The 57,671-nt window shown below is 36.9% G+C and carries 56 protein-coding genes and 2 tRNA genes (2 of these 58 cut by a window edge); 23 read left to right on the top strand and 35 right to left on the bottom strand.

Annotated features, from left to right (window positions below; all coding sequences use genetic code 11):
- Positions 1–494, bottom strand: partial view of a MotA/TolQ/ExbB proton channel family protein gene (locus ACR1PO_RS09525; protein ID WP_374463194.1) — the 5' portion only. It extends 211 nt beyond the left edge of the window; only the first 494 of its 705 coding nucleotides appear in the window; its start codon is at positions 492–494; its stop codon lies off the left edge, out of view.
- A 174-nt stretch (positions 495–668) separates the two neighbouring features.
- Entirely contained in the window at positions 669–1,130 is a 462-nt protein-coding gene (locus tag ACR1PO_RS09520; RefSeq protein WP_002982135.1) for a hypothetical protein, read from the bottom strand.
- 169 nt (positions 1,131–1,299) lie between these two features.
- Here ACR1PO_RS09520 and ACR1PO_RS09515 point away from each other — a divergent pair, with 169 nt between their 5' ends.
- From ACR1PO_RS09515 to ACR1PO_RS09505, 3 genes are read left to right on the top strand one after another with little or no spacing between them, the layout of a single operon-like run.
- Positions 1,300–3,096: a DUF885 domain-containing protein gene (locus ACR1PO_RS09515; RefSeq protein ID WP_332388727.1), complete on the top strand. Its 1,797-nt coding sequence runs from the start codon at positions 1,300–1,302 to the stop codon at positions 3,094–3,096.
- A 5-nt stretch (positions 3,097–3,101) separates the two neighbouring features.
- Positions 3,102–3,659: a hypothetical protein gene (locus tag ACR1PO_RS09510; RefSeq protein ID WP_433986612.1), complete on the top strand. Its 558-nt coding sequence runs from the start codon at positions 3,102–3,104 to the stop codon at positions 3,657–3,659.
- Positions 3,660–3,664: 5 nt separating this feature from the next.
- Positions 3,665–4,111, top strand: a complete 447-nt coding sequence (locus ACR1PO_RS09505; protein ID WP_433986611.1) for a DinB family protein — start codon at positions 3,665–3,667, stop codon at positions 4,109–4,111.
- 176 nt (positions 4,112–4,287) lie between these two features.
- On the opposite strand, the gene ACR1PO_RS09500 is transcribed toward ACR1PO_RS09505, so the two are convergent.
- Positions 4,288–4,908 carry an endonuclease III domain-containing protein gene (locus tag ACR1PO_RS09500; protein WP_332388729.1) on the bottom strand — a complete coding sequence of 207 codons (621 nt, stop codon included), beginning with the start codon at positions 4,906–4,908 and terminating at the stop codon, positions 4,288–4,290.
- Positions 4,909–4,941: 33 nt separating this feature from the next.
- On the opposite strand from ACR1PO_RS09500, the gene bcp reads away from it, so the two are divergent.
- Positions 4,942–5,391, top strand: coding sequence for a thioredoxin-dependent thiol peroxidase (bcp, locus tag ACR1PO_RS09495; protein WP_433986610.1), 450 nt, complete (start codon positions 4,942–4,944; stop codon positions 5,389–5,391).
- Positions 5,392–5,475: 84 nt separating this feature from the next.
- Here the strand turns inward: bcp and ACR1PO_RS09490 are convergent, their stop codons facing one another.
- The 5 genes from ACR1PO_RS09490 to ACR1PO_RS09470 are packed head-to-tail and all read right to left on the bottom strand — an operon-like array spanning position 5,476 to position 9,672.
- Positions 5,476–6,009, bottom strand: coding sequence for a GNAT family N-acetyltransferase (locus tag ACR1PO_RS09490; protein WP_433986609.1), 534 nt, complete (start codon positions 6,007–6,009; stop codon positions 5,476–5,478).
- Positions 5,978–6,640: a hypothetical protein gene (locus ACR1PO_RS09485; protein WP_433986608.1), complete on the bottom strand. Its 663-nt coding sequence runs from the start codon at positions 6,638–6,640 to the stop codon at positions 5,978–5,980. The genes ACR1PO_RS09490 and ACR1PO_RS09485 overlap by 32 nt, the downstream gene beginning before the upstream one ends.
- A gap of 32 nt (positions 6,641–6,672) precedes the next feature.
- The gene (locus ACR1PO_RS09480; protein ID WP_228445882.1) at positions 6,673–7,755 is read right to left on the bottom strand and encodes a mannose-1-phosphate guanylyltransferase; all 1,083 of its coding nucleotides are present in this window, start codon (positions 7,753–7,755) and stop codon (positions 6,673–6,675) included.
- A gap of 2 nt (positions 7,756–7,757) precedes the next feature.
- Positions 7,758–8,348: a SprT-like domain-containing protein gene (locus tag ACR1PO_RS09475; RefSeq protein ID WP_433986607.1), complete on the bottom strand. Its 591-nt coding sequence runs from the start codon at positions 8,346–8,348 to the stop codon at positions 7,758–7,760.
- Position 8,349: 1 nt separating this feature from the next.
- Positions 8,350–9,672 carry a TolC family protein gene (locus tag ACR1PO_RS09470; RefSeq protein ID WP_433986606.1) on the bottom strand — a complete coding sequence of 441 codons (1,323 nt, stop codon included), beginning with the start codon at positions 9,670–9,672 and terminating at the stop codon, positions 8,350–8,352.
- 183 nt (positions 9,673–9,855) lie between these two features.
- On the opposite strand from ACR1PO_RS09470, the gene ACR1PO_RS09465 reads away from it, so the two are divergent.
- From ACR1PO_RS09465 to ACR1PO_RS09450, 4 genes are all read left to right on the top strand, one after another.
- The gene (locus ACR1PO_RS09465; RefSeq protein ID WP_433986605.1) at positions 9,856–11,100 is read left to right on the top strand and encodes a bifunctional folylpolyglutamate synthase/dihydrofolate synthase; all 1,245 of its coding nucleotides are present in this window, start codon (positions 9,856–9,858) and stop codon (positions 11,098–11,100) included.
- Between the two features lie 42 nt (positions 11,101–11,142).
- A tRNA-Val gene (locus tag ACR1PO_RS09460) sits at positions 11,143–11,217 on the top strand.
- A gap of 33 nt (positions 11,218–11,250) precedes the next feature.
- Positions 11,251–11,325, top strand: a tRNA-Val gene (locus ACR1PO_RS09455).
- A 108-nt stretch (positions 11,326–11,433) separates the two neighbouring features.
- Positions 11,434–12,555, top strand: a complete 1,122-nt coding sequence (locus tag ACR1PO_RS09450) for a hypothetical protein (RefSeq protein ID WP_433986604.1) — start codon at positions 11,434–11,436, stop codon at positions 12,553–12,555.
- Here ACR1PO_RS09450 and ACR1PO_RS09445 read toward each other — a convergent pair.
- Genes ACR1PO_RS09445 through ACR1PO_RS09430 form a run of 4 tightly spaced genes read right to left on the bottom strand, consistent with a single transcriptional unit; the run spans position 12,545 to position 15,303 of the window.
- The gene (locus ACR1PO_RS09445) at positions 12,545–13,468 is read right to left on the bottom strand and encodes a glycosyltransferase family 9 protein (protein WP_433986895.1); all 924 of its coding nucleotides are present in this window, start codon (positions 13,466–13,468) and stop codon (positions 12,545–12,547) included. The two genes, ACR1PO_RS09450 and ACR1PO_RS09445, sit on opposite strands and share 11 nt — an antisense overlap.
- A 50-nt stretch (positions 13,469–13,518) precedes the next feature.
- Positions 13,519–13,938, bottom strand: coding sequence for a SufE family protein (locus tag ACR1PO_RS09440; RefSeq protein ID WP_002982105.1), 420 nt, complete (start codon positions 13,936–13,938; stop codon positions 13,519–13,521).
- 43 nt (positions 13,939–13,981) lie between these two features.
- Positions 13,982–15,079 (bottom strand): glycosyltransferase, encoded by a 1,098-nt coding sequence (locus tag ACR1PO_RS09435; RefSeq protein ID WP_433986603.1) that lies wholly within the window; start codon positions 15,077–15,079, stop codon positions 13,982–13,984.
- A complete protein-coding gene (locus ACR1PO_RS09430) occupies positions 15,076–15,303 on the bottom strand; it encodes a hypothetical protein (RefSeq protein WP_002982102.1) in 228 nt (75 codons plus the stop codon). The genes ACR1PO_RS09435 and ACR1PO_RS09430 overlap by 4 nt, the downstream gene beginning before the upstream one ends.
- 151 nt (positions 15,304–15,454) lie before the next feature.
- On the opposite strand from ACR1PO_RS09430, the gene ACR1PO_RS09425 reads away from it, so the two are divergent.
- Positions 15,455–17,992, top strand: coding sequence for an ATP-dependent Clp protease ATP-binding subunit (locus ACR1PO_RS09425; RefSeq protein WP_433986602.1), 2,538 nt, complete (start codon positions 15,455–15,457; stop codon positions 17,990–17,992).
- Between the two features lie 142 nt (positions 17,993–18,134).
- Here ACR1PO_RS09425 and ACR1PO_RS09420 read toward each other — a convergent pair whose 3' ends face one another.
- Positions 18,135–18,662: a hypothetical protein gene (locus ACR1PO_RS09420; RefSeq protein ID WP_332388737.1), complete on the bottom strand. Its 528-nt coding sequence runs from the start codon at positions 18,660–18,662 to the stop codon at positions 18,135–18,137.
- Positions 18,663–18,852: 190 nt separating this feature from the next.
- On the opposite strand from ACR1PO_RS09420, the gene mnmA reads away from it, so the two are divergent.
- Both mnmA and ACR1PO_RS09410 read left to right on the top strand, forming a co-directional pair.
- Positions 18,853–20,040, top strand: coding sequence for a tRNA 2-thiouridine(34) synthase MnmA (gene mnmA / locus ACR1PO_RS09415; RefSeq protein ID WP_332388738.1), 1,188 nt, complete (start codon positions 18,853–18,855; stop codon positions 20,038–20,040).
- A gap of 158 nt (positions 20,041–20,198) precedes the next feature.
- The gene (locus tag ACR1PO_RS09410; protein WP_332388739.1) at positions 20,199–20,405 is read left to right on the top strand and encodes a hypothetical protein; all 207 of its coding nucleotides are present in this window, start codon (positions 20,199–20,201) and stop codon (positions 20,403–20,405) included.
- A 62-nt stretch (positions 20,406–20,467) separates the two neighbouring features.
- Here ACR1PO_RS09410 and ACR1PO_RS09405 read toward each other — a convergent pair whose 3' ends face one another.
- Together ACR1PO_RS09405 and ACR1PO_RS09400 are read right to left on the bottom strand one after the other, a co-directional pair.
- A complete protein-coding gene (locus ACR1PO_RS09405) occupies positions 20,468–20,818 on the bottom strand; it encodes a hypothetical protein (RefSeq protein ID WP_433986601.1) in 351 nt (116 codons plus the stop codon).
- Positions 20,819–20,830: 12 nt separating this feature from the next.
- Entirely contained in the window at positions 20,831–21,553 is a 723-nt protein-coding gene (locus ACR1PO_RS09400; RefSeq protein WP_433986600.1) for a glycine-rich domain-containing protein, read from the bottom strand.
- Positions 21,554–21,666: 113 nt separating this feature from the next.
- Here ACR1PO_RS09400 and ACR1PO_RS09395 point away from each other — a divergent pair, with 113 nt between their 5' ends.
- A complete protein-coding gene (locus ACR1PO_RS09395) occupies positions 21,667–22,563 on the top strand; it encodes a hypothetical protein (RefSeq protein ID WP_433986599.1) in 897 nt (298 codons plus the stop codon).
- Positions 22,564–22,728: 165 nt separating this feature from the next.
- Positions 22,729–23,955: a DUF6051 family protein gene (locus ACR1PO_RS09390; protein ID WP_433986598.1), complete on the top strand. Its 1,227-nt coding sequence runs from the start codon at positions 22,729–22,731 to the stop codon at positions 23,953–23,955.
- A gap of 93 nt (positions 23,956–24,048) precedes the next feature.
- Here the strand turns inward: ACR1PO_RS09390 and ACR1PO_RS09385 are convergent, their stop codons facing one another.
- From ACR1PO_RS09385 to ACR1PO_RS09340, 10 genes are all read right to left on the bottom strand, one after another.
- Positions 24,049–24,792: a LytR/AlgR family response regulator transcription factor gene (locus tag ACR1PO_RS09385; RefSeq protein ID WP_433986597.1), complete on the bottom strand. Its 744-nt coding sequence runs from the start codon at positions 24,790–24,792 to the stop codon at positions 24,049–24,051.
- A 60-nt stretch (positions 24,793–24,852) separates the two neighbouring features.
- Positions 24,853–25,128, bottom strand: coding sequence for a 2TM domain-containing protein (locus ACR1PO_RS09380; protein ID WP_332388743.1), 276 nt, complete (start codon positions 25,126–25,128; stop codon positions 24,853–24,855).
- A gap of 28 nt (positions 25,129–25,156) precedes the next feature.
- Complete coding sequence (locus tag ACR1PO_RS09375) at positions 25,157–25,453, bottom strand: 2TM domain-containing protein (RefSeq protein ID WP_002982083.1); 297 nt, start codon at positions 25,451–25,453, stop codon at positions 25,157–25,159.
- 123 nt (positions 25,454–25,576) lie between these two features.
- Positions 25,577–26,146, bottom strand: a complete 570-nt coding sequence (locus tag ACR1PO_RS09370) for a methyltransferase family protein (protein ID WP_433986596.1) — start codon at positions 26,144–26,146, stop codon at positions 25,577–25,579.
- 76 nt (positions 26,147–26,222) lie between these two features.
- The gene (locus ACR1PO_RS09365; protein WP_332388746.1) at positions 26,223–26,528 is read right to left on the bottom strand and encodes a 2TM domain-containing protein; all 306 of its coding nucleotides are present in this window, start codon (positions 26,526–26,528) and stop codon (positions 26,223–26,225) included.
- A complete protein-coding gene (locus tag ACR1PO_RS09360) occupies positions 26,515–27,846 on the bottom strand; it encodes a histidine kinase (protein WP_332388748.1) in 1,332 nt (443 codons plus the stop codon). The genes ACR1PO_RS09365 and ACR1PO_RS09360 overlap by 14 nt, the downstream gene beginning before the upstream one ends.
- Before the next feature lie 139 nt (positions 27,847–27,985).
- Positions 27,986–28,645 carry a hypothetical protein gene (locus ACR1PO_RS09355; RefSeq protein WP_433986595.1) on the bottom strand — a complete coding sequence of 220 codons (660 nt, stop codon included), beginning with the start codon at positions 28,643–28,645 and terminating at the stop codon, positions 27,986–27,988.
- A gap of 50 nt (positions 28,646–28,695) precedes the next feature.
- Entirely contained in the window at positions 28,696–30,942 is a 2,247-nt protein-coding gene (locus tag ACR1PO_RS09350; RefSeq protein WP_433986594.1) for a TonB-dependent receptor, read from the bottom strand.
- A gap of 92 nt (positions 30,943–31,034) precedes the next feature.
- Positions 31,035–31,958 (bottom strand): AraC family transcriptional regulator, encoded by a 924-nt coding sequence (locus ACR1PO_RS09345; RefSeq protein WP_433986593.1) that lies wholly within the window; start codon positions 31,956–31,958, stop codon positions 31,035–31,037.
- Positions 31,959–32,026: 68 nt separating this feature from the next.
- The gene (locus tag ACR1PO_RS09340) at positions 32,027–32,674 is read right to left on the bottom strand and encodes a 4'-phosphopantetheinyl transferase family protein (protein ID WP_433986592.1); all 648 of its coding nucleotides are present in this window, start codon (positions 32,672–32,674) and stop codon (positions 32,027–32,029) included.
- 213 nt (positions 32,675–32,887) lie between these two features.
- On the opposite strand from ACR1PO_RS09340, the gene ACR1PO_RS09335 reads away from it, so the two are divergent.
- A complete protein-coding gene (locus tag ACR1PO_RS09335; protein WP_433986591.1) occupies positions 32,888–33,391 on the top strand; it encodes a superoxide dismutase family protein in 504 nt (167 codons plus the stop codon).
- A gap of 56 nt (positions 33,392–33,447) precedes the next feature.
- On the opposite strand, the gene ACR1PO_RS09330 is transcribed toward ACR1PO_RS09335, so the two are convergent.
- A complete protein-coding gene (locus ACR1PO_RS09330) occupies positions 33,448–35,577 on the bottom strand; it encodes a carboxy terminal-processing peptidase (protein ID WP_002982067.1) in 2,130 nt (709 codons plus the stop codon).
- A 342-nt stretch (positions 35,578–35,919) separates the two neighbouring features.
- On the opposite strand from ACR1PO_RS09330, the gene ACR1PO_RS09325 reads away from it, so the two are divergent.
- Together ACR1PO_RS09325 and surE are read left to right on the top strand one after the other, a co-directional pair.
- Positions 35,920–36,090 (top strand): lmo0937 family membrane protein, encoded by a 171-nt coding sequence (locus ACR1PO_RS09325; RefSeq protein ID WP_041461998.1) that lies wholly within the window; start codon positions 35,920–35,922, stop codon positions 36,088–36,090.
- Positions 36,091–36,476: 386 nt separating this feature from the next.
- On the top strand, positions 36,477–37,265 hold the full coding sequence (surE, locus tag ACR1PO_RS09320) for a 5'/3'-nucleotidase SurE (protein ID WP_332388755.1): 789 nt from the start codon (positions 36,477–36,479) through the stop codon (positions 37,263–37,265).
- Positions 37,266–37,319: 54 nt separating this feature from the next.
- Here surE and ACR1PO_RS09315 read toward each other — a convergent pair whose 3' ends face one another.
- Genes ACR1PO_RS09315 through ACR1PO_RS09305 form a run of 3 tightly spaced genes read right to left on the bottom strand, consistent with a single transcriptional unit; the run spans position 37,320 to position 39,722 of the window.
- Positions 37,320–38,723 carry a radical SAM protein gene (locus ACR1PO_RS09315; protein WP_433986590.1) on the bottom strand — a complete coding sequence of 468 codons (1,404 nt, stop codon included), beginning with the start codon at positions 38,721–38,723 and terminating at the stop codon, positions 37,320–37,322.
- Positions 38,724–38,733: 10 nt separating this feature from the next.
- Complete coding sequence (locus ACR1PO_RS09310) at positions 38,734–38,970, bottom strand: hypothetical protein (protein WP_332388757.1); 237 nt, start codon at positions 38,968–38,970, stop codon at positions 38,734–38,736.
- Positions 38,967–39,722 carry a prolipoprotein diacylglyceryl transferase gene (locus ACR1PO_RS09305; protein WP_332388758.1) on the bottom strand — a complete coding sequence of 252 codons (756 nt, stop codon included), beginning with the start codon at positions 39,720–39,722 and terminating at the stop codon, positions 38,967–38,969. The genes ACR1PO_RS09310 and ACR1PO_RS09305 overlap by 4 nt, the downstream gene beginning before the upstream one ends.
- 61 nt (positions 39,723–39,783) lie before the next feature.
- Between ACR1PO_RS09305 and ACR1PO_RS09300 the strand changes: the two genes are divergently transcribed.
- Positions 39,784–40,824, top strand: coding sequence for a GMP reductase (locus ACR1PO_RS09300; protein ID WP_433986589.1), 1,041 nt, complete (start codon positions 39,784–39,786; stop codon positions 40,822–40,824).
- 34 nt (positions 40,825–40,858) lie between these two features.
- On the opposite strand, the gene ACR1PO_RS09295 is transcribed toward ACR1PO_RS09300, so the two are convergent.
- From ACR1PO_RS09295 to ACR1PO_RS09275, 5 genes are all read right to left on the bottom strand, one after another.
- Complete coding sequence (locus ACR1PO_RS09295) at positions 40,859–42,178, bottom strand: DUF6056 family protein (RefSeq protein ID WP_433986588.1); 1,320 nt, start codon at positions 42,176–42,178, stop codon at positions 40,859–40,861.
- A gap of 3 nt (positions 42,179–42,181) precedes the next feature.
- A complete protein-coding gene (gene fabG, locus ACR1PO_RS09290; protein ID WP_374465033.1) occupies positions 42,182–42,925 on the bottom strand; it encodes a 3-oxoacyl-[acyl-carrier-protein] reductase in 744 nt (247 codons plus the stop codon).
- Between the two features lie 171 nt (positions 42,926–43,096).
- Entirely contained in the window at positions 43,097–44,605 is a 1,509-nt protein-coding gene (locus tag ACR1PO_RS09285) for a WG repeat-containing protein (protein ID WP_433986587.1), read from the bottom strand.
- 6 nt (positions 44,606–44,611) lie between these two features.
- Positions 44,612–45,286: a 16S rRNA (cytidine(1402)-2'-O)-methyltransferase gene (rsmI, locus tag ACR1PO_RS09280; RefSeq protein WP_002982053.1), complete on the bottom strand. Its 675-nt coding sequence runs from the start codon at positions 45,284–45,286 to the stop codon at positions 44,612–44,614.
- A 2-nt stretch (positions 45,287–45,288) separates the two neighbouring features.
- Positions 45,289–46,758 (bottom strand): DUF8457 domain-containing protein, encoded by a 1,470-nt coding sequence (locus ACR1PO_RS09275; RefSeq protein WP_433986586.1) that lies wholly within the window; start codon positions 46,756–46,758, stop codon positions 45,289–45,291.
- A 61-nt stretch (positions 46,759–46,819) separates the two neighbouring features.
- On the opposite strand from ACR1PO_RS09275, the gene ACR1PO_RS09270 reads away from it, so the two are divergent.
- From ACR1PO_RS09270 to ACR1PO_RS09245, 6 genes are all read left to right on the top strand, one after another.
- Positions 46,820–47,407, top strand: coding sequence for a thymidine kinase (locus ACR1PO_RS09270; RefSeq protein WP_002982051.1), 588 nt, complete (start codon positions 46,820–46,822; stop codon positions 47,405–47,407).
- Positions 47,408–47,607: 200 nt separating this feature from the next.
- Entirely contained in the window at positions 47,608–50,055 is a 2,448-nt protein-coding gene (locus tag ACR1PO_RS09265) for a bifunctional UDP-N-acetylmuramoyl-tripeptide:D-alanyl-D-alanine ligase/alanine racemase (protein WP_433986585.1), read from the top strand.
- 3 nt (positions 50,056–50,058) lie between these two features.
- Entirely contained in the window at positions 50,059–52,218 is a 2,160-nt protein-coding gene (locus ACR1PO_RS09260) for a patatin-like phospholipase family protein (protein ID WP_433986584.1), read from the top strand.
- Between the two features lie 4 nt (positions 52,219–52,222).
- The gene (gene ybeY, locus ACR1PO_RS09255) at positions 52,223–52,642 is read left to right on the top strand and encodes an rRNA maturation RNase YbeY (protein ID WP_433986583.1); all 420 of its coding nucleotides are present in this window, start codon (positions 52,223–52,225) and stop codon (positions 52,640–52,642) included.
- A gap of 147 nt (positions 52,643–52,789) precedes the next feature.
- Positions 52,790–54,652 carry a tRNA uridine-5-carboxymethylaminomethyl(34) synthesis enzyme MnmG gene (gene mnmG, locus ACR1PO_RS09250; protein ID WP_433986582.1) on the top strand — a complete coding sequence of 621 codons (1,863 nt, stop codon included), beginning with the start codon at positions 52,790–52,792 and terminating at the stop codon, positions 54,650–54,652.
- A 112-nt stretch (positions 54,653–54,764) separates the two neighbouring features.
- Positions 54,765–55,586, top strand: a complete 822-nt coding sequence (locus ACR1PO_RS09245) for a class I SAM-dependent methyltransferase (protein ID WP_433986581.1) — start codon at positions 54,765–54,767, stop codon at positions 55,584–55,586.
- A 1,336-nt stretch (positions 55,587–56,922) separates the two neighbouring features.
- Here the strand turns inward: ACR1PO_RS09245 and ACR1PO_RS09240 are convergent.
- Positions 56,923–57,671: the 3' portion of a phosphoglycerate kinase gene (locus tag ACR1PO_RS09240; RefSeq protein ID WP_433986580.1), read on the bottom strand. 442 nt of this gene lie beyond the right edge of the window; the window shows 749 of its 1,191 coding nt (coding positions 443–1,191); the start codon falls outside the window, past its right edge; its stop codon occupies positions 56,923–56,925.

Genomic DNA, 57,671 nt, shown 5'->3' with positions numbered 1-57,671 from the left:
AAAGCAATAATCATCCCTATTACTGTACCTAAAAGCCCCAGCATTGGTGCAATACTTGGTACTACAGCCAACAGGTTCAGGTTTTTTTCCATATTGGCAACTTCTACCTGCGCCTGTGCTTCCATGGCACTTACAATATCTGAAACAGGACGCCCCAATCTTGAAATTCCTTTTTCTAAAATTCTTCCTTCCGGAGAATTCTGGGTTTTGCAGTAATCTGCTGCTGCCTCTATTTTTCCAGCCTTGATGAAGTCTTCAATATTGTTCATGAAGTTGGAATCTGTTTTTGAAGTCAGTCTTTTGATAAAGAAAAATCTTTCAAAAAACAGATACAGAGAAAACACTCCCAAAAGTAATACAGTGACCATCACTATTTTAGCGAAAGCCCCTCCATGGAACATGATCTTCCAGAATGAGAACTCTAAATTGTCTGTAGCAACAGCGGGTGTAGCGATTTGTGCAAATAAAATCTGAGAAAGTTCCGTTAACAGCATTAAATGTGAATTTATTAAAGTTTCAACGACAAATGTAGTAGAATATTATGAATTGAACTCTTAAAAATTGCTTAAAAACAACTTAAAATTTGTTACAGTTCTACAAACAGCAAATTTCTTTCCAAAAAATAATTCTGAAAAGAAATTCGGTATTAAAAAGGATAGAGTTTCGGGTTAGTCCTCGTCTACCTCAATATCATCCTGCTTGAATTCGCATTTTAATCTAAAAGGAATCGGGGTATCAGATCCGGTATAGAAATCATCAATGGTTCCTTTCCAGATAACCTGAAGCTCCCCTTCTTCATTTTTTTCAAAAAGAAGCTCATTGTCATAGATATAGGCATCTTCGTCATCGAAAAGGTCTACTTCAGTATAGGTCTCTTCATCAGAGTCATTGATGGTAATGGTTTTTCCTTCTATTTCCGCAGAGTCGATAGGGAAATCGAAAATTTCAAGTGAAAGCTGCGGAAAGTTGTACTGCAGTGAATCATCATCTACGTGATCCAAACTGTCATCCGTAATCACTTCAACCTCTAAAAAGTGTTGCTGGTTGCTGTAAACGGCTTTACAATAAGTATTTCTGATATTGTATTTTAGCGTTTCTTCCGGATGGTAAATTTTTAAAATCCCTTTCATTTTTTCTTAAAAAAGAACTGTAATAATATGATTGTTAAACGTTTTAGACAAAGATAGAAAATTGATTCAAAGTTAAAAGGATTTTGAAAATAATTTTTTAAAATCAATGCATACCATAAGCCTGAATATCCCAATAATACTTACTTTTGTTTTCATAAAGATTCTGAAAATGAAAAACATTTTATCAAAAGGTATTCTAGGACTAGGGCTGATGATAGGTCTTGCTTCCTGCAAAAAATCGGATTCTCCCCTTACAAAAGTGACTCCCAGCAATCTGGACTCTATTGCTTCCAACTATTATGAGCAGTATCTTAAGCTATATCCGATGGACGCTACCGCACAGGGAGATACAAGATATAATGACCAGCTTCCTATTAATATCGATAAAGATTTTATCTCAGGAGAAATAGCATTCTACAACTCCGTCCAGAAACAGCTGGAACATGTAGATTACAAAACCCTTTCTGATGAAGATAAAGTGGTATATGATGTATTGGATTACACTTTAAAAGACAAGATTGAGGCCTATGCCTATCATCCGGAATATATACCTTTTACCCAGTTTGGTGGACTTCCGCTTACTTTTCCTTTGTATGGAAGCGGACAGGGTAACCAGCCTTTTAAAACAGAAAAAGATTACAGTGACTGGCTGAAAAGAATGGAAAAATTCCCGGAATGGATGGATGCTGCTGCAGACAATTTCCGTGAAGGGATGACTAATAAAATGGTTCTTCCTAAAAAGCTGGTTGTTAAAATGATTCCTCAGATGAAAGCCGAGGAAATCACAACTTCTGACATGGAAAAGAATATTTTCTACGGCCCGATCAGAAATTTTCCTAAAAATTTCTCCCAGGCTCAGAAAGATAAATTTTCAGCACTTTACAAAGATGCCATTGCGAAAAAGATTATCCCGGCCTATATTAAAATGGGAACTTTCCTGGAAAAAGAATATCTTCCAAAAGCAAGAGATACAGATGGATACAACAGTCTTCCTAACGGTAATGAAATTTACAGCTATTATGTAAAAAGCTGGACCACTACCAAAAAATCTCCTGAAGAGATCAATAAGATCGGATTACAGCAGGTAGCTATGCTTCGTGCGGAAATGGAAAAAGTAAAACAGCAGGTAGGTTTTACCGGAACTCTGGAAGAATTCATCACCTTTGTAAAAACGGATCCAAAGGCGATGCCTTATAAGACTTCCAAGGAAGTTTTACATGCATTTAATGGCATTTTAACGAAAATCACTCCGAAGCTGAAAACGATGTTTAACGTAACACCAAAAACAAAGTTTGAAATCAGACAGACAGAAAAGTTCAGAGAAGCAAGTGCCAGCGCAGAATATATGCCAGGAACTCCGGATGGTAAAAGACCGGGTATATTTTATGTTCCGCTTCCGGATCCTTCCCAATTCAATGTTACTTCGGGAATGGAGTCTCTTTTCCTTCACGAGGCCATCCCAGGGCATCACTATCAGATGTCTCTTCAGCAGGAAAATACAAAGCTTCCTAAATTCATGAGATTCGGTTGGTTTGGAGCTTATGGTGAAGGATGGGCACATTATTGTGAAACATTAGGCCCTGAGTTCGGCTTGTACACAGATCCTTACCAGAAAATGGGGTATTTAAGCGATCAGATGCTGAGAGCGGTAAGACTTGTTGTAGATACAGGGCTTCATACCGGAAAAATGTCAAGAGAAGAAGCGATCAAATATTTCTTAAGCAACATTTCATATGACGAAGGATCTGCCACTGCAGAAGTTGAGAGGTATATGGCAATGCCGGGGCAGGCCTTAGGCTACAAAATAGGCTCTTTAAGAATCCGTGACCTGAGAGAAAAATACCAGAAAGAACTTGGGAACAAATTCAATCTGGCAAGCTTCCATGATGAAGTTCTGAGCCAGGGATGCCTTCCTCTGGATGTCCTGAACAGGAAAATGGAGCTTTGGGCTCAAAAGCAAAAATAGTTTCAATGAAACTATTTTTATTTTTTTCAGGTATTTTACTGATGGTTTTGAGTTGCCAAAAGGAACTGAATTTCGAAAATTTTACTGTGGACACCAACCTGCCTGATAATGATGCTATTATACTTCTCTCTAAATATCCGGAACTGAAGCTTTACAATAGTGAAATTGTTGAAAGCAAAACAAGAACAGCCCATATTATTCAGTCTGCAAGTTATTCGGATGGCTTTCGTAAAGGAACGTTTTTATTCGATGATTATAAATGCAAAGCTCAATATCAGAACGATACTCTTACCATAAAATTGAATAACAATAACGGATATTTTGGCAACGGAATTTTGATTAAAGTTTTTAAAAATCAGTTTTACATCAAAGATATTGACCCCAAAACCTTAAAAGGCGAAGAAAAATTCATAAAATCTAAAGTTTTTAGCCAAAAACTGACTCTAAACAGTAACAAATTCAACAAAAATGATAGCATTTATGGTTTTATAGATTATAAATGCAGTATTGATAGTTTAGTTGATAAACACTTTAAAGGATATTTTAAAACCATAATACAATAATTGATATGATCACAGAAAGCCTCAGATCTCTTTACAGCAGAGATTTAAATAAACTAAAAACAGAGATAGAAGCCTATCGGAACGAAGAAAACCTTTGGAAAACAGATAGAAACATCGCCAATTCTGCGGGTAATCTGACACTTCATCTTGTTGGAAATCTCAATCATTTTCTGGGAACACACCTTGGAAACACAGGATACGTCAGGCAGCGTGATCTGGAATTTTCCTTAAAAGATATCCCGAAGGCGGAACTTATTGAAAAGGTTACAGCCACTGCAGCAATGATAGATTCAACGCTTTCCCAATTGTCTGATGAGGATCTGAAAAAAGAATACCCATTGGTTGTTTTTGAGAATGCCATGACAACCGATTATTTTCTGATCCATCTGCTTGCCCATCTGGATTATCATCTGGGGCAGATCAATTATCACAGGAGGTTATTGGATTATTAATCATTCTTTGGCACCATAAAAAATAAACGCAATGATCACTTTCTAATCATTGCGTTTTCTTTTAGTTCGAAAGTACGTTTCACTCAGCAAAGAAACAATTGTCCTTTGCCTTTGCAAACCTTGTCAATAAAAATTATTGTAAAGCCTTTGCGATCATTGTGTTAAAATACAGCGATTTATTTTTCAAATAACATTTTAGTAATAAAATCCTTCTCTCCTTTACCTCTTGCCGGAGAATACTCTCTTCCATAGAAAATGATCTGAAGATGGAGCTTATTCCACACTTCTTCCGGAAATAATTTCTTAGCGTCACGTTCTGTCTCTACAACGTTTTTTCCTGATGTAAGCTTCCACTGTGTCATCAGGCGGTGAATATGGGTATCTACCGGAAAAGCAGGAAATCCGAATCCCTGGCTCATTACTACTGAAGCTGTTTTGTGCCCTACGCCCGGAAGGGCTTCCAATTCTTCATAAGTCTGTGGAACGATACCATTATGGCGCTCCAGCAGAAGTTCTGCCATTCTTTTAAGGTTTTTGGCTTTGGTATTGGATAGTCCTATTTCTTTAATTAATTCCTTGATTTCAAACTCTTCCAGCTTGGCCATTCTTTGCGGAGTTCCTGCCACGGCGAAAAGGTCAGGTGTCACCTCGTTTACTTTTTTATCTGTGGTCTGTGCGGAAAGCGCTACGGCCACCATTAATGTATAAGGATCAGTATGATCCAGCGGAATAGGTGTTGTGGGATATAATTTGTCCAATTCTCTCTGAACGATCTCAGCCCTTTGTTTTTTTGTCATGTAACCCTTAAATTTGAACAAAATTAAATCATTATGCTGAAAGTTGGAGATAAATTACCTGAATTTGAAGGAATCAATCAAGACGGAGAAACGGTAACCTCATCAAAGTTAATCGGAAAAAAACTGGTAGTTTTCTTCTATCCGCAAGCGAATACACCCACCTGTACGGTAGAAGCCTGCAATCTGAGTGATAATTATTCCAGGCTTAAAAAAGCGGGGTTCCAGCTATTGGGAGTAAGTGGTGATTCTGTAAAAAAACAGAAAAATTTCCACAGCAAATTCGCTTTCCCTTATGATCTTATTGCGGATGAAAACCGTGATATCATTGGAAAATTCGGGGTATGGCAGGAGAAAAAAACGTTTGGAAAAACCTATATGGGAATTGTAAGAACTACTTTTATTTTTGACGAAAATGGCGTTTGCACAAGAGTGATTGAAAAAGTAACGTCAAAGACTGCTGCTGAGCAGATTCTTGAAGGATAGTTTTTAAATACAAATAGCATTTATACTTTCACCAATAGCACAGATTTTGCGCTTTACTACTGGTGAAAGTATTTTTATAGCAGTTTATTCTGTCTCATAATAGTTGAGCTCTTCGGTTTCCCCGGGCAGTATGACGTTTTTTTTAAACCTCAGTCCCAGCTTTTCAATGAGCTTTTGGGAAGAAATATTATCCTTTGAAATAATCGCGGATATTTTTGTTAATCCGAACTCATCCATCACTATGGATTTAACTTTCTGAGCGCCTTCAAAAGCATAGCCTTTCCCTTCAAATTCTTCCAACAGAGAATATCCTATATCTACAATATCCAAGCCTTCCCTTTCAAAGATTCCTACTGCTCCTATTTTTTCATTTCCTTCTTTGGTCACTAAAAGATAATTTCCAAATCCCAGTCTTTCAATCTGTGGGGCAAATCTGTTCAGGATGTAATTTTCAGCGTCTTCAATGGAATTAACATTGCGGTTACCGATATGCTGAATGAATTTAGGCCTGTTGTAAAGCTCAAAGATAAAATCCTTGTCTTCACGGGACATAGGGCGAAGGATTAATCGCTCAGTCTCATAGGTATTATCTGCGCTTGGATGTTTTTTTAGGCTCATCTTTCTTTGGTTCTTCTTTTTTTTCGATTTTTAAAAGTCTCGGGTTATTAGCACATTTTTTATTGTAAAGCTCAATATAGGTTCCATTATCTTTTACATTACTTACGGCACCTGTAGATTTGCTTACCGTTACTGTATAATGTGTTTTCTGATAAGGACATTCCTTTGAGGTTAGCTTTCCAAGATCCAGATAGTAATTCGACTGATCTTCATGGTAATTACCTGCAAGGTCCTTAAACTCTTCATCTACCATGTATCCGTCTGCTGCTAATATAACTGCTGCTTCCTGGGCATTATCAATTCTGTCTACAAACTTTTTTAATCCTTCGGCATCGGTAACATAGCTTACCTTATTTCCTTCTGAATAGGCAATGTAATAAAAACTGTCTTCACTGGGAAAAAGATTGAATCCTGAGAACTGAGGAGTATAATTTACCTTACCCGAAGTCTTTATTTCCTCTCCTTTCCCGTAGCTGTTGTATACCAACACCCAGGAATCTACCCTGCTGCCTGGATTGATCTGCTGCAAAATAGCAGGAATGCTCGAAAATTTTTTCTTCTCCTGAGCGTATATTGAGATTCCCAAAAGCAGGAATGTAAGAATTGTAAATCGGGTTGCAGTTTTAATCATAGTTTAAAAATCAGCAGAAAATATACCAAATATTACATGAACTTCTCGCCTTTCTTAAAGTTTTTTAAATCAAGAACATAATCTTTGATAAGCTGGTCATTATCTCTCGGACAGATGAGAAGCGCCTTATCCGTATCTACAACAATATAATTTTCAAGCCCATCAATAATTACAGCTTTATTATTATTCTTCAGACGGATGATATTCCCTTTTGAATTATAAGAAAGTAAATGTTTCAGCTTTACAGCGTTTCCATCTTTATCTTTTTCTGTATTTTCATATACGGATGTCCATGTACCAAGATCGCTCCATCCTAAGTCTGAAGGAATCACGTATACATTTTTGGCCTTTTCCAGGATCCCGTTATCAATAGAAATTTTCTGAACTTTTGGATAAATGGTTTCAATACAGCTGTTTTCTTTCTCTGAATTATACTCACAAGCCATAAAATGCTGCATCATTTCAGGAAGATAAAGATCAAAGGCGTGATGAATACTTTTCACATTCCACACAAAAATTCCTGCGTTCCAAAGGAAATCACCACTTTCCAGAAAGCTCTGGGCAATTTCAAGGATGGGCTTTTCTGTGAATGTTTTCACTTTAAAGTATTCAGAACCTTTTTTTTCTACAAACTGAATGTAACCATAGCCTGTATCAGGTCTTGTCGGAGTAATCCCCAATGTTACCAGATAATCATTTTTTGATGCCAGCTCAAATGCCAGCTCCACTTTCTCCAAAAACACATCCTCTTTAAGAATCAAGTGATCTGCCGGCAATACAATCATTGTTGCATCCGGATTGATCTCAGCAATTTTGTTGGCCATATACAGGTTGCAGGCTGCTGTATTCTTCATAAGCGGCTCACCCACAATATTTTCTTCAGGAATCTCCGGAAGCTGCTGATGGGAAACAGGAACATACTCCTTATTCGTAATCACAAATATCTGTTCTTTAGGAATTACCTTGCTGATTCTGTCATAGGTTTGCTGAATCATGGTGCGCCCGGTTCCTAAAATATCCTGAAACTGTTTTGGAAATTTTTGCGTACTCATCGGCCAGAACCGGCTCCCGATTCCTCCCGCCATTATAACGCAATATCTATCTGATTTTAACATCATTAGCTACATTTTTCTACCCTTGCTAAAGGCTTGAAAGAATACTTCCTTCCAGTAGCCAGGTTCTTACAAAGATAGTTTTTTTTAACCAGACCTTCCAATAAATACTTTTCGTTGCGGTAGATAAAAAATTCTCCCTTTTTAAGTTCCTCGATAAACTGAAGGGTATCATCTTGTTTTTCAGTATGAAAATACCTTACCAGATCGGGGCTGGCCATGAAATTTGCTTTGGGTGATTTTGAAAATTTTATAATGATGGGTCTTAGCTCTTCATCATAAATTTCAAGGCTTTCCAGGAGCATATTCCTGAAGGTTTCCTTCCACTCATTTCCGTGAGGAGAGATTCTTCTGCCATATTTTTCGAACGCAATCAGATGGGCCAGCTCATGGGTCAGCACAAAGAAAAAAAGTTGTGGGGTAAGTGTAGAATTTACCGTAATTTCATGTGAATTGTCCGGAAGCTTTCTGTAATCTCCCAGTTTTGAATTCCTGTTTCTTGTAACTTTTATATGTATATAATAATCTGCAAACCAGATTCTTAAATATTTAAGTGTATTTTGAGGTAAGTATTTTTCTAAAGATTGAATTGGCATTTTACAAACTTAACGGAATTCCTGCATAGAAATTCAATAGTTTAAGGCTAAAAAGGTAATTATATTTTGCCTGCGCTACTGATCCCTGTGCATTTGCATAATTATTTCTCGCCACATTTACGTCATAGATGGTTGTTCTTCCGGCAGCATAGCTTTTATCAGCAAAATCAAGAGCCAGTTTAGAGCTTTTTTCAGCTTCTACTGCGGCCAGATAGGCTTCATAATTGGCATCAGCATCAAACTGAGCTTTCTGTACATTCTGTCTTACGGTCTGCTTCTGCTGTTCCAACGTATTTTTGGCAATACTTTCGTTTATTTTAGACTGTTCTACTTGTAATTTTGTTTTCCCTTTGTTAAAAATAGGGATATTAAGGGATAACCCCACATTTTGTCCGAACTGATCTTTATATTGTTCAAAAAAAGTTCCCTGCACAGTACCTGGTATAGGATCAAATTGCCTGTTATAGAAAGTATTAAGACCAGCACTTGCTGTTAATGTAGGCCAGAAGGCTGTTTTGGTTACCTCAGTTTGTGCTTCGGCAGATCTTATCCTGCTTTCTGCGGCTTTGATCTGAGGTTGTATCTCATATGCCGTTGTAAGTACTTCATCCACAGAATTAAGCTGTAAATCTAGCTTTTCAGGAACATGTACATCTTCCACATCAAACCCCTTATAATCTGACAATTGTAAAAGCTGAGCGATGGCAAATAAAGCACGTCCGACGTTTACTTCTGCTGTTTTAAGGTTTTGTTTTTCTCTTGCCAGCGCAGCTTCAGCCTCTGCTAAAACCGTCTGTGCAGTTGTTCCAACCTGAGTTGTGATTTTAGCTCTGTCAAACTGTTTCTGGGCATTATCCACAGCACTCTGAGAAATTTTAACGATCTCTTTATTCAGCAAGGCTGTCAGATACTGCTGAGCAATCTGAAGGGAAATATCATTTTTAATGGTCTCAATATCATATTGACTTGCTTCTACATCAAACTGGGCTTTTCTTACATTTTTCTCTAATCTTCCATTATTATAGAGCAAGATGTCGGCACCCAGACCAACACTGCTGTTGAATCTATCGTTTCTAAAGCTCCCGGCTCCTAATGACCCTTGTCCGAAACTTACCCCATTCGTCATACTCCCCGATACAGAAGGCAAATATTCTTTCTGGGCTGCTTTAAGATTATATTCCTGATTTTGTTTGTTATACTGATTTTGGATAACCTGAAGATTATGCTCCACTGCATAGCTTACACATTCTTTTAAGGACCATTTCTTCTGAGCGCTTAAACCCAGATAACCTAATCCAAAAACGATGATCCAAACTTTTTTCATATGTATATGTTTATTTGTTTTTAATGGTCATATGGAATCGTATGATCTTTATTCAGTACTGTAACCTATAAATCACAACGATTTCATATTAAGATTTTTCAATATTAGACGAATTAAATATAAAAAAGTTACAGATTGAAAAATTATATTTTATTTTAAAAAAACTTTTGGGAATTTTGCACCATGACAAACGAACAATATCAGGAAGCTATTGACTGGCTTTTCGTACAGATGCCCAACTATCAGATAGATGGGCAGAAGGCTTATAAACCCGGGCTTGATAATATTACAAAGCTTTGTGCTTTCTTTGGAAACCCCCAGGATAAAATAAAGTGCATTCATATTGGTGGCACCAATGGCAAGGGTTCTTCAAGCAATATGCTGGCATCGGTTCTTCAGGAAGCCGGCTATAAAACAGGATTATACAATTCTCCTCACTTGATCGATTTTACAGAACGCATTAAGGTTAATGGAAAAAACTGTGATAAAGAATTTGTCTTTGATTTTATTCAGAAATTAAAACAGCTTCCTGAGGACATCCGTCCTTCTTTTTTTGAATTTACCACCATTATGGCTTTTGAATATTTTTACCAGCAACAGGTAGATTTTGCCATTATTGAAGTTGGATTGGGAGGAAGACTGGATTCTACCAATATTATTACCCCTTTGGTTTCGGCTATTACTAATGTACAGCTGGATCATCAGAATATTCTGGGTGATACCATTGAAGAAATTGCAGTTGAGAAGGCCGGGATTATTAAAAACAACATTCCTGTTATTTCAGGGGATGATAGTGAGGTGGTGAAAAATATCATCCGGGAAACAGCGGCTAAAGAAGGTGCTCCGTTTATAGATGCGACTTCTATTGATGCTAATCTTTCTTCTGACCTGAAAGGAGATTATCAGAAAAAAAATATCAGAGTTGTTTTGGCGGCTGTAGAAGAATTAAAAAAACTTGGAGTACATATTTCTGATGAAGATCTTGAAAACGGGCTGCTCCACGTTCATCAGAATACAGGATTTATCGGCCGTTGGTTTGAGTTTTCAAAACAGCCTCTTACCATTTGTGATACCGGGCACAATCAGGCAGGTCTGGAGTATGTTTTTTCACAATTAAATTCAATTGACCGTCACAAGCATATCATTTTGGGTTTTGTAAACGACAAAAAAATAGATGACGTGATGAAATTACTTCCTGAAAATTCTGAGTTCTATTTCGCAAAACCATCCATCAACAGGGGGAGACCTCCCAAAGATTACGAAAACCTGCTTCAGGAGGCGAAAATTTTTTATAAAATTTTTGATTCCGTACAGGAAGCGTATCTGTCTGCAAAAGAACGATGTACAAATGAAGAAATGATTTTCATCGGCGGAAGCAACTTTGTAGTGGGAGATTTTTTAGAAAAAAATTTGGAGATTAAAGAATAAGTCGTATATTTGCACCACTCTAAACAAGAGAACAAGTCTAGAGGGTTCTTAGCTCAGTTGGTTCAGAGCATCTGGTTTACACCCAGAGGGTCGGGGGTTCGAATCCCTCAGGACCCACAGAAAAGGAAACGAAACCTTTCAAAAAAATTCGGGTTCTTAGCTCAGTTGGTTCAGAGCATCTGGTTTACACCCAGAGGGTCGGGGGTTCGAATCCCTCAGGACCCACAAAAAATCTCTCAGATTCTGGGAGATTTTTTTATTTTTATCCTGTTTAACCTCCTTTCTACTTTTGCTGATATTTATTTACCTTTGTCTGCATCGGATTAATTAAACGTGAAGGAACTCCATATTATATCATTCAATTATCCCTACCCTCCTTCTTATGGCGGAATCATTGATGTATATTATAAAATTAAGGCTTTATCTGATCTGGGAATAAAAATCCATCTACACTGTTTTATAGATCAGATTCCTTCAACAATTGACAGGGAAATTAAAGAAATTACGGAAAATGTGTTTTTTTACAGGAAGAAAAAAAATCCTTTGCTTTACTTCTTACCTACTCCTTTTGCAGCAGCCATAAGAAATTCTGATACCTTTCTTAAAAATTTAGAAAAGAATAAGGCTCCGATCCTGTTCGAAGGCTTGCAGACAACGCATATTATAAGGTTTTTGAGAGATAGTGACCACAAACTCTATCTCCGTTATCACAATAACGAAAGAGAATACTACAAAGGTCTTTCATTGTCAGAAAAAAACATCTTTAAAAAGGTCATTTATAAAATTGAGTCTTTAAAGTATTCCGGATATCAGAAAAAACTTTTAAAGAAATTTGAAGCTGTATTCTGCTTGTCTGAAAAAGAATATAATGAAGTAGAAACCTATTCGGGAAATGCCCGCCTGATTCATATCTTTCATGGTAATGAATCGGTAAAGGTATTGGATAGAAAAGGAAAGTATTTTCTTTTTCACGGAGATCTTACCACCGCTGATAATAAAAGAGCATTGAATGAGACCATCGACTTATTTAAAACGCTTCCCCAATATAAACTGGTCGTAGCCTCAGATCGTGCCACTGAAGATATTAAAAGAAAGATTTCCACAGTTGAAAACATCAGCCTCACTCCTATTCAAACCACAGAAAATCTTTACCGTCTTCTGGAAGATGCCCATGCCAATATTTTGATTTCTTACCAGAATTCAGGAACAAAAGTAAAGTTGTTTAATACACTTTACAACAGCCGTTTTGTCATTATCAATGAAAATATTACAGACGATCCTTTTTTGATGAATCTGTGTCTGTATGGAGCTGACATGAACGAAATCCGCCGGCAGATTATCACCTCAGCTGAAAAAGAGTTTCATGAGACTGAAAAAAGAAAGGAAATCTTAGAAAAAAACCATTCTGATAAGGCTAAAGCCGAAGAGATGGTGAAGATTATTTTTAAAAATTAACCCTATCCACCACCTTCTGGATATTAAACTCTTCAAGACAGGCCCAATCTCCTCTGTAACACTCTTTATCTCCAAATACAGAACATGGCCTGCAGCTAAGATCTTTCACCTGAACAACATCTTCTTCGCTCTGTCCGAATCCTAAAAATCCGGCATAAGGATGAGTTGCCCCCCAGATCGAAATACATCTCGTTCCTACAAGGCTCGCAAGATGCATATTCGCAGAGTCCATGGAAATCATAAGTTCCAGCTGAGAAATCTGGTGAAGTTCTTCTGTAAGATTTAATTTTCCGGATAGATTTTTTGTATTCGGGATCTGAGACTCCCAATTTTCAAGGGTTTCCGTTTCTTTTTTACCCCCTCCAAAGAAATACACAGTATGTTTCCTGGCGAGAATCCTGGCCAGCTCATATGATTTTTCCAGAGAAAGCATTTTTCCCCTATGCTGGGCAAAAGGAGCAAAACCAATCCCTGATTTATCCACTGAAACAGGTCTGAGCTTATGAGAAAGCTCTACTTTGAATCCCATATCACGAAAAACATCCGCATAACGTTCCACCGTTTTTTTCAGCTGCCCTTTTTCCAGATTCCAGACATCCGTAAGATGCTCTTTCTCTTCCTTACCTTTATCAATTTTGAAAACCTTAAATCCTTTTCTTCTGTATATCCTGTCTAAAATCTTCGTCCGGATTACATCATGGAGGTTAGCAATACAGTCCGGATTAAACTCACGGATCAGTTCATTACTGAGCTTTCTCAACCCAAAAAGTCCTTTGTAATCATCCAGATCAATTCCTTTAAAAGTCACATTAGGAATTCCCGCAAACAAAGCTTCAAAATTTTTTCTGGAAACCATAATAATTTCCACACCGGGATTCTGCTCCAGAAATTCTCTGAAAACAGGTACAGTCATTGCCACATCTCCAAATGCGGAAAAACGATATGCTAAAATTCTGGTCACCGTTATGATTTCAGTTGGTAAGCAACTGCATAAAACTTAATCTGCTTCGTCATCGCCATCAGCCCGTTGGCTCTGGAAGGGGAAAGAAACTCCTGTAGTCCTATTTCTGCAATAAAATCAAAATCAGAATCCAGGATTTCCTGAGTGGAATGCCCACTGTAAATGCTTACTAAAAGCGAAACAATTCCTTTGGGTAAAATACCATCAGAATCTGCATTAAAGAAAAGCTTCCCATCTTTGAATTCGGCATCAATCCAAACTTTGCTCTGACAGCCTTTAATCAGATTTTCTTCCGTTTTTCTGTCTTCCGGCAAGCCTTTCAGTTCTTTTCCAAGATCAATGATGTACTCATATTTTTGCTCCCAGTCTTCAAGAAAAGCGAATTCGTCGATTATTTCCTGCTGTTTTTCTTTAATGGTCATTTTAAATCAATTTCTTGTGCAAAGATAACCAATTTTGTAAAATTTATTGCCGGGATGCTTTTTCAAAAAGCTGCAGTATTTTTGTTTCTTCATTCTCCCAGCAAAAAACATCTGCGGCCTTATTCAGTTCACTCTGATAATGCAATCTTCCTCTCTGAAGAACAAGATTTATCGCTTTCTCAATTGTTTCAGGCTGATGATCAGGAACAATTTCTCCTACATCAAACTGATTTTTTATCCTTTGCATCTCCGGGAAATTAATCATTACAAGAGGCACTCTCGACTGGATATAATCACAAACCTTATTGGGAAGTGAATAATAATAGCTTACACCATTGTTTTCTTCAAGGCTGAACCCCACATCAGCCGTTTTGGTGATTTCCCTGAGATTTTCAGGCTTTAGTTTACCCAGAAAAAATACTTTATCCTGAAGTTTTTCCTGAGTCACAAGTTCTTCGTATTCTTTTTTCTTCGGGCCGTCGCCTGCAATTTTCAGAACAGCATCTTTAATGTGATGCATAGCCACAATCATTTTTTCTATTCCTCTGGATTGATTAATCGCTCCCTGATATAAAATAATTTTAGGATGATTTTCAGGAATTTCAGGAGCAGAAAGGATTTTTCTCGGGATATTTCTTACTACTACCGGATTGACATTATATTGTTCATGAAACCATTCAGCATAGCTTTCACTTTCTGTCATCATAAGATTCATGTGAGGAACCAGCTTTCTTTCAAGTACTCTCCAGAATTTCTGCGAAAACCGGTTCTGAACCGATGGCATTTCCGTAAAAATTTCATGACTGTCAAAGACCAAAGGGATGTTCAGTTTTCTGGAAATGAGATAATTTGGCAGAAGTGCATCAATGTCATTGGCATGAAGGATAGTATCTTTGTCCGCTTTTTTCTTCAGTTCTTTATATAATTTCCAGTTGAATTCAAAATAAGCAGTCTTCAGGCTTTTAGATTTCAGAGCAATCCTTGAAAAGGGATATGGACGCTCCATTTTTTCATTCCCTTGCCAGTCATTCCCGATCAGATCTATAGAATATCCCTTATCAAAAAGGGTTTTGCACACCTTTTCGATCCTCTGGTCAGTATACAGATTACTAAAAGCCGAAGTAATTATTTTTTTCCTCATGAACTCTTCTTACCTAGTATTAAATGATAGATCTGAATAAAACAGATTAGCCCGTTTGGAATGATAACCGGCCAAAGCGGTCCGCTGAAGAAGCCATAAATGACAAAACAAATACAGCCAATCATATTGACAATTCTGATTTTCCTTACATCTTTCAGTATGAAACTCAATACAATAAAAAGAGAAGCAGAATAGCCGATGTAAGTGGTAAGTTCAGGATTCATGGGGAAAATTTAAGGATAACAAACTTAATCATTTTCAATAAGATAATAAAATTTTTTCTGCCATAAAGTCATTAATTGATTTTTGGTAAAATATTTGTAATTTAGATAATGAATAAAAGGTAATGTTGCCTTTGTTCTAATGAGATATATTATGGATTATAAGTTTTCACAAGGTTTGAGCCAGGTGTTCAAACAAAGCAAAAGCGAAGCTAAAAGGCTGAAAAGTGAATTTCTTAATACAGAACATCTACTTTTAGGTATTATAAAAACGGAAAACTCTGCAAAAGAAATCCTTCAAAACCTTAATGCGGATTTAACACAAATCAGAAGAAAAATTGAAACTTTAAATACAGCAAGTCTTAATCCTATTTCTGAAGAGGTTACCAATATTTCTTTCACCAAGATGGCAGATCATGCTATTAAACGTGCAGAGTTAGAATGCCGACAATATAAAAGCAATGAAATTAATACCGTTCACCTGCTTTTAGGTATTCTTTATAAATATGAGGATCCTACTTCAAATATTCTGGGAGCTTATGATATTGACTATGAGGGAGTTTCAAGAGAATACCAGACTATGCTTAAAAATTCAGGACAGTCTCCTCAGATGAGTGCTTACGATGATGATGATGAGAGAGAAGAATTTGAGCAAATGAGAAAGCCTACAGGAAATCTAGGTTCTGCAAAAAGTAAAACACCTACATTGGATAACTTTGGCAGAGACCTTACTTCTTTGGCAAGAGACGGAAAGCTGGACCCGGTGATCGGGCGTGAGAAAGAAATTGAGAGGGTTTCTCAGATCTTATCCCGCAGAAAGAAAAACAACCCTCTCCTTATCGGGGAGCCGGGAGTTGGTAAATCTGCTATCGCTGAAGGGCTGGCATTAAGAATTCAACAGAAAAAAGTGTCCAGGGTTCTTTACGGAAAACGTGTGATCACTTTGGATCTGGCAAGTTTGGTTGCCGGGACAAAATACCGTGGTCAGTTTGAGGAAAGGATGAAAGCGATTATGACGGAACTGGAAAAAAACAGAGATGTCATCTTATTTATTGATGAGCTTCACACCATTGTAGGAGCTGGAAGTTCTACCGGAAGTTTAGATGCTTCCAATATGTTTAAGCCGGCTTTGGCAAGAGGTGAAATTCAATGCATCGGGGCAACCACTCTGGATGAGTACCGTCAGTATATTGAAAAAGACGGGGCTCTGGAAAGAAGATTCCAGAAAGTAATGGTGGAACCTACTTCTATTGATGAAACGATTCAGATTCTGAACCAGATCAAAGATAAGTATGAAGAACATCATAATGTAATTTATACTCCGGAAGCCATTGCAGCGTGTGTCAATCTGACATCGAGATATATTACAGACCGTTTCTTACCGGACAAAGCGATTGATGCGATGGACGAAGCCGGATCCCGTGTTTATATCAAAAACATGAAAGTTCCTACTGAAATCATTGATTTTGAAAAGAAAATCGAAGAGATCAAGGAACTGAAACAGAAAGCGGTAAAAGCGCAGGATTACCTTGAAGCAAGAAAGCTGAAAGATGAAGAAGAACGTCTTCAGATGGAACTGAATGCTGCCCAGGAAAAATGGGACAAAGATGTAAAAGAGAAAAAAGAAACCGTAACGGAAGAAAATGTAGCAGAAGTGGTTTCAATGATGAGTGGGGTTCCTGTAACGAAAGTTGGTAAGAACGAGCTTGATAAATTGGCCCAGATGGATGATAAACTGAACGGTAAGGTAATCGGTCAGGAAGACGCTGTGAAAAAGGTTGTAAAAGCAATCCAGAGAAACAGAGCCGGGCTTAAAGATCCGAACCGTCCTATCGGTACCTTCATTTTCCTTGGTACAACCGGGGTTGGTAAGACCGAGCTGGCTAAAGTAATGGCAAGAGAATTATTTGATTCTGACGAAGCATTGATCAGAATTGACATGAGTGAATATATGGAAAAATTTGCGGTGTCAAGATTGGTAGGTGCGCCTCCGGGATATGTAGGATACGAAGAAGGCGGCCAGCTAACCGAGGCTGTCAGAAGAAAACCTTATGCTGTAGTTCTTTTGGATGAGATTGAAAAAGCTCACCCGGATGTGTTCAATATCCTGTTACAGATCCTTGATGAAGGTCACGTTACAGATAGTTTAGGAAGAAAAATCGATTTCAGAAATACGATTATCATCCTTACATCCAATATCGGAACCAGAGATCTTAAAGATTTCGGAGACGGTGTAGGATTCGGAACATCTGCTAAAAAGTCAACTTCAGATACAAGAGCAAGAAGCACCATTGAAAATGCCCTTAAAAAGGCATTTGCTCCTGAGTTCTTAAACAGAATAGATGATATCATTATCTTCAACTCTCTTGTACAGGATGACATCAAGAAAATCATTGATATTGAACTGAACAAACTGTATGGCAGACTTGAAAAATTAGGATATAAAGTAGAGCTTACAGATGAAGCGAAAGACTTTATTTCTGAAAAAGGATGGGACAAAGATTTCGGTGCAAGACCATTGAAACGTGCGATCCAGAAATATATTGAAGACTTATTGGCAGAAATGCTGGTAAACAAGCAATTATCTGAAGGAGAAACCGTGGTTCTTGACCTGAATGAGGCTAAAGACGGATTGATTGGAAAGACGCAGAAAGCTAAGAAATCAGCCGCTGAGAAATCTTCTCAGTCTTAATGAAAAATAAATAATTTAATTCAATAGAAAAGCACCGGAAAGTTTTCCGGTGCTTTTTGTTTGTATAAGTCTGGCTAAAGCCAATGTTTTTTTGAATATTGTATTGAACGGGCTAAAGCCCGTTCCTATAATCCATCAGGTATTAAAGCCCAACCACAAAACCGATAGTTGGGACCAGGCCACTGGAAAACACACTGGAATTCTGTTTCCAGAGCACATTGTACATTAATCCCAGCTGCATAAAGGAATTATTCCCGATCCGCTGCATATATCCTCCTCCCAGATACAATGCATTTTCCTCCGTATTATATTTGTAGTCGTAATATTTATCCTTGTAATCAATGAAATAATGTTGATAGTTGGCTCCCAAATAAAATGTTCTGGCAAAATAATAATTGACAAAAGGACCTACCCCGAACATTGTTGATTTATAATAGTCCGAAGTCTGCCAGGAAACTGTTCCCACTACTCCTCCTTCAAGATCATCAGTTAACCTGTAGCCTACTCTGGGTGAAGCAGACAGGTTAAAAGCACTGTTACTTCCAAATCCTACCCCGATGCCCCCTCCGAAGGTCCATTTGCTGTTTTCCTGTACCGGTGTGCCTACAGAAACCTGGGAAAATACTGATCCTGATCCTATCAGCATCATAGAAATAATAAACTTTTTCATATCTAGATATATTTTGTTTTGATGCTATTTTATCCATCCGTCACCCGTTATAAGCCGGCAAGATGGCCATCCCGATTACTATCGTTTTTATCAATGTTTAAAATTATGGTTTTTTTACGACTTTATTAGTTGTATTTTTGCCGCATCAAACTAAGAACTCCCGTTAAGAGTTTCGTAAAATTGAAATACAATGAAAATAGTAGTAGGCCTCTCCGGAGGTGTAGATTCTAGTGTTACAGCTTATTTGCTGCAGCAGCAGGGCCATGAAGTAGTGGCTTTATTCATGAGAAACTGGAACGATGCTTCCGTAACATTAGAAGATGAATGTCCCTGGATTGAGGACAGTAATGATGCCCTTATGGTGGCACAAAAGCTTGGAATTCCTTTCCAGGTAATAGACATGAGTGAACTTTACAAAGAACGTATCGTTGATTATATGTTTGCCGAGTACGAAAAAGGCAGAACTCCCAACCCCGATGTATTGTGTAACAGAGAAGTAAAATTCGATGTATTTATGAAGACCGCAATGTCTTTGGGTGCAGATAAGGTTGCAACAGGACATTATGCAAGGGTAACTTCCACTTTTGATGAAAACGGCAAAGAAATTTTCCATCTTCTGGCAGGGAAAGACAATAATAAAGATCAGTCCTATTTCCTTTGCCAGCTAAGTCAGGATCAGCTTTCAAAAGCATTATTCCCTATCGGCGAACTTACAAAGCCACAGGTAAGAGAGATCGCAAAAGAAATCGGGCTTGTAACGGCGGATAAAAAAGATTCACAGGGTTTATGCTTTATCGGAAAAGTAAGCCTTCCACAGTTTTTGCAACAGCAATTGAAACCTAACGAAGGGGAAATTGTAGAAATTTTCAAAGATTCTCCTCTTTTTTCAGAAGAAAAGCCTGAATTTTCCTCTAAAGAAGAAGAGCTGGAATATTTATCAAGAAAAATCAATTATAAAAAATCCGACGGAAAAGTGATCGGGAAGCATCAGGGAGCCCAGTTTTTCACGATCGGACAAAGCAAAGGGCTTGGAATAGGCGGACACAAAGAAAGCTGTTTTATCATCTCCAGAGACATGGAAAACAACATCCTTTTCGTAGGAGAAGGCAGTCATTTCCCGGGATTACACAAAAAAGCGCTGAAAATTGATAATTCAGAACTGCACTGGGTACGTGAGGATATGAGACTTCAGAATGGTGAATCTATGGAAGTAATGGCAAGATTCAGATACAGACAGCCTTTGCAGAAAGCAACCCTGTATCAGTTTGAAAATGCCTTTTATATTGAGTTTGATGAGCTCCAGTCTGCTATTGCTGAAGGTCAGTTTGCTTCCTGGTATATCGATGAGGAATTGATCGGCAGCGGCGTGATTTCGTAAGGGTTTCGGGATTCGGGATTTAATGGTGCGAGTTCCTGAATGAAGAGCTTTTAAGGATACCGGGACTGTTTTTTTAAGGAGAATATTTTTTTGAAATTTTACTGTAACGTTTTTTAAGTGATCATACTTACTCAGTAAATAACAATAAAAATACTACTATGAAAACATCTGCAAAAAACCAGTATGCTTATGCAAACAATATCCTGATTACCATTGTATCTGCAGTTTTTGGGTATAATCTTTATCAGGCCATTGTACATCCGGAAAAATCCAACATCGCGCTGGCCTTAATGCTGGTAATTCTGACTTCCGTTATGGTCCGGAAATATAGTCACAAACCGGCCAATGAAAAGAAAGATATTTAATGTCAGCCCTACCTAATAAAGCCCGGAACATTCGTTTCGGGTTTGTTTTTTTATAAAAGTATTTATTTAATCTTTTTATTAAAATAACCTGACATAAAAACCAATGTAACAATACATTCTGCTATTAAAACCATAACCAGAAAACCAACAGGTTTTTCCAATACAATTCCTCTGATCAGCTTTATAATTCCCAATAAAAAAATAAAGCCGGTAAAATAAAGTGTCACTTCTGAAATCTTTTCTTTAAAGGAACTGAGCATAAAGACCGAAGCGTAGAAACCAAGCATCAGTAAAATATAGAACTTCAGGAAACCGGGCCCTTTAAGTATAACAGGATTAAATGTCTGATATGTTGTCCAAAGCCATATAAGGCTGATCACAACAGGAACCGAAAGAATGATGATCTTTTTCATACTCATTAGTTTTTATCCGCCACAGCCTCCACAACCGCCGCAGCCTCCTCCACAACCGCTGCCGCAGCTTGATCCGCCGCAGCTTCCTCCATCACTATCTGCTTTCTTTTTTCCATTGGGGGCTGAAGCTTCATGATCTCCGATGACAGATACAACCACTCCCAGGATGAAAATAACTGCAAATACAACTCCTGTCACGAGTAAGCCTGTAAATCCATTCCCTTCAGTGCATGAGAACAGCATCAGCAAAATGAAACCCGGGGTAAAGGAAGCGATCTTTTTTATCCGGGTCTGCACTTTCGATTTCTTCCCCGGCGCTTTCCAGATTTCTTCCGGGGCTTCCTGCTGAAATACTTTCCGGTAGGCGGCCAGGGTATCTTCAAACCAGTTCTGATGTTTCTCTTTTTCTGTTATTCCTCCATTGGATGGGTGATGATGAAGAGGTTTTTTCAGAATATCCGGACAAAATTCTTCCCAATAGTTCCGGGTATAGATCAGGTGCATATGCCATACCTTATCTACAACTTTGCTGGGAGAAGCGCCGCTGGGAAGAATACAGCACAGATATACAAACTTTTTGTATTCTTCAATGGCCTTCTTAGCAAAATCAAGGCTCCAGTTTTGTTCTTTTGCCAGCTTCTTTGAAAAGGGAAAATCAACACCGGGAGCATCCAGAGAAAACTCCTGTATCCTTTTCCAAAGAGATTCGTCTTTTAATACCATTTTTGTTTCCATTGTCTTACTATTTGTTTTCTATTCAAATATCAATGGATTATACAATATAAAAGTCTTTCAAAAGTCTTTTTTGGTTTGATAAAAATCTTAAATTAGTCTTATAAAACCAACCCATGAAAAAGGAGGATATTCTGCATCTTGAAAAGCTTATGAATTTCTTAAGCCGGCAGTTTTTAAAGAAAAACCATTGGGAAGATGTTACCAAAACCGAATGGTCTTATATAAGTGCTGAACTGAATGATCTGATTGTCAGTAATCATGCTGAAAAGGAGATAAAAAAAGAACCTGATCTTCTGGGAACAAATTACCTGTATGAACATCTGATTATCAATAAGCTGAAAAAATTCAAACAGAATGAAAATGCTGTTCTGAGCAGGCCGAACCTTGCCAAACTTAGCCTTATCGTTAAAGCTCTGGGTTATTCGAATTATATAGATTTTATTAATTCCAATACGGAATCATTCAATTTTAATGACCTGAGAATTGAAATGAACAATGTTAATCTGAATACAGCACTTTTAGACCGTTTGGTAGGCTGCTGGTATTCATATAACCGAAATCTGCCTGATAATCCTTTGATGGCAGAAGAAGACCGTATATGGCGCTCTGCGATGGAAATTTATAAGTCGGAAACTACCGGAGAATATTTTATTGAGAGAAGCGGCGGCGATCACCATAAATATTTTGGAAAAGTAACCGCCTATTCGGATTATGTTTTCATCATTATGAACAGCAATACTTTTATCCGTCAGAGGCATTTTATTTCAAGGATAAAAGATAGTAAAGAAAAACTTAAGAATCCGGACTATAAACTCCACGAAATCCACTTTATAAGCACTTGTATAAGCTTCAATCAGGAGCCGATTGCCTTGTTTGAAATCTTCAGAAAAGCAGACAGGAAAAATTTTATTTCCGACTCTATCAGCTTTCCGATTGACAGTGATGAGATTCCGGAATCTATTGTAAAACAGCTTGAAGATACAGAATCCAACAGGATTGATTACAGATAATTAAGACCTGCTGATCTCATTAAAAATTCACCAAAGGGTTCGTTATGCTGCTTCTATTATATTTCTCTTATGCCTGGAATACATTTAATCATTCAAAACCAGCAGATTACTGCAATAATTCTTTAACTTGATAGTTCTAATTATGAACCCCTCAATGGCACCGTTATGGAATATTATGAATTGTATGAAGTATTGAAGAGTCATTTTGATTCAGGAAAAAGCACCATTGAAATAAAGGAGCTGAATGTAACCATTGAGTCAGTTCCTTTTGAATCTAAAGATTCTGACCTTCTGTACGGTTCGGAGCATCAGCATTGCAATAAACACCAGCAGACCCTGGAAATCAGCGAAAAGGGGTATCTTGTTTATAATCATCCAACAGTAGACATTAAAGATTTCGAAATTGAATGCAACAAAAAGTTTGAATATTACCTTCTGAAGAGCGCAGATATTGAAAAAGCAGACGGATGTATTTTTTTCTTTCATGGCCTGAATGAGAAGAAATGGGACAAATATCTTCCGTGGGCATATGAACTGGCCCAAAGAACGAAAAAAGCCATTGTTCTTTTCCCTATCGCTTTTCATATGAACCGTGCGGAACCTATCTGGAGTGACCGCCATCACATGATGGAAGTAGTACATTTCAGAAAGAAAAAGTATCCGGAAAACATGAATTATTCTTATGTAAATGCTGCCATAAGTTCCCGGCTGGAAGCTCATCCCCAAAGGATGTTCTGGTCCGGCCTTCAGACCTATTCTGATATCACCGAAGTGGTAAAAGATATCAAAAACGGCCACTTAAAAAGTATTTCCCAGGATGCAAAATTAGATTTATTCGGGTATTCCATAGGATCTTTCCTCTCCATGATCATCAAAATGGCTGATCCGGATCATTACTTTTCCGAATCGAAAGTTTTCTGCTTTTGCGGCGGAATGACCATCGACCGGATGTTTCCGATATCCAAATACATTATGGATACCCAGGCAACCGTTAAAATGCAGTCTGTTTTTACGGAGCTCCTGAGTTCGGATTTCAAATCAGATGCCCGGCTGAAGCACTATCAGACCGAAGCATTACACCCACAGGAAAGCTGGTTTAAAAAGATGCTCCGCTATAATTATTTTCAGCAAGAGAGGGAAGAAAGGATTCAGGAAATCCAAACCCACATCAAAGCTTATGTGCTGGAGAAAGATAGTGTTGCCCCTCCAATCGAAGCTTTAAATACACTGCAGGGAGGTTACAGGAATATCAACGTTGATATTGAAATCAAAGACTTTCCGTATGAATATTCCCATATGGTTCCTTTTCCTCTTGCCCATAAGCACAGGAAAGAAGTTACGGAAGCCTTCCATCAGTTTATAACATCTGCCGCCCGGTTTTATAACGGCTGATTATTCTTTTGATTTCAGGGATAAAAAAGAGAAAGGAAAAGTTTAAAAATCAATAATATAAGATCCATGGTGTTTGTTTTTAAAGGTTGTTTATCAACTGACTAACCAGTCTTTGAAATCTTTCACACGGTCTCTGCTTACCGTAATCTCGTCATCAGGCTGAAATTCCAGCTCTACTTTATAGTAAGGCGAAGTATGGATATTTTTAATATAATCTGAGCTTATAATAAACTGTCTGTTGACACGGAAAAACTTTTTTTCATCCAGAACGTCTTCCAGCTCATCAAGCGTAAAATCTGATGGATAACTACGGTCTTCCGTCTGAAGGTAAACGATTTTATTCTCACTGAAAAAACAGCTTATTTCATGAGTCTGTATAATTTTAAGGTTATATCCTATTTTAACCAAAACTCTGGAAAGTGTTGATTTTTCTTTTCTGATCAGCTGTTTGATATCCTGAGAAGCATTGGTATCATTTGCAGGAATGAATGATTTGAACTTCTCAACAGCGCCTTCAAGATCTTCATCAAGAATGGGCTTTAAAAGATAATCGATGCTGTTCAGTTTAAATGCTTTCAGCGTGTACTGGTCAAAAGCTGTCGTATAAATGATGAACCCTTTGGTAGGTACCTTTTCAAAGATATCAAAAGAAAGACCGTCACCTAAAACAATATCGGAGAAAATCAGCTGGGGATGCTCATTTTCAGAAAACCAGGCAACTCCTTCTTCTACTGATTCTATTTTAGCAACTATTTCAATTTCAGGGAAATTACCCAGCATTCTTTCCAATTTCCTTGAAGCCGGTTTTTCGTCTTCTATAATAACAGTTTTGATCATTGAGCTTTACTTTTGGTTTTCAGATTTCAGGAAATAAAGGTAGATAAAAGCGGACAGATTTTAATAGTCTATCGGCTTTTTCTCTTTTCTGAGTTCTTTTTCAATCATATCCCTTTCCCATTCGGAATCAAAAAGAAACAGCTTTATCGCTTTTACAAGAAGGATAAGCCCCCATATTCCAAGTATGGCATACCTGTCGAATAATTGGATTCTGATTATCTTTTCATCAAAAATATCGTCGGGAGCAATAAGCACAGCAACGATCGCAAATATGAAAATGCTTCTGTAGAATTTTTTGATGTTTTGGGTTCTTGTGCAGGCAGTTTGGTAATCCATGATTGTATAATTTTTTAGTTATTATGGGTTAAAATGTTTTTATTTTTGGTTTTTCTTCTTTATCCATCAGTTCTTTTATTTTTCTTTCCTCCCATTCTTTGCCGATTCCATATACATTAACGGCATGAAATGCAAGTCCGATCCCCCAACCCAGTGCAGGCCATAAAAACCATAAATATCCGGGAGCAGTAAGAATATTCAGTACAGCTAAAAAGGGAATTACAAGACAGTAAGAAGTAAGATTTCCATAAAACTCTTTCAGTTCTTTTACTCTTCTAGTAGCTTTTCTGTAAGCAATTGTTTCTTTATCAGGTAAAATTTCCATAATGTTTTTGTTTTAAAGGTTAATTTGTTTTTCTTGAGTCAAAGGTAGCTAAGAAAGAAGCCTCCAATCAATTTTATATTACCGAACGGTAGAAAATGATACCTGAATGGTAAGAACCTCAACTTAATAGATAAAAGGAATCAGCTTTTTAGTACTTTTTCTGTAAGCGATATATTCTTCTCCAAACTGCTCTACCAAAGCCTGTTCTTCAATTTTAATCCTATAGGCGAAAGCTAAAAAAGGAGGCACAAAAGCAAAGAGTAATGAAAGCCAGTTATTGAGATACAAGCCAAGTCCAAGTGATGTTAACAGGGAAAAAGCATAGGAAGGATGTCTCAGGTATTTATAAAATCCTTCTTTTTTGATTTTATGGTCCTGTCTGATGGTAACATCTACCGTAAAATATTTTCCCAGGGACCTGATCATAATGTATCTGAAAATAATCCCGGCCAGAATGAAAAACTCTCCCAGATAAAGAATCCAGTTAGTCTTAATTATCGGTAAGCGGGTATTATAGGATATAATTACAGAGCTCATAATGGAAAAAGGAATGGCCAGCCATAAAATATTCAGGGTAGATCTGTCCTTATCTTTTTTGTCTTCTTTACCGGATTTAAGCCTGTTTTTATACAATATCTCCGTAAGAAACCAGGCAGCCATTGAAATATAAAATAGAATGGATAAAGTATTCATTTCCGTTAGGTTTTTATGGTTAATTTTTAAATGAATCACTAAAAACGAAGCCTGCATTTACACAGTTTGCTGTTTTTTAATGATTTTTTTTCTTATCAATTATTTCACGGATCTTATCTTCCTCCCACTTTTTTACGGCTCCGATTTTTGGTAAAAAAACGGAAAGCGCATGAGCCAGAAGTCCGATTCCCCAAAAGATGGCAGTGAAGAAGTTTTTAAACTGAAAATAGCTTTCTCCCGGTTCCAGATGTGAAATATTATAAAAGACAATAATGATGTTTACTGCCACATAAACAAATAAATGCCCATAAAAGCCGGTCAGTTGTTCCACCTGCTTTTTAGCCTGCTGATAGTGGATATCATTTTCATCAAATTTTTCCATTGCTTCTGTTTTTTTGTTGATTCATAATTTCTCTGATCTTCTTTTCCTGCCAGGACTCCCCGATTCCGAAAATTTTGAAAGCCCTGAAAGCCAAAACCATTCCCCAGGCTAATGCCGGATACCAAAACCAATACTCTCCCTTACTTGTTAAAAGATTGACAAAGAATAAAAAAGGAATAATAATACAGTACGTAATCAGGCTGGAATAAAACTTTTTCATTTCTCTTACCCTCTTTTGGGCTCTTTTATAAGCAGCAGCCTCCTCTTCAGGTTCTTCAATGGTAATCTGAGGCTTAGCTAAAAGCATCGGAAGCTTTACTTTAAAATGATCTTCAGATTTTTCTATAAAGACATTTCTTTCTGTAAGAAGAGAATAACGCTGTACAATATTGGCAAGACCAATCCCGGAGCTTTCTTTGATCTGTTCTCGTACCTGCAGATTGTTTTCAATGCAGAGGGTATTTCCGTCTGAAAAAATTCTGATAGTAAGTGGTTTTGACGATGTCGCAAAATTATGTTTGATACAGTTTTCAAGCAGCAGCTGCAGGGAAAGCGGAACCACATATTTCTGATAGTCTCCCCCGGGAACATCAAAACTGAAATCCACACTGTCTTCAAACCTTGTTTTTAAAAGTTCACAATAGGTTTTTGCAAATTCTATTTCATCTTCTACCGTCACCAGCTCCTTATCTTTCTGTTCAAGTACATAGCGGTAAATCTTTGACATTGAAGCGGTAAACTTCTGAGCCTGTCGGGGATTTTCATCAATCAGGGAGCTTAAGACATTCAACGAATTAAAAAGGAAATGAGGATCCAGCTGGTTCTTTAAACTCTCAAACTGTGCATTCGCAGATTTGGCAATAAGCTTCTGCTCCACCACTTCTTTTCTGGAAGTCTTCTTCAGCTCCTCCATAAAACTTTTTGCGTGCAGAAAAGCGGAGATCAGCAGAGCAATATTGATCATAAACCAATTGGTAACTCCATATTTTGATGAGAAGAACTCTTCTGCACTGGCTGTTTTCTGAATGACAACATAGTTCATATAATTACAGAAATAGACCAGAACAAAGTTTCCGATGATAATGGAAACAATACTTAAGACAGCCCTCGTACGGGTAGCTTCTGACCAGGGAAATTTTTTATTGAGAAATTCATTGATGAATCCGTTTCCAAACCCCAGAACAAAAGAATACATCGTCGAAAGGAGCAAAGTGATCAAAAAGGTCTGCATTGTCTTTTCATCATTAAAAAACAAGAAAAAAAACAATGTGGTTCCTAACGAAGTCCAAAGTAATGTTATAAGGTATTTACGCTTCATGATCTGTTTTCTTGACTCAAAATTAGTTTTTATTAAAGGTATCAAAAATTAATTCTTACCGAAGGGCTGATTTTCTTTTCTGAATGGTATAAAAAAACCTTCACGAATGAAGGTTGATTTTTACGTAAAATATAGAAAACTATTTTGCTTTTTCTGCAGGCAGGCTCAGGAAATAATCTGCTTCAGCTTTTCCCCAGTTAGGATCTAAAACAGTTTTGGGTTTGTAGGCTTTAAATTTTGTCTGAGCATCTTTAAACATCTCCAATCCCTTCGTTTTACTGCCTCCGTACTGTTCAGGAGTAAAATACGTATCTTCTGCCTTGATCAGGGCAATTCTCGGATTTGAAGGATCTAATTTCTCTGCAACATTAAGCTCTTCTGCTGCTCTTGCACCGTCTGTCATGTAACGCTGGGCAGGATTTACCATCATTCTCAGAGAATAAGACATTTTTCTCAACAGATGAATTTCCGCATTATCAGTTCCGGCAAGATTCTGAGCCATTGAAAGGTGTTTCTCAGCCTGATCAGCGATAACATCCAGCTCCTGCATTTTCCCCTCTCTCATCAGGACTCTTCCTTTCTGAATTAAAGAAAAAGCTGCATAGTAAGCCGGAAGCCATTTCGAGCTTTCTTTGCTCCCTATTCTCTGGAAGTCGTTGGACAGTGCCTGGAAGTCTTCCGGTGTTTTACAGGTTTCTATCCTGGCGATTTTATCAGACATTACTTTGTCGTAATCTGCCTGTGCAAAAGCAGTTAAACTCATAAAAGCTAAAGCAAAGCTTAAAAGGTATTTTTTCATGATTCAAATTTTAAAAGTTAGTGATGTTTGTGGGTTCTAAGTTATGTTTTTTATAAATTATTATTGATAGCATCATCTGTTTTGTCTACTCCGAAACTTATAAATGCTCCTATGAATACAAAAGTATTGACCGGCGGCACAATTGCGGAGCTTCTGGAGCCATCTGCCGAGAAATTATAGCCATATACATTTTTTGATCCTAAAATATTACTGATACTCAGCACAAATACGGGAAAAGATTTCGCATCCTTTTTACCGATATTCGGAAGATAATTGATACTGAAATTCAATGCGTTGTAATCTTTCAATCTCCCTTCATTACGTGTATAATTAATCACTTCTCCATTATAAGTCTTAGATGCAATATCATAATAAGGACGTCCTTTCGCATAGGTATAAGACAGGTTTACCCCCAGTTTCCATTCCGGAATAAATCTTTTTGCCACTGCTGAAAGCGTATGTTCTGCTGCAAAACCTGGCTGCAGGCTCACAGGATAATTCAGGAAATCTCTTTTTGAATCCAGATACGAGTAACTGATCCAGTAATCAATATTTTCAAATGTTTTTTTATTATCTCTCCAGAAAAACTCCAGTCCTTTGGCATATCCGTATCCATTATTGTTCAGTGCAGTCTGGATCTGCTGATTCTGCTCTTTATCCTGGGTAATATTGAACGTTTTAATCAACTGGTCATATTTTTTGTAAAATGCCTCAAAACGTAAAGTTCTGCCTTCTGATGCTCTCTGAACCTGGAAGATATAATGCTGAGATTTCTGGAAACCAAGATTTGCAGGTCCGTTGATGTATTTACTTTCCGGATTCTGATAAAAAAGTCCGTAAGCTAACGAAGTGGTCCAGTCTTTTGCCAGACGATAGGCAACCGCAAAACGTGGTGCAATATTGTTCTTCCCTAAGAATGATGAATGTTCCGTTCTTACTCCTATTTTCGCTAACAATGCATTACTGAAGCCGAGATCTGTTTCAACAAAAGCTGATGAGATCAAATCCTTGTAATGCTTTTGTACGGCTTCAAAATTCAGGTTTTCATCGGTATTATTAAGTTCAAAACCTCCCCTTACTGCACTTATCCTATTGATTTTTCTTTCAAGAACAGCTTTAAAATTCAGATAATTTCCGTCTGTCAGAAGCTGGCTTCTGTTAGATTCGATATCACTGGTTTGTATAGAAAAATGAAGATCCGATCTGTTATAAGAGTAAGAGCCACCCACATTCAGCAGATATTTTCCGAATTTCTGCTTAAAAGAGAGATTATGAAAAGTATTTTTACCATTAAGCTTTACCAGGCTGAAATCGGATCCGGGTTCAAGACTTTCCGACTTTACACCCATTCTATTGGAGTTGAACATTCCGTAGTATTTAAAAAATCCTCCTGATTTTGTTTTAAATCTGAAATTCAGGTCTCCGTTAAACCCTTGTGGCGCTTCAACAAAATCTGTATTAAAATTAAAAACTTTCTGCATCAGACTTAAAAGGGAATATCCTGCTGTAGCCCCGTACGAATAATTTTTATTACCTGATAACTTCTGAAAGCCGGCATTCAGGAAAATAGGTGAAATCCCAACATTATAAGAAGTTTCATCCGGAAGATCCACACTTTCCAGCATCAATGCTCCTGAAAGAGCCTGCCCATACAGTGCAGAATAGCCACCACTTGAAAATATATTTCCTTTAAAAAGAGAGGTATTGAACTGATCTCTTCCTGCAATTCCCGGAACTGAATTGGAAAAATAATTGTTGATAAGACTTCCATCCATAAAAATTTTAGACTCCGTTCCTGTACCCCCTCTGATGAAAAGACCTTCTGTTCCGCCTACTTTTTGTACCCCGGGAAGATACGTCAGTGCTGAAGAAATCTGCCCATCGGCTCCTGCTGTGGTATAAATATCAATGGGAGTAAGCAGCGCTGTTGCTCTTTTTTTATCGCTGGCTTCAATAGATCCTGCAGAAACGACAACTGCATCAATTTCGCTGATCTGTTCTTTAAGGTCGACATTCAAAGAAACATCCTGATTTTCAATAGAAACCGGTCTTTCTACATTTTCATATTTCGGATGGGTAAAAGTAATGATATGAGCTCCTTTTTCTGAGGTTTCAAATGTAAAATTACCTTGTGTATCAGTGGTTGTCCCGTCGTAAGTATCTTTAAGTGTTACATTTACCTCGGCCACTCCTTTGTTTTTGAAGGATACTTTCCCCGATATTTTCACCTGAGAATATCCCATAATGGAGGCAATCAGGAAAAAAAGAACCGGTATGTTTTGTCCTTGTGTTTTCATTTTTATTGTTTTCTGCGTCAAAAATAGCACAGTAAATACCTTCCTGTAAAAAAATTGTTACCGAAAGGCATTCTTTTGCTACCGAATGGTAATTAATGAACCGGGATACAAAAATCCACAACCATTTTTCCTTCCGGATGTTCTTTAAAATTAGAGTGATAAATTTCATAGGGAAAGGTTCTCCTCATCGTGTAATGGTGCTCATTCATCCATAAAAACAAAGAGACCCAGCATTGCTCAAAGTCATTCAGGGTAACTTCACCACTTCCTACAATGTATTTTCCGGCATCTAAAGTTTCCGCAAAAACTTCTCCTTGCTGTTTCTGCAGTTTTTCATCCAGAAGCATGCAGGCGTGAATCCTGACTTTATCAAGAGGTGTTATTTTGCAGCTGTCATGATAAACGGAAATCATTTTCATATTCTCTTTGGGAAAAAGATTCTTCTTTACCGCCCAGTCTACCAATACATTGAAAGAAGGCTCTACATTGGCTATTCCAAGGCTCATTACGGATGCCAGGTGCATTTCCGGCATTTCTTTTACTTCAATTTTTAAATTCACTTTCGTCCAGTTTAACAGGTTTTCGATGTTGCAAATGTATTGGCTGAAAACCGTATCAACTTGTCCGTTCTTGCTCTGCTTCTGTACAATCCTGTGAAACTTTTCCGGTGCCGACCTCCTGAATTCCGTAGGCGCTAATCCGTAATATTTTTTGAATGTTTTGCAGAAAGCAGAATGGCTGGAGAATCCAAGATCCCAGTAGATATCCCTTATTTCCATACTTTTATGCAAGGCAAGACAGAGAGCACTCTTTTCTGTTTTCTTCCTGATAATATAGTTCTGAAGAGTTTCTCCTGTAACCAGCTTAAATATTCTGTGGAAATGAAACGGGGAATAGGCACTTACCTCTGAAACTTTCTCCAGAGACAAATCTGCATCAAGATGGTTATCAATATATTGAAGTGTTTTTACAATCCGTTTTTTATATTCTTCCAATTCAAAAGTATATGTGCACAAAGATATTTTTTCAGGCTGAGATTTGTTTGTCTATTATTGCTATTCTCAGAAATTTATGCATTCATCAGTTATAAAACAGCTTCTTCCCAATGTTTAAAAAGAGGAACAGCTTTTTTAATTTCCCGATCTGAAGAGGCGATATATCCGTGGTAGCCTTCATGAATAAAAATCTCTCTGGTAAAGAACTTTTCCCCTTCAATAATACATTCGTTATTTGCTATTTCGAAAGATTCCAGGGGAATCATCATTCCGTCTCCATGCGCTTTGATTACAGCTTCCTTTCTTGTCCAATAGGTGAAAAATCCTTTTATTTTATCATCAGCATTTTGAATTTCAAGAAGTTCTCTGTCTGTCATCTGAAATATAAAATCCTGATAGCTGATCTTCGGATCATTGAATTCCACATCTATTCCCAAAGGATATTCCGCAATGGCACAGACAACAAGATCCTTGGAATGCGATATATTGAAATGAAGATGATGATCCTTCAGGTAGGGTTTTCTGTTAGGGAGAAGACCTGTCTCTATATCAGAGATATTATAATAAGCTCTCAATCCGTATTGTAAAAGAACTTTTCCGAGTAAAGAAAGCTGTGCATCCTGCCATCTTCTGTATCTCAGGATAGCCTGTTGAGTTTCCGGAGAAAAACCGGACATGTATCTATCCAAAAAAAACAGATGTTTTTCTTCGCTGATAAAGGTGTACAGAATGACCATGTTTATATATAATAATTCCACATTAAAAATAAGCTTTTTCCGGGTTGTTTTAATGCCAATAACAATCTGATCATAAGTGGATGAGCCGTGATTAAAACAAGATGGAATAAAGCTGTAATACGCAGTATCTTTTGAAAAAAAGACAGGAATCATAAAGCGCATTGGAAAATCTTTTTTAAATTTAGGGTAAAATCACTATAAATCATTTAAAAAATGAAAGTACAAACATTAGCATTACTGGCAGGGTGTGCATTTTTAGCAGCATCATGCGGAACTACAAAAACGTACTCTGTAAATGCCAAAAGCGGAACACAGACAGGAGGAACAGCGAAGTTTACCCAAAACGGAAGTGAGGTAACAATGAAGCTGGACATCACGAACCTTACTCCTGGAATCCATGCAGTACACATTCATGAAAAAGGAGACTGCTCCGCGGCAGATGGGACATCTGCGGGCGGTCACTGGAATCCTTCCAAGAATGATCATGGTAAATGGGGAGCCGAACATTTCCATATGGGAGATATAGGAAACCTGGTTGCCAACCAGAACGGAACAGCAACATTAACTTTCAAAACAGACAAATGGTGTCTGGGCTGTACAGATGAGTCTAAAAACATTATCGGAAAAGGCCTTATTGTACATGCAGCAGCAGATGACTTCCATACTCAGCCTACAGGAAATGCAGGAGGAAGAGTAGGATGTGTAGAAATTAAATAATTTACTTTTATTCAATAAAAAACCGCTAACCTTTTTGGTTAGCGGTTTTTTTATGATTAGGACTTAGCGCCCATATCTGAGACAATATTCATTGCTTCCTGCAGGTAAAGATCTTTTTTCAGATTCTTAATCCACATTTCAGATTTTTTCTTGAAAGCTTCATCTTTTTTCTCTCTTTCAATCTCACTTGGGTACATGATAAACTGAAGTCCGTTCTCAAATTTTGTCAAAGCCTTGAACTTTTCGATCTGAGATTTTCTGTTCTTCATCAGTTCGTTGAACTTCGTTATATTCAGCGTAATGTTTTCTTCTTTATCCAGCTTTTCTCTCCACTGGGCAGATTCCAACAACAACTGATAATTGCTGTTTTTAGCCATTCTGTCAGCACTTGCTTTTTCCAGGGCCTGAATATTGAAATAGTTCAGTTTCTGGAATTTTGTAGGGGAAATTTTATCCCATGCCAATGCATAATCATCATATCGCTCTCCTACCTCAGCATAGGTAAAGAAGTCTTTCATCTGGATATCGGATACAATTCCTTTTCTCTGGGTAGATTCTCCTGTAATTCTGTAGAATTTCTGGATGGTCAGTTTTAAGGATCCGAAGTCATCTTCTGTATTCAGGAATCTGTTCAGATCAACAAAAGTCTGAACGGTTCCTTTTCCGAAAGACTGAGGAGACCCGATGATCATTGCTCTTCCATAATCCTGCATTACTCCCGCAAGGATTTCCGAAGCGGATGCAGAAAGTTCATTTTGCATGATTACCAGCGGACCAGTCCAGATAGGCGTTTCATTTTTATTTTTAAGCGTCTGTATTTTTCCGTTTCCGTCTTTTACCTGAACATAAGGTCCTGCTTCCATGAAAAGCCCCATAATATCGCCTACTTCAGTTAAAGAACCTCCACCGTTATTTCTAAGGTCAAGAATGATTCCTTCAATATTCTGGGCTTTAAGCTTAACAATCTCATTCTTAATGTCATCAGAAGCATTTCTTCCTTTTGCATTTTCAAAATCCGCATTAAAGCTTGGAAGGTTGATGAAACCATATTTCTTACCGTTTGGAGCATTTACAACGATGCTTCTTGCAAAAGTATCCTCAATAGCGACCTCTTCACGGATCATGGTTACATCTTTAATGGTACCGTCTTTTTTCTGAACCGTTAATGTTACCGGAGTTCCTTTTTCCCCTCTGATCAGCCTTACTGCCTCATCAGAAAGCATTCCTACAACATTTACCGCATCTTCTTTAGGTTTGGATCTTACTTTCAGGATTTTATCGCCTTCTGAAAGCTGTTTAGACTTCCATGCCGGTGCGCCAATGGTAAGAGCTCCCAGATAAAGATTTCCTTTTTTCTCCTGGATCAGCGCCCCGATACCAATTACTTTTCCGGTAAACTGGGTATCAAAATCTTCTTTATCTTTTGGAGAATAGTAGTTCGTATGCGGATCAAATACTTCTGTATATGCATTCATATACACGGTAAACCAATCCATTTTCTTTCTCTTTTTGAATCTGGTAAAGGTATCTTTTACAAGATCTTTTACTTCATCTGTAGCTTTTTTGATCTTTTCATCCTGAGTAAGCACCTTCAGTTTGATGGTATCTTTCAGTTTGAATTTCTGAACAGAATCTTTCTTTTCTTTCTGAGCTTCTTCCTTACTGTTCATCGATTCAACTTCCTGAAGGATATTGTATTTGATGAACTTTTTCCACTCATTATACTGTTCCTGTTTGTTGGCAGGTACTTTTTTTAGTTTTGGCTCAAGGGTAAGGGTTTCATCTTCCTGAAGATTGATCGGTTTACTGAAGATATCCTGTGTGATTTTATCGATTTCATCCACTCTCTGGTATAATCTGTCAATGGTAAGTTTATAAAATGTCAGATCACCCTGTCCTATATAATCATCAAGCTTTGTTTCATGCTTGCTGAATTCGTCCATATCAGATTGCAGGAAATATCTTTTTGCCGGGTCTACCAATTCGAAATAATGCTTATAAACGTCCTTCGAATAGGCATCATTGATAGTTTTCGGGCTGTAATGCAGATAAGAAAGTGTGTTTTTTACGCTCACCATTATTGTCTGCATCTTTTCATCGTCATTCTTTGGCGAGTTGAAACAAAACATTAGACTGGTTAATGGAATCAGGAGTAAAAATTTATTCAGTTTGAAATTTTTCCACATAAACTGTCTTTATTTATTAATTTTTTTAAAATAAGTATAATAATTAGTAGCAGTAAGTTTGGTACTGTTACAAATGATCAAATTTAATACCTTATTTACAAATATCGACAGTTTTGGTCATTTTTATTTAAAGAGATTTGCAAATAATCAAAACAGTGTTATCCGTTTCCTGCTGTCAGGCAGTTTCAATCCAAAACCATATTATTTTATTTCTTTTTACGAGGTTTTTTTCCAATTTTTTTTCATTAAAAATCGCAAAACAGGTACCACAAAAATCTGTTTTCAACCATTAAGGCATAAAATATGATGGTATTGATGTATACAAATTCAAAATATTAAGTTATGAAAAGTTTACTATGGTTAGTCGCAGTTATCTGCATCGTCGTTTGGCTTTTAGGAATGTTAGGAATAGTTCCGGGTATGAGTACCGGCTATTTAATTCATGTCTTACTGGTTATTGCCATTGTTGTTATTCTTTATAACATTATTTCCGGCAGAAAACCACTTGATTAATTCTTTTTCAAATCACGTAACAAAAACATCAGTCTTTACAGGTGCTTTTCCTCAGAATTTCAACAGATTCCTGCTGGAAATGCATCTGTAAATTTTAAGATAAACTGATGAATAATGACACCGGTCACAAAAAATTCTTCCTTTTCAAAGTATTTATTTCGGTTTACTTTTCTGAACATTGTATTTTCTGATAATCCGGTTTCCAATCTTATTTTATGGTTAAAACAGATGAAACTCAATTTTGATTTCAAAGAAATCAATACTGCATCTGCTGTTTTATCGCGTCTTATTTTTACCTACATTTGATGTGTTGAAAATCTATCTGTTCCATTCTGAAAATGAACAGACTCACAATATTATTTGAATAAAAAAATTAAAGATAATTTATGGAAAGACCACTTATTCTGGTGACTAATGATGATGGAATTACAGCTCCCGGTATCAGAAATCTTGTAAATTTTATGAATGAAATCGGAGAAGTAGTTGTTGTAGCACCCAATTCTCCTCAAAGTGGAAAAGGCCACGCTATTACCATTAATTCTACCTTAAGCTACGAAGAAGTTACCCTGGAGGGCCCTCAAACTGATTTTTCATGCAGCGGAACTCCTGTAGACTGTGTCAAAATGGCTCTTGATAAAATTCTGAAAAGAAGGCCTGATATTGTCGTTTCAGGAATTAATCACGGTGCGAACTCTTCTATCAATGTGATCTATTCAGGAACCATGTCTGCTGCAGTAGAAGCTGGTGTGGAAGGTATTCCTGCTATCGGATTTTCATTACTTGATTTCAGCTGGGAAGCAGATTTTACCCAGGCTAAAGAATTTATTCAGAATATCGTAAGAAAAACGCTGGAAAACCCAATGCCCAAAGGAATTGTACTGAATGTCAATATTCCTAAACTTCCGGCCGGAGAAATAAAAGGTGTAAAAGTATGTAAACAAGCGCATGCAAAATGGGAAGAAAGCTTTGATGAGAGAATCAATCCTCATGGTAAAAAATATTACTGGCTGACCGGATATTTCAACAATATGGATGATTCTGAGGATGCTGATGAAACAGCATTGGCTAACGGATATATTTCCATTGTTCCGGTAAAATTTGACCTGACCGCATACGAATATATGAAAACGCTGGAAGAGGTGATGACTTTTGAAAATGTAAAAGAGGTAAAATAATCAAAGAGAAATAAAAGCGTGAAATCAGATTTCACGCTTTTATTTTTTATGTTGTTAAAATAATACTTTATCTTCTTTTCTGAGCTCTTCCAGGTAAGCCTTTTTCTCATCCCTGTAAAAAAGGTTCATTGTTTCAAAAGGGATTAACTTCAGATCTTTATTGACAATATGTACGCATGACTTTTTCACTGCCCTTACATCAAAATCATGAGCATCCATAAAGTTCATGATAATTATTCTGAAAAGGTTATCATAGTCAAGATCCGGAGCACAGACTTCAGGCAGGCAGCACAATAACTGATTGACCTTAGGCTGGACTTTATCTACGGAAATCCCCGTACTGAAAATATCCAGCAGCTGCATATGCAATCCCTTATCCTGTTCGTAAACAATCGTGTTTCTTGATTCATTATTCAGAAGATCAGCAGGATTGATATATCGGGTCAGAGGAATTGTTTCACCCTGAAGTTTTAAGATATATCCCATAGCCAGAGCATCCGGGTTACAGGGAACAGGAATAATATCATCAGGATTTAATAACGGAAACTGATTGATAATTTCCTGTCTTACTTCAGTTAAGGTAATTTTTTCATGAGCAGAATCTTCCCGGTTTCTTCCGGCAATTTCAACAGGCTGGAAGGTAATACCTCTTACACATTTCTGTTTCAGGGCAAATTCTATAATTTTTCCTATTTCATCAATATTTTTACCTTTTTGAAGGACAATCACCAATGTGGTAGAAAGGTTAAGCTCATTGAGTTTTTCCAGCGCCTTCATTCTGACTGCCGTAAGATCCTTCCCTCTGAAATCTTCCAGTACTTCAGGTTTAAATGAGTCAAACTGAAGGTATATCTCGAACTCAGGAGCATACGTAGCCAATTGTTCAGCAAACCCCGGATCATTGGCTATTCTGATTCCGTTGGTATTCAGCATCAGATGTTTGATTGGTTTTGACTTGGCAATATCCATAATTTTGAAAAACTCCGGATGAATAGTGGGCTCTCCTCCACTGATCTGCACTACATCCGGCTCTCCTTCATTTTTTACGATAACATCAAACATAGCCTCAATTTCTTCCAGGCTTCTGTGACTTCCATAGTGAGGTGAGGACATCGCATAACAGGTGGGACAGGTCAGATTACACCTGTCTGTAACTTCCACAATTGAAAGACAGCTATGCTGTTCATGATCTACACATAGCCCGCAATCATAAGGACAGCCATATTCCACATCAGTTCCGAAATGAAGGGGCATTTCAGAGGCTTTATTATAGTTTCTTATATTTTTATAATAATGTGCATCAGAAGCTATTTTTGTTTTAAAAAAACCATGATCCGGACATCGTTTGGTCATAAAAACAGTTTCATCCTCAATAATGATTTTAGCTCCTACCCTTTTAAGACATTCCGGGCAAAGACTGATGGTATAATCGTAATAGGTATAATTTCTTACTGGCATAGCAAATTTTTTAAAGTCCTCCGCAAATATAGCCGCTGATCAGTCCACAGATCAGAAGGGATATAAGCATGGTCTGGATAAATTGTTTTTTGGTAAATTTCCGGTCTCCTTTCCATTCGTAGATGGTTTTTGTCACAACAGTGACAATAAGGGAAAGAACCAGTGCAACCAAAATAATCGCACCAACAATCATTACCACCAACCCTGCCAGATTGAGATTGCCTTCTAAAATAGTTAATGTTTTCATCTTGACTCTTTTAAATATAAAGATCCGGTATTTTTAATTTTATAAATGTAGTAAATAATTACGCAGATACAGACCATTTGAATCGTACCCATATTTCCAATGATTTCTACCTTTGGTTTTATAAAATCTAAAAAGAATCTGAATGTAAAATAGCTGAGCATAAACAGCTGAAATATAAAGCCGGAAGGGTATTTCTTACGATTCTGAATATACTTTAATCCTATCCAAAGAAGAATTAAAAAGGCTATTTCATACAAAGCAACAGGATGCCTGAGATATTGATCCCCCAAATGCATTCCAAAAACAGAATCAGTAGGAATACCATATGTTTCTTCACCAATACCGGTAAGAAAGCACCCTATTCTGCCTATAATCATAGCAAATACCAGGGGAAAAACAATAAGATCTCCCGTACTTTCTTTATGGTGTACAATCTTTTTTGCCAGCTCTACTCCCAGTAAGCCAAAGGCCAGACCTCCTGCAATGGTATTGTTTGACCAGAATTTTCTGATAGAAAAATTTTCAAATAATGCATAAGGATTTTCAAGATTTCCGATCAGCTTGGAGCCTATCAAAGCTCCGGCAGTAGCGCCTATTAAAACCGCTGCAGAAGTATTGAAAGAAAGTTTTTCCCCGGACTTACGTTTCAGATAAAAATAATATCTCATACCCAAAAACATTCCGGCAGCCTCAAAAAGCGGATGCGCAAGGATTGTTTTGCCGAAAATATGAAAGGTTACAGGAAAATCCATTATTTCAAAAATACACTATTTCATATTATTCACTACCTTTATTCTGACAAATAATTACAAAATGCGTATAGAATATGACATAAAACTGGGGTTCAAGGATGTAATGTTCCGCCCTAAGCGTTCTACTTTAAAATCCCGTTCGGAAGTTGATCTCCAAAGAGAATTTACCTTTAAGCATACCAAGAAAAAATGGACAGGAGTTCCGGTAATTGCTGCTAATATGGATACAGTAGGGACTTTTGAAATGGCAGTAGAACTGGCCAAAGAAAAAATTATTACTGCTGTTCACAAACATTATACTCCTGATGAATGGAGCCGGTTTCTCAACAGCCAGCCTGAGAGTATTCACCAGTATATTGCCTTAAGTACAGGAACAGGAAAGGCAGATGAAGAAAAAATAAGGCTGATCCTCGAAAATCATCCAAAAATCGAGTTTCTCTGTATAGATGTAGCCAATGGGTATTCTGAGCATTTTGTTGAATTTGTGAAGAAAGCAAGGGCTAATTTTCCGGAGAAAATTATTATCGCAGGAAATGTGGTTACCGGAGAAATGGTGGAAGAGCTTCTTCTGGTAGGAGCAGATATCATAAAAGTAGGTATTGGCCCGGGATCCGTATGTACTACCAGAGTAAAAACCGGGGTTGGATATCCTCAGCTTTCTGCAATTATTGAATGTGCTGATGCTGCCCACGGCTTAGGAGGACATATCATTGCTGACGGAGGATGCAAAGTTCCCGGTGATGTTGCAAAAGCCTTCGGCGGCGGTGCAGATTTCGTAATGCTGGGAGGAATGTTTGCCGGGCACGATGAAAGCGGCGGAGAAATGATTGAAGAAAACGGTAAAAAATACCGTCTTTTCTATGGGATGAGCTCTAAAACGGCAATGGATAAGCATTCCGGAGGCGTGGCAGAATACCGTGCTTCTGAAGGAAAGACAGTGAAAGTAGCTTATAAAGGTCCGGTTTCTGAAACAGTAAAGGATATTTTAGGAGGTGTCCGGTCTACATGTACCTATGTAGGAGCTTCGAAACTGAAAGAACTTTCCAAGCGAACTACTTTTATAAGGGTTCAGGAACAGGAAAACCAGGTTTTTAAAGATTAATAAACAAAGGCTTTAGAATTATTATCTAAAGCCTTTATTCTTTTGTTCTGATGTATTTTTTATTGAAATACTTCTGAAGCTGATCATTTACGTAGGTCTCCTGTTCTTTTACAGAAGCCATTTCATCCATATATAAAATCCTCGGAACTTCTTTTATTTTATCCACCACAACTGAATCTTCAGGAGAGTTTCTGATGGTATCTATTCTTTGGTTCATTTCTCTTTCATATTCTTTCAGATCTGTATCCAGAACTTCCATTATTATATTTTCATTATTAAAATCAATATTAAAGTAAGAATATTTTCCGGGGAAAATTTTGAGCTCCGGAAGCAAAACAATGAGAAGGGAAAGCCACCAGAACTTTTTAATCTTTTTCCATTTAAAATATAATAACAGTGAAAAAGTAAGCAGAAAATAAAAAAGTATACTTTCGAACTGTCTTGCAACAGAGGTGAGAATATAGCTTGTAAATAACAAAGGGAGCAATGATACTGACCAGAATAAAACAGCCTGCCTGTATGTAACCTTACCAGCAATCTTTTTAAGTTCTTCTTCAAAAACCTTTATAAATAACGGTAATATAAGAATCACCTTAAATACTACATATGCAGTATCCGCCCCGAAAAGAGCAGCTCTTTTCAGCCATTTAACAATTCCTTTTTCCACTTCCCCCATTCTGTTGAAATTTCCGGGTGCGAGAAAACATATGAGCAGAAATACGGTTCCCAGCAATGCCAGAATCAAGCTTTCTTTATTGCGTTTCCGGTAACAGGCCACTAATAAAAGCCCTTCAAGAATCAATGCCAGAATCTCATTAGATCCCATCAGAATGAGGATCAGCAAAGCTGAAAGGTAAAACCATATCTTCCTGTCTGTATCTTCATATTTTCTGAAAAAATAAAGTAAAATACCGGATAGAATAACAGGAACAAAATAAATATTGGACCCCGTAATCCAGAAGTAATGTTCCGGTAAGCTTACCAGAAGGACTGTATAAAAGAAAAACAAAAGAAATCCTTTTTTAACGGACTCCCTCAGAGAATAGTTGAAATACCCTTTAAAGTTTAATACCGAAACTCCAATGAAAGAGAAGATCAGAAAGACAGGATATATTTTGGGGACAATATTATTGCTGTCATAGAAGACAGGATTAAACATATTAATGGAATATCCGAAATATCTTCCGCCCCATTGTGTATAGGTGTCTATAAAGCTTTGCAGCAGCCCAAGCTTTCTGGTAGTATAGGACCAGAAATAATCATCGGTCTGATATACATTAAAAAAACTAATGTACGTCAGACCGATGAATAGTAAAACTGACAAGAATACTATTATATTCTGTACTTTTTTCATTTTCTAGGTTAACATTCCACCGTCAACGTTTAATGTCTGTCCGGTAATATATGCTGACATTTCGCTGCCCAGGAATACACATGCATTCGCGATATCTGCAGGCTGTCCTCCTCTCTTCATCGGAATTTCTTCTCTCCATCCCTGAACTGTTTTTTCATCCAGGACAGCCGTCATTTCCGTTTCAATAAATCCAGGAGCAATAGCATTACACCTGATATTTCTAGATCCTAATTCCAACGCTACTGATTTTGTAAACCCTATTACCCCTGCTTTAGAAGCTGCATAATTGGCCTGTCCGGCATTTCCTTTCACTCCTACTACAGAAGTCATATTGATGATAGAACCTGATCTTGCTTTCATCATTGGTTTGATTACCGCTTTCGTAAGGTTGAAAACTGAATCCAGGTTTACTTTGATTACTTTATCCCAATCTTCTTTGGACATTCTCAATAACAGGTTATCTTTTGTAATCCCTGCATTGTTTACCAAAATATCAATCTGCCCAAACTCTGCCATTACTTCATCCACCAATTTCTGAGCAGCATCATAATCTGATGCGTCAGACTGATACCCTTTAATTTGGGTTACAGAACTTAAAGCTGCTTCTAATTCTTTTGCTTTGTCTACAGAGCCGGCGTAGGTAAATGCTACTTTTGCTCCCTGCTGGGCAAACATTTCAGCGATACCTTTACCGATTCCTCTTGTAGCTCCGGTAATTAGTGCTACTTTTCCTTCTAATATTTTCATATCTATTGACAATTATTTTCTTTATAACTCATTCAGCTTGTGTGAGCTGACTCTTGTAGTCTCTACAATTCCTTTCCGGAATTAAACGGTTTGCAAAGATATTATAAATTGTTATTCAACCCATTTAAATTGTTAAAATACTCATCTTTTTTTGATGATTATTTATATTTATTATAGTTGGGCAGAATTATTTTTAAATCTGGTGAAATAGATAAAATCACTTTTTTTGTTTTGATCCATCCTCAGTACTTCTTTCTGCCAGAAATATTTATCATACACAATTTCTTTCAGAGGCTCATTCTGGAAATTGGAAACGCCGAACTTCCCTTCTTTTTTCACTACAATTTCATTTTCAGCATTCCCGAAAGTTATGATATCTTCGTAAACAAAGGGTACAATTTCTGTTCCTTTCCCATCCAGAATGCCATAAAAATTATCAGTATTCCTGCAAACCAAAGGTTTGGAGTACTGGTTAAGAGGATTAAAATATCCAACATCCTCATTCTTTATCCAGCTGATATTTTTTAATTCTTTCAACCTTTTTCCGGCCACTGAAAAGCTGTAATATGTATTGTCCTTTCCAATGATGAGATCATCAGGATAAAAGCCAAAAACCTGAAATCCTTCTTCTATAATATTCTTAAGATCATTATCGAGAAATTTCTCTTCATTTCCTTTTTTAAGATAAATAAAGTCTTTTCCGGAAATGGTAAAGCTTCTTATGAAATCATATTCCTGAGGAAAAATAACCTTTCCCTCAAGGTCTACAACACCATATTTCTTTGTTTTATCGTTATAAGTACTGAAATACTTATCCGGTAAAGGATTCAGATATTGATAAGCCAGGGAATACAGCTTCCTGTCTTTCTTACTGAAAACAGTTGTTTTGCCGTTTTTACCGAAATAGATATATTCCCTTCTTCCGAAATATTCAGGAGTGATATCATTAAAAATTTCTTCAGCAATGGTAATTCCGTCTGCATCGATCAAACCATATTTGCCTGTACTTTTATTTCTGGTAATCAGATAGGGATAAGCACTGATGTTGATCACCTGTTGAGAAAATGTATGTAAGGTCTGGCCATTACTTCCTATGATTTCGCTCTGACCATCTTCATTAATGATGAGTGCTTTATCCTCTTCAAAATTGTAATCTTCTTTAAACTCCCTGGTACTGAGCTGCTTTCCGTGAAGATCATACAGGAACCATTTTTTATCTTTTAAAACAAAAAATCTGTTCTTTCCTGAAAAACGGATCTTTTCTGAGTAAGGAATAATTTGCTTTCCGTTAAAGTCGAAGACTGCTTCTGCATTCTGTTTTGATGAAATAATCCGCTCCCTGCTCCACCAGGGTGTATTAAATTCCTGATTGTCCAATGGAATAATCTCATTTCCTTTTTCATCAATAACTGCTGATTTCCGGCTGCTTCCTTCTTCAGAATCCAGGATAAACCGGTTTTTGAAAATATGATAAACACTTCTCCCTGGAGATTCAAATGTGATATTCCCTAAAGAATCTATAATACCTTGTTTTTTAGATCTGGGATCGTAAGCTGTTCCGTATCCTTCAGAATAAGAACTGATCTCTTTTCCTGTTTTTTTCGACAGGATTACTTTCATATACTGATTAGTCTGTGCTGTACAGACTACAGAACATAATACAAAAACTAATTTTTTCAAGGAAAATTAAATAGAATTATTGACAATAAGAACAATCTCTCCTTTTAAAGTTTTACTTTTGGAAAACTCAATTAATTCATTGATTGTCCCACGTTTGGTTTCTTCAAATTTCTTGGAAATCTCACGGCTTAAGCTTACTTTGGTTTCTTCTCCAAAGAACTCCTTAATCTGCTCCAGAGTGGTGTTGATCTTATGGGGACTTTCGTAAAGAACTATGGTCTTTTTTTCCTCAGCAAGCTGCTTCAGTTTGGTTTGTCTTCCTTTTTTCTGAGGCAGAAATCCTGCGAATAGAAATTCATTATTGGGCAGTCCTGAAACTACAAGGGCAGGAATCAAAGCAGTAGCCCCGGGAAGGCAGATCATTTCAATATTGTTGTCTGCCCCCGCTTTTGCCAGCAGATATCCGGGATCCGAAATACCGGGAGTTCCTGCGTCGGTAACAATAGCGATATTCTGGCCGTTTTTAAGGTCTGCAATCACTTTTTCCGTCGCCTGATGCTCATTATGCAAATGATAAGATTTTAAAGGCTTCGAGATCTCAAAATGTTTTAAAAGCACACCGGAAGTTCTGGTATCTTCACATAAAATATAATCAACTTCTTTCAGGACGTTTACTGCCCTGAAGGTCATATCTTCAAGGTTCCCGACAGGTGTGGGAACAAAATATAGGATTCCGCTCAAAATTATAAGAATTTATTTTCCACCAATATCCAAAGCCTCTGGGCATATTCATCCACTTTATTCCATTTTCTTTCGTAGTACAGATCGCTCAGATATTCTTTGGCTTCATCCAGTGTCCTGAACTGATTCAGCTGGTATACCGTATCATTCAGATCTGCCTGGCTTCCTTCAAAAAGCATCTTCGTGAAGGCAAGCCTGTCATTAAGATCCAGCTTAAATTCAGGTTTCAGCTTGTCTGCTTCCATGAAGTTGGTTGGAATATTGGATTTCAGGATACTTCCCGTGTCTTCCTTCACAGCCGGAGCCGGTTTTTCTTCTTTAGGAAGATCTCTTTCCAGATGGTCGTCATCGAAAAGCGACTGAACAGCCTTCATTCCTTTGATATTGGCTAATTTTATTTTTTTCTCCCGATGGTATTCTTCTAAATTTTCAAAGCTCTCATCGGAAGGATTTTTATCGGTTTCTTCGCGAACAGGTTTGTCAATTTCAACAATTTTTCTCCGGTCATAAACTTCGGCAAGGATGCTTTCTTCTTTTGTTTCTTCTGCTGAATGATCATTTTTTATCTCGCTCAGAATATTTTCCACATTGGAAGTTTCAGTAGCCATCTCTCCCTGCTCTATCGAAACATTTGAAGCTACAAACTGTTCTTCACTTTCTTCGATCAGGATTTCGTCTTCCAGTGTTTCGCTGTCAAAAATACTTGGAATTGTCTCTGTAACTGATGTTTTGGTATCATTTACGATCGCAGAATCAACTTCTTTTTTTGATTCCTGTTCAGAAATTTTTTCCTCGTCTTCTATTTCATTAAGCTGATTATTGAAAATCGCTTCTTCTTCAGTTACTTCATGGTAATAAAGATCTTCATTAAGATCTTCATCTGAATCCGGTGTGGAATCTGCGAGAATTTTATCTTCATCTACAAAGTTCAGAACGGCTCTTTGTTCTGCTGATATTTCTGTTTCATCAATTTCATTCAACTGATTATTAAACACGGCTTCTTCTTCCTGTATTTCATGATCAGAAATCTGGCCCTCAGTATTATCAGTGTAACTTTTTTCTACAAAGCTCACTATATTTTCATGAAATTCGTTTTCAACAATTTCATTCAGCTGATTATTAAAAACCGCTTCTTCTTCAGATCCGTCAGGGAAAATTTCATTCTCGTCAATTTCATTCAGTTCATTATTGAAAATAGCTTCCTCTTCGGTCACTTCGTTTGCATCATGATGTTCTGTTTCTCCTGAAGCAAAAGAGACATACTGGCTGTCCGGGTTCTGCACCGGATTGTCTGCGACGAAGTATTCAATATTTTTTTCCAGCAGTTTCAAAAAAGAAATCCTGTTAGCAAGCTCATCCACAAGATCTTGCTTAGAAAGTAATTCGTCTATGTGACTTATTTTGTCCAGATTATCAATGATATTCATGGATTCAAAAAAAATCTTTTCCTTTAAATCTTGGATATTCTGCATAATAAGATTCTTATTAAAATTGCTTACTTTTGATGTTAAAAATATACGGCTAATTTAACAAATGTTTTTAGAAAATACAATTAATCATTCCAAACAAAGCGGTTGGATGGAAGTGATTTGCGGCTCTATGTTTTCCGGTAAAACCGAGGAACTTATCCGCAGGTTGCGAAGAGCAGAAATGGCAGGACAGAATGTGGAAATTTTTAAACCTAAGCTGGATGTACGGTATTCTGAAGAGGATGTAGTTTCCCACAATCAGAATAAGATCCGCAGTACAGCAGTAGAGAATCCAAATGAAATTCTTCTGCTGGCATCCAATTGTGATGTTGTAGGAATTGATGAAGCTCAGTTTTTCGATGAAAGCATTGTTGATATTGCCAATCAGCTTGCCAATAGCGGTATCAGAGTAGTTATCGCAGGGTTGGATATGGATTTTCTGGGCCGTCCGTTCGGGCCGATGCCGAATCTGATGGCTACTGCCGAATATGTTACAAAAGTGCATGCTATTTGTAAGAGAACGGGTAATCTTGCCAATTATTCCATGAGAATTTCCCAGGGAGATAACCTGGTAGAATTGGGAGAAACAGAAAGCTATGAAGCAGTAAGCCGCCGTGTTTTTATTGACGAAGTACTTTCAAAAAGAAAATAACCGGAAGGCGAAGCTGCTACATTATGAATCAGCTGTTGCCAAAACCATTAAGAATATATTTAACTTAATATAAAATGAAAAGCGAAAAAGCTATCGTAAAATATTAAAAAGGAAAAAACCGGATGATGTAATAAATCTTAGCCCCTTTTACTATTTTACCTTTTTGCGATTTCGTCTAAAATAAAGCAGAAAGGGTACCAATGAACTATACAGCACAACACATTGCAGAGATCACCAATGCACAGATCATTGGAGACGGAAATTTACTGATCAAAAATATAGCGTATGACAGCAGGATTATTTATTCTATCAAAAATACAGCATTTATCGCGATCAATACTCATAAAAATTCCGGGGAAAAATTTATTGAATCTGCAATGGACAGGGGTATTAAGGTCATTATTTCTGAACATCATTATCAGGAGTTTGAAAATATAACCTGGATCATTGTTGAAAATTCCGTAGCGTTTCTTCAGAAATTAGCAAAATATCATTTCGAAAATTCTCATTTACAATCTATCGGAATTACAGGAAGTAATGGAAAAACCATTTTAAAAGAATGGTTATATCAATGTCTGTGGAATGAATTTCCTACTGTAAAAAGTCCAAAGAGTTTCAATTCCCAGATTGGATTACCATTATCTCTTCTTCAGATCAATGATTCTCATCAGCTGGGAATTTTTGAAGTGGGAATCTCAAAACCGCACGAAATGGAAAAACTTGAAAATATTTTCCATCCTCAGATCGGATTGCTGACACACATCGGAACAGCTCATGCTGCCAACTTTTCTTCCGAAGAAGAATTGATTGATGAAAAAATCAGTCTTTTTAAGAATTCTGAGGTGATCATTTATAATGGTGACAATTCCCTGGTTGATCAAAAAATTAAAAACGCCTATTCTGATAAAAAACTAATTGCTTATGGTTTCAAAAAAGAGAACCAGGTTTTCATCAAAAGCAATATTTCCAAAGATGAAAATATAATTGTTGAATATTTTGGCGAAGAAATCAGTTTTCCGGCCCATAAGAGAGACGAAGCGACGTTAACCAATGCTATGGCGCTTATCACAGTCCTCAAGGAACTGAATATCGGAAATAAAAAGATCGTCGAAAAAATCAACCTTTTAAAGGCCGTCGAAATGAGGCTTGAAGCCATTGAAGGAATTAAGGACAATATTGTCATCAATGATTCTTTCAACCTTGACCTCGATTCTTTGAAGACTGCCCTGCAGTTTTTGAATGAATACAATAAAGCAAAAAAATCTCTGGTCCTGACAGACATCGTAGGCGTGAGCACCAATGCCAAAGAATTGTATGAAGAAGTAGCAGAGCTGGTGAATGATCAGAATTTTGATTCGGTATTCCTGATCGGTAAAGAAATTTCCATATTCAGTGAATTATTTAAAGCTAAAACCTTTACTTTTATTGACACTAAAGAGCTTATTGAAAGTAAACATCTTACTGAAATAGAAAATCAGATCATCCTGCTGAAAGGTGCCAGAAAATTTGAGATCGAAAAACTTAAAGATATCCTGGAACTCAGAAAGCATGATACCGTATTGGAAATAAACCTTAATGCCATTCTTCATAACATCAACTATCATAAATCACTGCTGAAACCGGGAACGAAAATGATGGCTATGGTAAAAGCCAATGCTTACGGTCTTGGAAGTTTTGAAGTATCAGAATTCCTTCAGCATCATCATATAGACTATCTTGGAGTTGCTTATGTAGATGAGGGTGTGGAGCTGAGAAAGAAAGGAATTACGACTCCTATTATTGTAATGAATCCTGAGCAGCACAGTTATCAGACTATTATAGAATACAACCTGGAACCTGAAATTTACAGCTTCAGAGTTTTGGAATTATTTTATGAAGCCGTTCAGAAATCAGGATATGATAAAAAATACCCTATTCATATCAAACTGGAAACAGGAATGCACCGCCTTGGCTTTAAAGATTTTGAACTGGATCAGTTAAGCGAAACTTTAAATCAGAAAAACTTAAAAGTACAAAGTTTGTTCAGCCATCTTTCTTCTTCTGATGTACCTGAAGAAAAAGAATTCACTTTGAAACAGCTGGAAGTTTTCGAAAAAAATTCCAGTTACCTTATAGAAAAGCTGGGATACACGCCTATCCGTCATATCCTGAACTCTTCCGGAATCACAAGTTATACAGATCACCAGTATGAAATGGTAAGAATCGGTATCGGAATGCTTGGAGAATCAGCAGATCCTGAAATTCAGAAGCAATTGCGGTCCGTCGTAAGCTTTAAAACCGTAATTTCACAGATATCAACTGTGGAAAACGGAGAATCTGTAGGCTACAGCAGAAGATATAAGACAGATCATCCTACCAGAATCGCAACCATTCCCGTAGGATATGCAGACGGAATTCCAAGGCTGATAGGAAATCAGGTAGGAAATGTTGGCGTTAATAGAACACTGGCACCAATCGTTGGAAATATCTGTATGGATATGATGATGATTAATATAGATCACATTCCGAATGTAAAAGAAGGTGACACGGTAACTGTTTTTAATGCACACCCAAGTTTAAAAGAATTCGCAGGATACTGCAAAACGATAACCTATGAAGTATTAACTTCCATTTCACCCCGGGTGAAACGGATCTATATAAAAGACTAACTTATGAGAAAACTCCTGATTCTGCTTTTCATATTCCCGCTGTTATTGATTCATTCTCAGGTAAAAAAAGATCTGGTGATTCCCAAGAATGCAAAGATCGGGCTGTCACTTGCCGGTGGCGGGGCCAAGGGCTTTTCACATGTCGGGGTTCTTAAAGTATTAGATTCGTTGGGAGTGAAAGTGGATTATATTTCAGGGACAAGTATGGGGGCTATTGTAGGAGGATTGTATGCGGCCGGCTACTCCGGAAAAGAAATAGAAAAAATTGTCATGGATACGGATTTCTATTCTCTGATTATGGATCCGAAATCACGGCAGGAAGCCAGCTTTTTCAACAAATCAGTAGATAAATACCTTTTATCCATTCCGCTTAAAAATGGAAAAATCACCCTTCCTTCTTCCATCAGCACCGGCCAGAGAAATGTTTATCTTCTTAAAGAACTTTTTAAAAACGTTTCCAATATCGAAGATTTCTCTAAAATGCCTATTCCCTTTTTATGTGTTGCCACCAATCTTGAAAGCGGAAATATGCAGATCTTTGAAAAAGGAGATCTTGTACAGTCTATTATGGCAAGCTCCGCATTTCCTTCTTTAATGGATCCTGTTAAAATCGGAGACAGTATTTATATTGACGGAGCTATGACGGTAAACTATCCGTCAAAGCCTTTAAAGGACAAAGGAATCGATATTGTCATTGGTGTGGATCTTAACCAGGATCTTTCAAAAAGAGAGGATTTAAACAACATTATAGCCATTCTGAATCAGGTTATTGATTTCGGAATAAAAAAAGATACCAGAAGACAGTATAAATATACAGACATCAATATTAAACCCAATCTGAAAGGGATGTCTGCAACAAGTTATGATGATAAAAAGAAAATTCTGGACAGCGGTTACGTGGAAGGACTGAAATATACCCATATACTGGATCAGCTTCCAAAAAGACCGTTTGACCGCCTCAGACAACGTATAAATCCAATCTATTCCAATGTTTATAAGATAGACAGCATTTCTATTGAAGGAAGTAAAATCTACGGAAAAAACTATACGCTTGGTAAAATGGGACTGCGCCTCCCCTCTCTGCAGACCTATGGAAGCATCAATAAAATGATAGATAAGCTTGTTGCTACAAACAACTACCGTTTTATCAACTATGATATTGTTCAGGAAAATGATGCCAATTATCTGAAGCTGTATGTTACCGAAGATGAAGCCCGTCATTTTTTAAAATTTGGCTTACATTATGACGAAGTTTTCAAGACGGGACTTCTTTTGAATTATTCAGCAAAAAGACTTTTATTCAAAAACTCAAACCTTTCCCTCGATGTTGTTGTTGGAGACCGCCTGAGGTATTACCTGAACTATTTTATCGATAACGGATATATTCCCGGATTTGGAATTTATTCTTCCGGAATGAGCTTTGATATCAAAAATATAGACAATTATGTGGTAGACCGCTGGGAGTGGCTCAGAAATGAAGCTTATATACAGTCTGTATGGAAAGACAAATTTGCCATTGGTGGCGGTATCAGCCACGACTATTTTAAGGCAGAAAACCCCAATGGTGAGAACCAACGTTACAGCCGTTTTTTAAACCCGTATATTTTCATCAAAACCGACACGCAGGATGATAAAGAATTTCCGACTAAAGGAGTATATTTCGCTGCAGAAGGAAAGGTAGTAGATCTTTTAAAGTCCGAGGTTGATAAAAGAATCATTCAGATTAAAGCAGATCTCAGGCTTAATATTCCGCTGGGTAAGCAGTTCAGTTACCGCCTGAATTTATTTGGAGGAGTTACCATTGGTGAAAACCTTCCTGTTTATTATCAATACAGATTAGGGGGAATTTTTGAACAGAACCTGATTAATTTCAAAAGCTTCGGAGGATTTTATTTTGCCCAGCTTCATACAAATAATGTTATACTGGCCTCTAATGATCTCCAGTTTAAATTCAACAAAAACTATTTTATCAGTGGAAATTTCAGCTTTGCTAACTTATCAAACGATATCAAGTTTGAAGATGCAGTTAAAGTAAATTATAGCTCACTGGGAATAACGGCTGGTTACAAATCTCCTTTCGGGCAGATAAAAGTAAACTTCAGCCACTCACTTAAAAACAACCAAAAAGGTATATTCAGTGTTATTTTAGGGCACTGGTTTTAAAAAAATGATACAGTTCTTTTACGAAAACTTACCGGAGTCAGTAAGTACAGATTACAAAAAATGGCTGGAAGATCTTATTCTTTCAGAAGGAAAAAAACTAGGAGAAATCAATTACATTTTCTGTGACGATGAATATCTTCTTAAGATCAATCAGGATTATTTACAGCATGATTATTATACAGACATCATCACTTTTGATTATGTAAAAGGGAAGACAATAAGCGCAGAGATTTTCGTATCTTTGCAGCGCATTTCTGATAACGCCTCTATCCTTTCCCGAGATTATGAAGAAGAATTAAGAAGGGTTTTAGCCCACGGGATTTTACATCTGGCAGGCTATAAAGACAAGACGGAAGAGGAAGAAAAAGAGATGCGGAGAATGGAAGATCTGTACCTTGATAAATACAGGGATTTAAAGTTTTAAAATTGAACAATCACTTAAAGTCCCATATCTAAAGTACTCTATTCTAGCAACAATATACATTTACCTAGAGTGCATTCTCCAAAAATGTTTCACGTGAAACATTGGTTATAAAGATAAGGTTTAAAGCTTAAAACAAGCGAGATAAAAATGATTTCAGAAATATATGATGTAATAGTAGTAGGTGCCGGACACGCAGGTTGTGAAGCAGCAGCAGCAGCAGCCAACCTCGGTTCAAAAACTTTACTTATTACAATGAATATGCAGACCATCGGACAGATGAGCTGCAACCCGGCAATGGGCGGAATCGCAAAAGGACAGATCGTAAGAGAGATTGATGCAATGGGAGGATATTCCGGAATTGTAGCAGACAAATCTGCGATACAATTCAAGATGCTGAATCTTTCAAAAGGTCCTGCGATGTGGTCTCCGAGAACCCAAAATGACAGAATGCTTTTTGCTGAAGAGTGGCGCTTAGCATTAGAGAATACTCCCAATCTTGATTTCTTTCAGGATATGGTGAAACAATTGATTGTTGAAAATAATAAAGTAACAGGAGTAGTTACTTCTTTAGGAATTGAGATCAAAGGAAGATCTGTGGTTCTTACCAACGGAACTTTTCTTAACGGATTAATTCACGTTGGAGATAAACAATTAGGCGGAGGAAGAATGGGTGAACCAAGAGCTTTTGGAATTACAGAGCAACTGGTCACTTTAGGTTTCGAAGCAGGCAGAATGAAAACCGGTACTCCACCGAGAGTAGATGGAAGAAGCCTGGATTATTCAAAAATGGAAGAACAGAAAGGAGATGAAAATCCTCAAAAGTTCAGCTATCTTGATACCCCGAAACTGACAAAACAATTAAGCTGTCATATTGTTTATACTAACGAAACTGTACACGACATTTTGAGAGAAGGCTTCGACAGAAGTCCAATGTTCAATGGTACAATCCAAAGTTTAGGTCCAAGATACTGCCCAAGTATTGAAGATAAAATTAACCGTTTTGCAGAAAGAAACAGACACCAGCTTTTCGTAGAACCGGAAGGATGGAAAACTGTTGAAATCTACGTAAACGGATTCAGCTCTTCTCTTCCGGAGGATGTACAGATTAAAGCAATGAAACATATCCCGGGATTTGAAAACGTAAAAGTTTTCCGTCCAGGTTATGCTATTGAATATGATTACTTCCCTCCTACCCAATTAAAACATACCCTGGAAACTAAAATTATTGATAATTTATATTTCGCAGGACAGATTAACGGAACAACAGGTTATGAAGAAGCGGCAGGTCAAGGCTTAATAGCAGGGATCAATGCACATAATAAAGTACACGAAAAAGGTGAATTTATCCTGAACAGAGATGAAGCATACATCGGAGTACTTATTGATGATTTGATTACTAAAGGAACCGAAGAGCCTTACAGAATGTTTACTTCGCGTGCAGAATACAGACTTCTTCTCAGACAGGATAATGCTGATATTCGTCTAACTGAAAAAGCTTTCAACCTTGGATTGGCAAAAGAAGACAGATTAAGACGCGTAGAAACAAAAGTATCTGAAAGTCAATCACTTGAAGAATTCCTTCGAGAAACTTCTTTAAAGCCAGGTATTATCAATCCGATTCTGGAATCTATCGAAAGCAGCCCCGTAGACCAGGCGTACAGAGCAGCACAGATTCTTACCAGGCCAAATATGACATTAGAAAAACTGGATGAAATTGATTTCATTAAAGAAGTTTCTGCTCAATATAACGATGAAGTAAGGGAGCAGGCAGAGATTAATATCAAGTACAAAGGATACATAGAGAAAGAAAAAGAAAATGTTGCTAAACTGAACCGTTTGGAAAACATTAAAATTCCTGAAGATTTTGATTATACCAAGCTTTCCAGCCTTTCTGCAGAAGCGAAGCAGAAAATGTCTAATGTACGCCCGAAAACTATAGCACAGGCAGGAAGAATAAGTGGAGTTTCTCCAGCCGACATCAATGTTTTATTAGTATATCTGGGACGTTAAAAAAAATGTTTCACGTGGAACATTAAAAAATAAAAACAAAAAATTAAGATATTTGTAGTGATAAAACTTTGAATATCTTAATTTTTTTACCCTATAAAAAGATAACATATCAATGAAAATAAAAGATCATTTTCTTTCACAGGAAATATTTGAAATTAAAGAGACAGAAACAAAAGGTGTTTTTAAAACCTCCCCTATTCCATCTGACATTTCAAGATATTATGAAAGCGAAGATTACATTTCTCATCACCAGGATTCCGGAAGTTTAAAAGAAAAACTCTACAAGTTTCTTCAGTCATTTAATCTTCAGTACAAAAAAAATATACTGGTAGATAGAATCAACAAAGGATCTAAAGTTATGGATTATGGATGCGGAGCCGGAGAATTTGTAAGATATATTGAAAATGATTTTGAGACTTTCGGTTTTGAACCTGACGCCGATGCAAGAAAAGCTGCTCAGGGAAAAATATCCAAAGCCTCTATTGTGGATGACATTGATAAGATTGAAAAAAACAGTCTGGATGCTATTACACTCTGGCACGTTTTCGAGCACATTGAGAACCAGGATGAGATGCTGAATATATTCCATACAAAATTAAAAGAAAAAGGTCTTCTTGTTATCGCCGTTCCTAACCCTACATCATATGATGCAAAACATTATAAAGAATATTGGGCTGCTTATGATGTTCCGAGACACATCTATCACTTTTCAAAAAATGGAATGGAAAATTTAATTTCTAAAAACCGAGACTGGAAATTAAGAAAAATAAAACCACTGGTTCTTGACTCATACTACATCTCCATGTTGAGCGAAAAATATAAAAAATCACCCCTGTTTTGGCTAAAAGCAGTAGTCTATGGAACAATTTCCAACATAAAGGCATTATTTTCGAACGAATTTTCAAGTTTGATATATATTATCGAAAAAAGATAGAAAATCGATTTTTGACCTGTTTATGAAGGTCATTTTTCGGCATTTTGATAAAAAAAACAAAACTCAGGAATTTTTCTCCTGAGTTTTTTTTATATAAACTTCATTTTTATTTATTCTTGAAATTGTAAGTAAAATAATTTTGACTCAGTGAACTCTTGAAACTTTTAATAAGGTTCCCCCCTACTCCATTTTAAAATTTAAAATGAAAACAATTATTTTGTTAGAGTTCAATTTTCACTTTACTATCTATAAACTTATCCTGATGTCTAAAAGTCACTACAAAACAAAAAATTGGATTTTACAATTTAAATTCTTACAAAAACAAAGATAATTTCCGCTAAAAATAAATTGACATGCTAATTCACGGAAAAATACAGAAAGTCGATTTTCAGTATATTTATTGAGGTCGATTTTTCAGTATTCCTAATTGAAAATACAAGACCGGTAAATATTCTTATTCTGCAAATCGGATGCTATTAGAAATAAACAGAGAATACATAACAATGAAAAATATAAAACTTCCCCTACTCTTCTTATCTGAATTTATAACCAAAGTTTTACATCTTACTTCAGTTTCTTCTAACTTAAAATAAAATCTTTCAAAACAAAATTATAAATCAACCTAAAAAGCAGTAGATGTAATTTGAACGTGCTGTCAGCACAACATTTCTAATTTGACTTAAATTCATTGTTACAATAAAATTTGATAAGAAATATTGTTAACTTATTCATTTCACATTACTTACAAAGTATCAAAGTTAAAAACGATTCTAATAAATATATTTAACAAATAGTTTATTAATTGATATTCAGAATGATATAACGTATTCACATTTATGTGAAATAAATAACTATAGAATTACTTTATAAAAAATAAAATTCAAATTATTTCCTCAAAGAAATATAAAGAATAATCTTGTTTCAGGATATAGATTATAAAATCAGGGATCAAAAATGGTACTTTAAAGTAACTGTCAGACTAATCTCCCACAAGAGCATAGACAAGAAAATAAGTATAAAATGAAAAACATAAAAATGTTTCTAAAATGGATCTTTCAATGACAATATTCAGTTGAAAATCGAACCATTTATTTTCAAAAAAACAAGGAAAGAATAAGCATAAAATTTTAAAATTACAGAATTATAGAGAAAAATACAGACAAAGAAATTCCGATAAAATACAGGTAATTGATAAAGAACTAAACATGGCTCTATATAACCATAAGTTATATCTAAAACACATTGGAATTACTCATGAATAAAGGATTTTCTTTAAGTTACTGAGATGAAAAAAGCCTGCTAATATAATTAGCAGGCTTTAAAATATTTTTTCCTTTTAATTGTTGATTGCAGCTACACCTGGCAACTCAAGTCCTTCAAGACTTTCAAGCATAGCCCCACCTCCGGTAGAAACATAACTTACTTTATCAGCATACCCGAATTGCTTAACGAATGCAACACTGTCTCCACCTCCAACTAAAGAGAAGGCACCAAGTCTGGTTGCTTCAGCAATACTATCACCTAACGCTACAGTTCCACCCGCAAAGTTTGACATTTCGAAAACTCCAATCGGACCGTTCCAAAGGATAGTTCTTGAGTTTAACAGTACATCATTGAACTGATCTCGGGATTTGAGGCCCGCATCAAGTCCCATCCATCCTTCAGGGATTGCATAAATATCAGCCTCTTTTCTTTCCGCATCATTACTAAAACTTTCTGCAATAATTGTATCAGACGGAAGATAAACTTTCACTTTATGTTCTTTAGCTTTACCTAAAATCTCAAGAGCTAAAGGAAGCTTGTCTTCTTCAACAAGAGAATTTCCGATTTTTCCTCCAAGAGCCTTAATAAAGGTAAATGCCATACCTCCTCCGATGATCAGGTTATCAACAGCAGGAAGTATATTTTCTATAATGGTAATTTTAGTTGAAACTTTAGACCCCCCTAGAATAGCTGTAACAGGTCTTTCACCGCTTTTTAATACTTTATCGATTGCCTGAAGCTCTTTAGCCATCAGTAAACCGAAATATTTAGTTGATGGAAAGTACTGTGCAATTACGGCTGTGGAAGCATGAGCTCTGTGTG

Source organism: Chryseobacterium amylolyticum, from assembly GCF_051011775.1.
In the GTDB taxonomy this organism is placed as follows: domain Bacteria; phylum Bacteroidota; class Bacteroidia; order Flavobacteriales; family Weeksellaceae; genus Chryseobacterium.
This window is presented reverse-complemented; position numbering and strand designations above follow the sequence as displayed.

Excerpts from the sequence above, each read along its gene's own strand:
- ACR1PO_RS09520 (WP_002982135.1), bottom strand. The coding sequence starts at position 1,130 with ATGAAAGGGATTTTAAAAATTTACCATCCGGAAGAAACGCTAAAATAC.
- ACR1PO_RS09515 (WP_332388727.1), top strand. The coding sequence starts at position 1,300 with ATGAAAAACATTTTATCAAAAGGTATTCTAGGACTAGGGCTGATGATA.
- ACR1PO_RS09510 (WP_433986612.1), top strand. The coding sequence starts at position 3,102 with ATGAAACTATTTTTATTTTTTTCAGGTATTTTACTGATGGTTTTGAGT.
- ACR1PO_RS09505 (WP_433986611.1), top strand. The coding sequence starts at position 3,665 with ATGATCACAGAAAGCCTCAGATCTCTTTACAGCAGAGATTTAAATAAA.
- ACR1PO_RS09500 (WP_332388729.1), bottom strand. The coding sequence starts at position 4,908 with ATGACAAAAAAACAAAGGGCTGAGATCGTTCAGAGAGAATTGGACAAA.
- bcp (WP_433986610.1), top strand. The coding sequence starts at position 4,942 with ATGCTGAAAGTTGGAGATAAATTACCTGAATTTGAAGGAATCAATCAA.
- ACR1PO_RS09490 (WP_433986609.1), bottom strand. The coding sequence starts at position 6,009 with ATGAGCCTAAAAAAACATCCAAGCGCAGATAATACCTATGAGACTGAG.
- ACR1PO_RS09485 (WP_433986608.1), bottom strand. The coding sequence starts at position 6,640 with ATGATTAAAACTGCAACCCGATTTACAATTCTTACATTCCTGCTTTTG.
- ACR1PO_RS09480 (WP_228445882.1), bottom strand. The coding sequence starts at position 7,755 with ATGTTAAAATCAGATAGATATTGCGTTATAATGGCGGGAGGAATCGGG.
- ACR1PO_RS09475 (WP_433986607.1), bottom strand. The coding sequence starts at position 8,348 with ATGCCAATTCAATCTTTAGAAAAATACTTACCTCAAAATACACTTAAA.
- ACR1PO_RS09470 (WP_433986606.1), bottom strand. The coding sequence starts at position 9,672 with ATGAAAAAAGTTTGGATCATCGTTTTTGGATTAGGTTATCTGGGTTTA.
- ACR1PO_RS09465 (WP_433986605.1), top strand. The coding sequence starts at position 9,856 with ATGACAAACGAACAATATCAGGAAGCTATTGACTGGCTTTTCGTACAG.
- ACR1PO_RS09445 (WP_433986895.1), bottom strand. The coding sequence starts at position 13,468 with ATGACTGTACCTGTTTTCAGAGAATTTCTGGAGCAGAATCCCGGTGTG.
- ACR1PO_RS09440 (WP_002982105.1), bottom strand. The coding sequence starts at position 13,938 with ATGACCATTAAAGAAAAACAGCAGGAAATAATCGACGAATTCGCTTTT.
- ACR1PO_RS09435 (WP_433986603.1), bottom strand. The coding sequence starts at position 15,079 with ATGAGGAAAAAAATAATTACTTCGGCTTTTAGTAATCTGTATACTGAC.
- ACR1PO_RS09430 (WP_002982102.1), bottom strand. The coding sequence starts at position 15,303 with ATGAATCCTGAACTTACCACTTACATCGGCTATTCTGCTTCTCTTTTT.
- ACR1PO_RS09425 (WP_433986602.1), top strand. The coding sequence starts at position 15,455 with ATGGATTATAAGTTTTCACAAGGTTTGAGCCAGGTGTTCAAACAAAGC.
- ACR1PO_RS09420 (WP_332388737.1), bottom strand. The coding sequence starts at position 18,662 with ATGAAAAAGTTTATTATTTCTATGATGCTGATAGGATCAGGATCAGTA.
- mnmA (WP_332388738.1), top strand. The coding sequence starts at position 18,853 with ATGAAAATAGTAGTAGGCCTCTCCGGAGGTGTAGATTCTAGTGTTACA.
- ACR1PO_RS09410 (WP_332388739.1), top strand. The coding sequence starts at position 20,199 with ATGAAAACATCTGCAAAAAACCAGTATGCTTATGCAAACAATATCCTG.
- ACR1PO_RS09405 (WP_433986601.1), bottom strand. The coding sequence starts at position 20,818 with ATGAAAAAGATCATCATTCTTTCGGTTCCTGTTGTGATCAGCCTTATA.
- ACR1PO_RS09400 (WP_433986600.1), bottom strand. The coding sequence starts at position 21,553 with ATGGAAACAAAAATGGTATTAAAAGACGAATCTCTTTGGAAAAGGATA.
- ACR1PO_RS09395 (WP_433986599.1), top strand. The coding sequence starts at position 21,667 with ATGAAAAAGGAGGATATTCTGCATCTTGAAAAGCTTATGAATTTCTTA.
- ACR1PO_RS09390 (WP_433986598.1), top strand. The coding sequence starts at position 22,729 with ATGGAATATTATGAATTGTATGAAGTATTGAAGAGTCATTTTGATTCA.
- ACR1PO_RS09385 (WP_433986597.1), bottom strand. The coding sequence starts at position 24,792 with ATGATCAAAACTGTTATTATAGAAGACGAAAAACCGGCTTCAAGGAAA.
- ACR1PO_RS09380 (WP_332388743.1), bottom strand. The coding sequence starts at position 25,128 with ATGGATTACCAAACTGCCTGCACAAGAACCCAAAACATCAAAAAATTC.
- ACR1PO_RS09375 (WP_002982083.1), bottom strand. The coding sequence starts at position 25,453 with ATGGAAATTTTACCTGATAAAGAAACAATTGCTTACAGAAAAGCTACT.
- ACR1PO_RS09370 (WP_433986596.1), bottom strand. The coding sequence starts at position 26,146 with ATGAATACTTTATCCATTCTATTTTATATTTCAATGGCTGCCTGGTTT.
- ACR1PO_RS09365 (WP_332388746.1), bottom strand. The coding sequence starts at position 26,528 with ATGGAAAAATTTGATGAAAATGATATCCACTATCAGCAGGCTAAAAAG.
- ACR1PO_RS09360 (WP_332388748.1), bottom strand. The coding sequence starts at position 27,846 with ATGAAGCGTAAATACCTTATAACATTACTTTGGACTTCGTTAGGAACC.
- ACR1PO_RS09355 (WP_433986595.1), bottom strand. The coding sequence starts at position 28,645 with ATGAAAAAATACCTTTTAAGCTTTGCTTTAGCTTTTATGAGTTTAACT.
- ACR1PO_RS09350 (WP_433986594.1), bottom strand. The coding sequence starts at position 30,942 with ATGAAAACACAAGGACAAAACATACCGGTTCTTTTTTTCCTGATTGCC.
- ACR1PO_RS09340 (WP_433986592.1), bottom strand. The coding sequence starts at position 32,674 with ATGGTCATTCTGTACACCTTTATCAGCGAAGAAAAACATCTGTTTTTT.
- ACR1PO_RS09335 (WP_433986591.1), top strand. The coding sequence starts at position 32,888 with ATGAAAGTACAAACATTAGCATTACTGGCAGGGTGTGCATTTTTAGCA.
- ACR1PO_RS09330 (WP_002982067.1), bottom strand. The coding sequence starts at position 35,577 with ATGTGGAAAAATTTCAAACTGAATAAATTTTTACTCCTGATTCCATTA.
- ACR1PO_RS09325 (WP_041461998.1), top strand. The coding sequence starts at position 35,920 with ATGAAAAGTTTACTATGGTTAGTCGCAGTTATCTGCATCGTCGTTTGG.
- surE (WP_332388755.1), top strand. The coding sequence starts at position 36,477 with ATGGAAAGACCACTTATTCTGGTGACTAATGATGATGGAATTACAGCT.
- ACR1PO_RS09315 (WP_433986590.1), bottom strand. The coding sequence starts at position 38,723 with ATGCCAGTAAGAAATTATACCTATTACGATTATACCATCAGTCTTTGC.
- ACR1PO_RS09310 (WP_332388757.1), bottom strand. The coding sequence starts at position 38,970 with ATGAAAACATTAACTATTTTAGAAGGCAATCTCAATCTGGCAGGGTTG.
- ACR1PO_RS09305 (WP_332388758.1), bottom strand. The coding sequence starts at position 39,722 with ATGGATTTTCCTGTAACCTTTCATATTTTCGGCAAAACAATCCTTGCG.
- ACR1PO_RS09300 (WP_433986589.1), top strand. The coding sequence starts at position 39,784 with ATGCGTATAGAATATGACATAAAACTGGGGTTCAAGGATGTAATGTTC.
- ACR1PO_RS09295 (WP_433986588.1), bottom strand. The coding sequence starts at position 42,178 with ATGAAAAAAGTACAGAATATAATAGTATTCTTGTCAGTTTTACTATTC.
- fabG (WP_374465033.1), bottom strand. The coding sequence starts at position 42,925 with ATGAAAATATTAGAAGGAAAAGTAGCACTAATTACCGGAGCTACAAGA.
- ACR1PO_RS09275 (WP_433986586.1), bottom strand. The coding sequence starts at position 46,758 with ATGCAGAATATCCAAGATTTAAAGGAAAAGATTTTTTTTGAATCCATG.
- ACR1PO_RS09270 (WP_002982051.1), top strand. The coding sequence starts at position 46,820 with ATGTTTTTAGAAAATACAATTAATCATTCCAAACAAAGCGGTTGGATG.
- ACR1PO_RS09265 (WP_433986585.1), top strand. The coding sequence starts at position 47,608 with ATGAACTATACAGCACAACACATTGCAGAGATCACCAATGCACAGATC.
- ACR1PO_RS09260 (WP_433986584.1), top strand. The coding sequence starts at position 50,059 with ATGAGAAAACTCCTGATTCTGCTTTTCATATTCCCGCTGTTATTGATT.
- ybeY (WP_433986583.1), top strand. The coding sequence starts at position 52,223 with ATGATACAGTTCTTTTACGAAAACTTACCGGAGTCAGTAAGTACAGAT.
- mnmG (WP_433986582.1), top strand. The coding sequence starts at position 52,790 with ATGATTTCAGAAATATATGATGTAATAGTAGTAGGTGCCGGACACGCA.
- ACR1PO_RS09245 (WP_433986581.1), top strand. The coding sequence starts at position 54,765 with ATGAAAATAAAAGATCATTTTCTTTCACAGGAAATATTTGAAATTAAA.